This window comes from Streptomyces sp. NRRL F-2664, from assembly GCF_000719345.1.
GTDB lineage: Bacteria > Actinomycetota > Actinomycetes > Streptomycetales > Streptomycetaceae > Streptomyces.
In genome coordinates this window covers 1-56618 of record NZ_JOFX01000037.1, presented here as the reverse complement: position 1 = coordinate 56618, position 56618 = coordinate 1, and the positions used below count along the sequence as shown (strand labels likewise).

Sequence of the window (56618 nt, the reverse complement as noted above, 5' to 3'; positions counted from 1 at the left end):
ACCTGGGCCAGCTCCGTGGCCATGGGATGCCGGGTGCGGTACGTCCATGTCGTGGAGGGGCCCGAGCGCCGGGCCGGAGCCGCCTGGAGGCCGTTGGCGACGGCCGTGAGCCCGTTGGGGGCGCTGATCCGGAAGGTGAAGAGGGCCTTGTCGGCGGGGTGGTCGTTGCAGGGGAACACGCGGTGGGCGGCGTCCGCCTGGTTGGCCATGGCCAGGCCGTCCTCGGTGGGGACCCAGCCGCCGTCCCCGCGGCCGCGCGGGTCGCTGGTGTGCCGGACGGTGATGCGCAGCGGTGCGCCGTCCGCCACTGCGCGCCGCGGGGTCAGGACGAGGTCCTCCCCCACGCTCTCGAACCGTGCCGGCGCGCCGTTGACCTCGGCGGAGGCCACCTTGCCGTGCGTGAAGTCCAGGTTGATCCGCTCCAGCGGCGCCTGCGCCCGGGCGTCGATCACGGTGACCGCGTCGAGGGGGGTCCGGTTGTCCTTGTACGTGAGGGAAAGGTCGTACGCGAGCACGTCGTAGCCGGGGTTCCCGAGCTCCGGGAAGAGCCGGTCGCCGATGCCCAGGGGCTTCGGCGGGGGCAGTACGGCGGCGACGAGGGTGAGGGTGGCCGCGGCGAGCAGCGCGGCGCGCAGGCGGGGGGAGGAGAGCTGCATCCACCACCGTTTACCGGCGCCCGCCGCGGCACCGTGGACGGCGCGCGACGGGTCCACCCGAACGGGACCCTTCCGGCGTGCCGCCTACGCCCGGCTGACGTCGTAGACGCCCGGGACGTCCCGCATGGCGCGCATCAGCGCGGAGAGGCCGGTCGCGTCGGGCAGCTGGAGGGTGTAGGTGTGCCGGACCCGCCCCTCGACCGGGGGTTCCACGGTCGCCGAGACCACCTCGACGCCTTCGCGGGCGATGGCCTCGGTCAGGTCGGCCAGCAGATGCGGGCGGCCGAACGATTCAGCGAGCAGGGTGACCCGGCAGTCGGCGGTCGCCCGCCAGTGCACGGCGACGGAGGTGCGCCCGACGGCCCGCATCTGCGCGACGGCCGCGCAGTGGACGCGGTGCACGGTGACGGCTCCGCCGCGCACCAGGAAGCCGGCGACCGCGTCCGGGGGGACGGGGGTGCAGCAGCCGGCCAGCCGTACGGTGGCGTCCGGCAGGTCGGCGACGGCGTTGGCCCCGCCGCCGCGGGCGCCGACCACCGACAGCGGTGCCCGCGCGGCCGTGGTGGTGGCCATGGCGCGGTCGGGGTGGGACTCCAGCCAGCTGCTGATGGCGATGCGGGCGGCGGGCGTGCGGGCGTGGTCCAGCCATTCGGCGGCCGGTCCGGAGGAGGCGTCCTGCGCGAGCAGCAGCTGGACGGTGTCCCCGTCGGAGAGCACCGAGGACAGCGAGGTGAGGCGCCCGTTGACGCGGGCGCCGATACAGCCGTGGGCGGCGTCGCCGTGCTGCGCGTAGGCGGCGTCGATGCAGCTGGCTCCGGCCGGGAGGCCCAGGGTGCCGCCGTCGGCGCGGAACACGGTGATCTCGCGGTCCTGCGCCAGTTCGGCGCGCAGCACGCTCCAGAAGGTGTCGGGGTCGGGGGCCGACTGCTGCCAGTCGAGCAGCCGGGACAGCCAGCCGGGCCGGGTGGGGTCCACCCGCTCCTCGTCGGGGTCGGCGGCGGCGTCCGGCGTGGCGGTGGCGTACGGGTTGCCGAGCGCCACCACACCGGCCTCGGCGACGCGGTGCATCTGCCGGGTGCGCACGATGACCTCGGCGACGTGGCCCTCGGGGGTGGCGACGGCGGTGTGGAGGGACTGGTAGAGGTTGAATTTCGGGGTGGCGATGAAGTCCTTGAACTCCGAGACGACCGGGGTGAAGCAGGTGTGCAGTTCGCCGAGCACGGCGTAGCAGTCGGCGTTCTCGCCGACGAGGACGAGGATGCGGCCGAAGTCGGAGCCGCGCAGTTCGCCGCGCGTGCGGGTGATCCGGTGCACGGAGACGAAGTGCCGTGGCCGGACCTGGACTTCGGCGCCGATGCCCGCGTCGCGCAGGACGCTGCGTACGGAGTCGGCGATGGCGGGGAGCGGGTCGCGCTCGCCCGCGTGGGCGGCGATGAGGGCGCGGGTGCTCTCGTACTCCTCGGGGTGCAGGATCGCGAAGACGAGGTCTTCCAGCTCGGTCTTGAGGGCCTGCACGCCCAGTCGTTCGGCCAGCGGGATGAGGACGTCGCGCGTGACCTTGGCGATGCGGGCCTGTTTCTCGGGTCGCATCACGCCGAGGGTGCGCATGTTGTGCAGCCGGTCGGCGAGTTTGATGGACATCACGCGGACGTCGTTGCCGGTGGCGACGAGCATTTTGCGGAAGGTCTCGGGTTCGGCCGCGGCGCCGTAGTCGATCTTCTCGACCTTCGTGACGCCGTCGACGATGAAGCAGACCTCGTCACCGAACTCGGCGCGGACCTGATCCAGGGTCACATCGGTGTCCTCGACGGTGTCGTGCAGCAGGGAGGCCGTCAAGGTGGTGGTCTCGGCGCCCAGTTCGGCGAGGATGAGGGTGACGGCGAGCGGATGTGTGATGTACGGCTCACCGCTTTTCCGCATCTGGCCGCGGTGGGAGCTCTCCGCCAGGAGGTAGGCGCGCCGGAGAATGGACAGGTCGGCGTCCGGATGGTGGGCGCGGTGCGCCTCCGCGACATGGCCGATCGCGTCCGGGAGCCGGTCCCGGGACGTCGGCCCGAGCAGCGCCGCGCGCCCGAGCCGGCGCAGATCGATCCTGCTCCGAGCCCGTCTGCGGAGCTCAGGGCGCGCTTCGGGGTGTGCTTCGGGGTTCGTGGCCTCTGCACTCATGGGCACCTCCGGCGGCTTCGACCGGCGGTGGCGGGCATGGGGTGCGCCCTCAGGGCCGGTGCCTGATGTTACCGACCCCACCACGTGGCGCAGTCCGCCTCTCGCTCAGCGTGAAACGGATCACCCCTTAGAGGGAAGCTTCAGGAGAAAGCCGTTTCGGTGAGCCACGCCGGGTCAAAGGCGCCGGAGGCCACGATCACGGCCGGTCCGGTCATGTCGATCTGCCCGTCGGGGTGTTCGGTGATGACGAGCGTTCCGCCGGGGAGGTCGACGGTGTAGGTGGCCGGTTCGCCGGTGACGGCCGGGTCGGCGCCGTCCCGGCGGACGGCGGCCACGGCGACGGCGCACGCGCCCGTGCCGCAGGAGCGGGTCTCGCCGGAGCCGCGCTCGTGGACGCGCATGGCGACGTGCCGGGGGCCGCGGTCGACGACGAACTCGACATTGACCCCCGTCGGGTAGGCGGACGCCGGGGTGAAGGCAGGAGCGGTGAGCAGGCTCCCGGCGTCGTCGAGGCTGTCGACGAACGCGACCGCGTGCGGGTTGCCCATGTTCACGTTGCGGGCGGGCCAGCTGCGCGGTCCGACGCTGACGGTCACCTCGCCCGCGGGGAGGTTCGCCCGGCCCATGGAGACGGTGACGTCGCCCGTCTTCGCGAGGTGCACGCGCTTGACGCCACCGCGGGTCGCGACAGCGAGGTCCCCCGGTTCGACGTGGCCGGCGTACTGGAGGTAGCGGGCGAAGACGCGCACGCCGTTGCCGCACATCTCGGCGACCGAGCCGTCGCTGTTGCGGTAGTCCATGAACCACTCCGCCTCGTCGGCCAGGTGCGCCACCTCGGGGTGGGCGGCCGTGCGGACGACGTGCAGGACGCCGTCGCCGCCGATCCCGGCCCGCCGGTCGCAGAGCTTCGCGACGGCGGACGCGGACAGCTCGACGGTGTTGTCCGGGTCCGGGACGATGACGAAGTCGTTCTCGGTGCCGTGGCCCTTGAGGAAGGAGAGGGTGGTGTGCGTCACCGCCCCATCGTACCCAGCCGCAGCTCAGAGGGGCCGGGACCGGCCGGGCGCGGTCAGCGGAGCCGGGCCACCCGGTACACCGCGAGGCCTACGACGACCAGCGCGACCACGGCGTACAGCGCGGCCATGCGCCAGTCGGGGCGGCGGCCGCTCCCCCGGGCCGGGAGGCCGGGCCAGGTGTAGCCGACCCGGCGGGCGGCCATCATCCCCCAGCCCCCGGCGCAGCAGCTGATGAGGAAGCCGAGCATGGCGACGACAGCTCCGCCGTCGCCGAACTCGAAGGCCAGCGGGAAGGCGAACATCAGGGAGCCGGCTGCGGCGAGCATCACGATCGGGGCGATCTGCCAGACCCGCAGGCGGCGCTGCGGTCGCAGTTCGACCTCGAACTCCGCTCCGGCGGCCGCTTCGGCCTCGGCGGTGTCCGGGGCGTCGGGGCCGTCCGGGCTCAGCCGCGCCGGTTCGGCGGGCAGCCCGAGGCCGGCGGTCCCGTCCGTACCGCCGAGAAGCATCTCGTCCGCTTCCCGCCGGGTGTCGTCCCGCCCGGTGTCGCGAGGGCCGGCCTCCATCGCCACGCGCCCTCCCCACTCGGACTCAGTACGCCGCCATGCATCGCAGGTGATCGCACCCGCTGGAGTTTGATGATGGCACGCCCTCAGCCCCGCTACGGGCGCCTGGGGCGTCCCGATGCCATCACGTGATCAGGCTGTGACCGCTCGTTCGACCAACGACTGCGCGAGTCGGGGGAGTTCCGCCCGGTCGGCGGCGGCCCCGCTGAGCCAGTGGACCCGCGGATCGCGGCGGAACCAGGAGTCCTGCCGGCGGGCGAACCGCTTGGTCGCGCGGACGGTCTCCGCCCGCGCCTCGTCCTCGGTGCACTCGCCCGCCAGCGCGGCGAGGACCTGCTGGTAGCCGAGCGCCCGGGAGGCGGTGATCCCCTCGCGCAGCCCCCGGGCCTCCAGCCGGCGGACCTCGTCCACGAGCCCCGCCTCCCACATCCGGTCGACGCGCTGCGCGATCCGCTCGTCGAGTTCGGGCCGGGCCACGTCGACGCCGATCTGCACGGTCTCGTAGACGGACTCGTGGCCGGGCAGGTTCGCCGTGAACGGCTTCCCGGTGATCTCGATCACTTCCAGCGCGCGGACGATGCGGCGGCCGTTGCTGGGCAGGATCGCCCGGGCGGCCTCCGGGTCGGCGGCGGCGAGCCGGGCGTGCAGGGCGCCGGGTCCGCGCAGCGTGACCTCTTCCTCCAGCCGGGCGCGGACCTCGGGGTCGGTGCCGGGGAACTCCATGACGTCCAGGGCGCCGCGGACGTACAGACCGGATCCGCCGACGAGGACGGGGGTGCGGCCCTCGGCGAGGAGCTTGTCGATCTCCAGGCGGGCCAGGCGCTGGTACTCGGCGACGTTGGCGGTGTCGGTGACGTCCCAGATGTCGAGGAGGTGGTGCGGGACACCGCCGCGCTCCTCGGTCGTCAGCTTGGCGGTGCCGATGTCCATCCCCCGGTACAGCTGCATGGAGTCGGCGTTGACGACTTCGCCGTCGAACCGGCGGGCCAGGGCTACGCCCAGGTCGGACTTTCCTGCCGCGGTGGGACCGACGACGGCGATGACCCGCGGAGCGGGGGCTGCTTTCCTCACCGCCCCAGTCTCGCAAACCCCGGGGGGTGTACCCGATCGAGCTACGTGACGGGGTGGGGGCGGGGTCGTTGCCCTGGCGAGGTTCCGGCCGGGCGGACGCCGTGCGTGCCCCCGGCGCGGGCACCGGCACGGTCCGGTTCGGTCGACGCGGAACTTCACTCGCATGCGCAACGTTACGGGAGTAGACATGGGCGTTTTTGATCGGTTTTTTCGTCGTAAGGACGGGGCGGTGACCGAGGAGGTCGCGGCCACGGCTCCGGCGGCGGAGTCCGTCGCGGGTGACGGGGCCGAGCCCGCTGTTGCGGAGAGCGAGCCGGCGGAAGCCGTGGAGATCCCCCAGCAGCAGTCGGCCGGGGCCGCCGCGGACAGCGGGGCCGGCGAGGGCGCCCGTACGTAGTGCACGCCAACGGAAGGTGACCCATGGGCCTGCTGGACCATCTCAAGGCCAAGCTCGCTCCGGCGAAGGACAAGGTCGGAGACCTCGCACAGCAGCACGAGGGCAGGATCGGCGAGGGTCTGGACAAGGTCGCCAAGGCCGTCGACTCCAGGACCGGGGGCAAGTACAGCGGCCCGATCAAGAGCGGCACCGGCAAGGCCAAGGACGCCCTGGGGAAGATCGCGCACAAGGACACCCCCGGCGGACCGACGCCGCCACCCGCCTCCTGACGCCGTCGGGAACGCCGGAGGGGCGCGCGGGCAGCAGTGGCTGCCGGCGCGCCCCTCCGGCGTTCCGGCTCAGGCCCAGGTGGCGACGAAGTAGCCCACGCCGTACGGGGCGGCGTCGTACAGCAGCCGGCCCGCGAGGCCCGCGCCCTCGGCGGCGCCCGCCAGCACCTGCCAGGGGGCCCGGCCCGCGGCCTGGAGTTCGGCGGCCACTTCGGGGTCGATGGCCGCGAGCGCGGCCGTGTCGGCGGCGGCCAGCGCCCGGGCGGCGGCCGCGTCGAAGCCGGCGGCGCGCTCGTCCAGGTACCCGGGGGCCTTGAGGGTGCGGCAGGCGCTGCCGTCGCCGAGGACGAGCATGGCGACCCGGTCGGCGGAACGGCCCAGGTCGGCGCCGAGGAGGCCGCAGCCGCTGGGCGGGAGGTCCTCGGCGACGGCCACACCGGCGACGGGGGCGGCCGCCCAGCGGGCCTGCCCGAGCAGCCATCCGCCCACTGCGAGGGACGTCGGGAGGGTGTCCCCGGTGGCCCGACCGCTCGGCGGTTCGCCGAGGGTGACGGTGAGGTCGACGCCGAAGCCGGCGAAGCTGCCGGGGGTGCCCTGGTCGTACCCGCCGCCCTCGGCCGCGGCCCCGACCACGACGAGGAGGTCGGGCCGGGAGGCGGCGAGCACCGCGAGCGCGTCGGAGCAGGCGGTGCGGGCGTCGCCCAGTTCGGCGGCGGCGCCCGCGGCGACGTCCGGGACGAGCAGCGGCGGGGCGGGACAGACGGCAGCGGCTACGAGCATGATCCGCAGCCTAGCCGGACCGCCGTCCCGCAGCCTCAGGAGGAGGCGGGCACCGAACAGCCGGAGGCGACGGCCGGCAGGGGCGCCGGGACGCCCAGGGTCGGGATGCCGAGCATGACGCCCGCCGGCTGGGCGGGGGCGGCGTTGCGCTTCTCCCAGGCGTCGCCCGCGCGGGTGCGGCGCAGGTTGAGCGTCGGGCCCTCGGCGAGCAGGTGGTGCGGGGCGGCGTAGGTGATGTCGACGGTGACCACGTCGCCGGGGCGGACCTCCTGCTCCGGCTTGGTGAAGTGGACCAGGCGGTTGTCGGGGGCGCGCCCGGACAGGCGGTGCGTGGCGCCGTCCTTGCGGCCCTCCCCCTCGGCGACCATGATCTCCAACGTGCGGCCGACCTGCTTCTTGTTCTCCTCCCAGGAGATCTCCTCCTGGAGGGCGACCAGGCGCATGTAGCGTTCCTGCACGACCTCCTTGGGGATCTGCCCGTCCATGTCGGCGGCGGGGGTGCCGGGCCGCTTGGAGTACTGGAAGGTGAAGGCGTTCGCGAAGCGGGCCTCGCGCACGACGTGCATCGTCTGCTGGAAGTCCTCCTCCGTCTCGCCGGGGAAGCCCACGATGATGTCGGTGGAGATCGCGGCGTGCGGGATCGCGGCACGCACCTTCTCGATGATGCCGAGGAAGCGCTCCTGGCGGTACGAGCGGCGCATCGCCTTCAGGATCGGGTCGGAGCCGGACTGCAGCGGCATGTGCAGCTGCGGCATCACGTTCGGGGTCTCGGCCATCGCCGCGATCACGTCGTCGGTGAAGTCGCGCGGGTGCGGGGAGGTGAAGCGGACCCGCTCCAGGCCCTCGATCCCGCCGCAGGCGCGCAGCAGCTTGGAGAAGGCCTCGCGGTCGCCGAGGTCGGATCCGTAGGCGTTCACGTTCTGGCCGAGGAGGGTGATCTCCGAGACGCCCTCGGCGACCAGGGCCTCCACCTCGGCGAGGATGTCGCCGGGCCGGCGGTCCTCCTCCTTGCCGCGCAGCGCCGGGACGATGCAGAAGGTGCAGGTGTTGTTGCAGCCGACGGAGATCGAGACCCAGGCGGCGTACGCGGACTCGCGGCGGGTCGGCAGCGTGGAGGGGAACGCCTCCAGCGACTCGGCGATCTCGACCTGCGCCTCCTCCTGGATGCGGGCGCGCTCCAGCAGCACGGGCAGCTTGCCGATGTTGTGCGTGCCGAAGACGACGTCGACCCAGGGGGCCTTCTTGACGATCGTGTCGCGGTCCTTCTGGGCGAGGCAGCCGCCGACGGCGATCTGCATGCCGGGGCGCTTCGTCTTCATGGGGGCGAGGCGGCCGAGGTTGCCGTACAGCTTGTTGTCGGCGTTCTCGCGGACCGCGCAGGTGTTGAAGACCACCACGTCGGCGTCGCCGTTGGAGCCCTCGGGCGCCCGGACGTACCCGGCGTCCTCCAGCAGACCGGAGAGCCGCTCCGAGTCGTGCACGTTCATCTGGCACCCGTAGGTGCGCACCTCGTAGCTTCGCTTCTCGTCCACTGCCTGGCTCCGGTCGCTGCTGGTCATGCATCAAGGGTAGGTGGTGGACGGCAGCCCTCCGGCCGCTGTGCCGCCGGCCTCCGGGCGGGGGCCGGCCGAACCTGCCCCGCCGCAGGTCGAAGGGGCGGTAGGGGGCTCGGGCCGGACAGGGGCCCGGCCCGCGCCGTGACAGGACGGCGGCCGGGTGGCAGGATCGCGCCCATGCCTCTCGTACCGCCCCGGATCAGCAGGCGCCATGCCCTGCGGGTCCTGGTGGCCGTACTCGCCGTGCTCGGCGTCCTCACGTGGTGGCTGAAGCCCTTCGGGCAGCCGGAGCTGCAGGGCGGGCTGACCTTCAGCACGGGTGCGAAGACCGGTGTCTACCACCGGTACGGGCAGCTTCTGCAGCAGGCGCTCGGACGGGACATGCCCGGGGTGGACGTCGAGCTGGTGACGAGCGAGGGCTCGCAGGAGAACCTCAAGCGGCTGGCCACCGGGGAGGCCGACTTCACCGTGGCCACGGCGGACGCGGTCGCGAAGTACCGGCTCGACGGGAAGCCGGGCGCTGACCTGCTGCGCGGCTGTGTGCGCCTCTACGACGACTACGTGCAGTTGGTGGTGCCGGCCGGATCCACGGTGCAGTCGGCGCGGGACCTGCGGGGCAAGCGGGTCGCGATCGGCCAGCCTGGTTCCGGGGTGCGGCTGGTCACGGAGCGGCTGCTCATCGCGGCCGGCATCGACCCGGTCCTGGACATCACGCCGGTGTCCATCGGCATCGACACCATGCCGTCCGAGCTGGAGGCGGGCCGGATCGACGCCTTCTTCTGGTCGGGCGGCCTGCCCACGAACGCGGTGCGCGAGCTGTCGGAGCGCTTCGACATCCGGCTCGTGCCGCTGGGCGACCTGGTGGAGGAGCTCCAGGGCAGCGGGAGCCCGGCGCGCTACTACCGGACGGCCGTGATGCCGCAGGACGCCTACAAGCGGGCCCGCAACACCAGCGCGGTGGCCACTCTGGCCGTACCGAACCTGCTGGTGACGACGGTGAAGACCGACCCCAGGCTGACCGAGCAGCTGACCCGGACGGTGATCCACAGCCGCGACCGGGTCGGGGGCGAGGTGCACGCGGCGCAGCTGGTGGACCTGCGGACGGCGATCTACACCGATCCCCTGGAGCTGCACGAGGGCGCCGGCCGGTACTACCGGTCCGTCAAGCCCTGACCTTCACCGCGTGGCGGCGGGTGCGGGCGGCAGCAGCATGGTCGCCGCGGCGGCCGCGCCGATCAGGCCCGCGTCGGTGCCCAGGGTCGCCGGCACCACCTTGAGCCCCTGGACGAAGGAGAGCGTGGCGTACTGGGCGAGGTGGGTGCGGATCGGCCCGAAGAGGATGTCTCCGGCGGCCGCCACTCCCCCGCCGATGACCGCGATGTCCGTCTCCACGAGGGTGGCGGCCGCCGCGATCGCGGCGGCCAGGGCGCGGCCGGCGCGGTCGAAGGCGGCCAGGGCGACCGGGTCGCCCTGCGCGGCTGCGGCGGCCACGCCCGCCGCCGTGGTGTCGGGCGCGGCCCCCGCGCCCGAGTCGGCGGACGGCTTCCAGCCCTGGTCGCGGGCCCAACGGGCGATGGCCGTGCCGGAAGCGACGGACTCCACGCAGCCGCGTCCGCCGCAGGCGCACGGCTCGCCGTCGAAAGCCACGCTGATGTGACCGATGTGGCCCGCGTTGCCGGTGGGGCCGGGGTGGAGCCGGTTGTTCAGGATCAGGCCGCCGCCGACGCCGGTGGAGACCACCATGCACAGGGCGTTCGCGTAGCCGCGGGCCGCACCCAGCCAGTGCTCGGCCGCCGTCATCGCCACGCCGTCGCCGGCCAGGACGGTGGGCACGTGCGCTCCGCGCGCCGCGAGCTCCGCCGCGACCCGCTCCTGGACCGGGAAGTCCCGCCAGGCCCCGATGTTGACCGGGCTGACCGTGCCCCGGGAGGTGTCCACGGGTCCGGCACTGCCGATGCCGCAGCGGACCGTCGAGGCCCACAGCGGCGAGGCGGACAGGTCGGCGACGACCTCGGCCACCGCCGCCATGACCCCTTCGGCGTCCACGGCGCGCGGGGTGGCGCGGCGGGTGGTGGCCGTCATCGTGCCGTCGGCGTGCACCAGCGCCCCGGCGATCTTCGTACCGCCGACGTCGATCGCCACCGTCGGTCCGGCGGCCGCGGCGGCACGCGGTGTGGGCGACGGGGCGGTGGGGGTGATCACGGTGGCGGCTCCAGGAAGGGTTCAGGAATCAGTATGCGCGGGCGGCGGCTCGGCGAGGACCCGGCGGGTGGCGGCCGCGCCCTGGGCGTCGGAGTAGTCGGTGACCACCGAGCGCACGTGGTCCGGCCCGAGGCCGTGCCGCTGCGCCTGGGCCCGCAGGGACTCCATCCGGCGGACGGTGTGGGCCAGGCCGGGCAGCCCCGCGATGTGGACGATCCGGCGGTGCCCCAGCCCGTGCAGGTGCTCCAGGATCCGGGCCATCGCCCCGGCGTCGTCGGCCCGGACCGAGGACAGCGGCGGGGGCACGGTGTGCACCGGGGGCGCGGCGGGCGGGCCGGGCTCGCCGACGGTGACCGCGGGCAGGCCCAGCTTCGCCAGGAGTGCCGGGCGGGGGTCGCCCGTGCGCGGGTCGACGACGAGCACGCCGTCGACCCGCCGCTCCGCCCACCAGCGGTGGTAGACCGCGCATTCGGCGTCCACGTCCTCGACGACCTGGAACAGCAGGGCCGTCCGGGCGGTGGAGAGGACCTCCTGGATGCCGGAGACGAGCTGCAGGAAGAAGGACTCCACGCCCAGGGTGTGCGCGGGCCGGGCCAGGACGAGCCCCACGGCGCCGGCGCGTTCCCCGGACAGCGCCCGGGCGGCGCTGTTGGGCTGCCAGCCCAGTTCCTCGGCGACGCGGCGGATCCGCGCCCGGGTGTCCTGCGAGACGCCCGGCCGGTCGTTCAGCGCGAAGGACACGGCGCTCTGCGACACTCCGGCACGGCGGGCGATGTCCTTGATGGTGGGTCTGCGGGCCATGGCCTGCCTCCTGTCCCGAATACCGCTGTGCACAGCGGCACACTTCCCTCGGCGCCTCCGCCGCCAAACCGCTGCAGCCTCCCGGCAGTTCGGACCAGGTCCCCTTGGGGCGCCCGGGCTGAAGCGCATAAGTGGGTCTCAGTGAGCCCGTTGAAATTCCGCAGCCGTATCGGCAGTTCTGTGGCCCGCCCGGTGCATACGTTTTCCGCCACTGGCTGGACTTCGACCTCGACGAGGTGAGGGCCGACCCCGACGTGGTCGCCGGGCCGCGAGCCGGCCCGGAGCGGGCGGTCGCCCTGGAGGTGCGGGCGGTCGAGGAGCTGTACGCGGGGTCCGCGCCCGCCCGTACGACCATGGCCCGGGAGCCGTGGGCCGGGTCCGCTCTGCGCGTCAGGAGCCCTCGGGGCCGGTGCGCGGGACCGTCACGGTCACCCGCAGCCCGTGGGGCTCGTTCGTCGCGTACGACAGGGTCCCGCCGCCCGCGGCGAGCAGGGTCCGGGAGATCGAAAGGCCGAGCCCGGAGCCCTTGATGTTCTGGTGGCGGCCGCTGCGCCAGAAGCGGTCGCCCACCCGCAGCAGCTCCTCCTCGGTGAGGCCGGGCCCCCGGTCGGCGACGACGACGCGGACCGAGCGGCCCTCGGCCGAGACCGTCACCTCGACCTCCTCCCCGGCGGGGGTGAACTTGAGGGCGTTGTCGATGACGGCGTCGAGCGCGCTGGACAGGGCGATGGGATCGGCCCAGCCGGTCACGGCGGTCCGGCCCGTCCCGGTGAGCCGTACGCCCTTCTCCTCGGCGTACGGCCGCCACGCGGCGACCCGTTCCGCGGCCAGCGCACCGATGTCGGTGAGACTGATCTCGGCGGAGGCGTGCTCGGCCAGCGCCAGGTCCAGAAGGTCGTCGAGGACCTGCGTCAGGCGCTTGCCCTCGGTGCGCACGGAGGCGATCTCCGCATTGCCCTCGGGCAGTTCCAGGGCGAGCAGCTCGATGCGCAGGAGCAGGGCCGCGAGCGGGTTGCGCAGCTGGTGCGAGGCGTCGGCGACGAAAGCCCGCTGCTGCTCCAGCGCCTCTTCGACGTTGTCGGCCATCTCGTTGAAGGAGTGGGCCAGGCGCTGGAGTTCTGGTGGGCCGCCGGCGGCGGAGACGCGGGAGTTCATCCGGCCGGTGGCGATGCCGTGGGCTGCGGTGTCCAGGGTCCGTACGGGCTTGAGCACCCAGCTGGTGAGCCGCAGCGCGGCGCCGAAGGCGACCAGCATGGCGGCGGTGAGGCCGCCCGCGATGAGCAGCCAGCCCCTCAGGATCCGGCCCCGCATCAGGTCCGTCGGCGATTCCGTGGCGACGACGGCGACCACGTCGCCGTCGAGCACGACCGGCGAGACGACGAGGAGCTTGCCGTTCGTCTGCCAGGGCCACACCTGCGGCGGGTCGTGGCTGCGGCGTCCGGCGAGCGCCTCCACGAAGGCCTGGCGGCCCTCGCCGGACTCGGGCAGATGCCACCAGCCCGGGGAGCGGACCATGGCGTTGTCGTCGCGGTTGAAGATCCCCACGCGGATGCCGTACAGCTCGTGGTAGCGGCCCAGCTCGTGCTGGAGGGTCTGCTCGCGCTCGTCGGCGCCGGTGGAGCCGGAGCCCCGGGCGTCGATGACGAACTGGGCGAGGGCGGCGAAGCGGGCGCTGTCGTCGATGCGGTCGACGACCACCCGCTGCTGCTGCCCGGCGGCCAGGCTCACGGCGAGCGGGAAGCCCAGGGCGAGGAGCGTGCCCGCCATCAGGATGACGAGCAGGGGGAGCAGGCGGGCACGCACGGCAGGAGCCGCCTACGGGGCGGCCGGGGTGACGAGCCGGTAGCCCACCCCGCGGACGGTCTCGATGAGGGCGGGCATGCGCAGCTTGGAGCGCAGCGAGGCGACGTGGACCTCCAGGGTCCGCCCGGTCCCCTCCCAGCTGGTCCGCCACACCTCGCTGATGATCTGCTCGCGGCGGAAGACGACGCCGGGCCGCTGCGCGAGCAGCGCCAGCAGGTCGAACTCCTTGCGGGTGAGGGGTACGTCGGTGCCGTCCACGCTGACCCGGCGGGTGGGCAGCTCGATGCTGACCGGGCCGAGGCGGACGGTGGTGGGCGCGCCGGTGCCGGTGGCGACGGCCTCCTCGGAGGCGCCGGTGCGCCGGGCGACGGCGTGGATGCGGGCCAGCAGCTCGCCGGTGTCGTAGGGCTTGACGACGTAGTCGTCGGCGCCCATGTTCAGGCCGTGGATGCGGGAGCGCACGTCGGCCCGCGCGGTGACCATGATGACGGGCGTGGCGGTGCGCTTGCGGATCCGGCCGCACACCTCGTAGCCGTCCTGGTCGGGCAGCCCGAGGTCGAGCAGGACCACGCCGAAGGGCGGGGCGCCGGCGGGCAGCAGCGCCTGGAGGGCCTCTTCGCCGTTGCGGGCATGGGTGACCTGGAAGCCGTGCCGGGCGAGGATCGCGGACAGGGCGGCGGCGACGTGATCGTCGTCCTCGACGAGCAGCAGTCTCATGTCGTCCCCCTCTCCTCACGTCTGTCTCGGGCGGCCCGCTTCCCGGGCCGCGGTCACGGCTCGTGCGGCCTGCTCGGTCTCCGCGCGACCGGTCGGTGCCGCGCGTACGGCCGCAGAAACGGCCACCCTGCATCCACGCCCATGCGGAGTCCCACGTCAAGAGGGTTCCGCCGCGTCGCGCCCACCGTTATGCACCCGGTACGCGCACATGATCGACCACGCCGGTGCCGCGCACGGAGCGTATCCGGAAGAGGCCGGATCGTTATGCTCAATTCTCCCTCAGATGTGATGACGTTGTGCGCAGGTCGTCACTACTGTCCTCCCAACCGAGGAGGACGGAGCTAGAAGCCGATGAGCGGAGTATCAGTAACCAAGGACGTTCAGGACGCGGCCGGTACCGCGGACGACCTGGTCGTGCTGAGCAACGTCAACAAGCACTTCGGCGCGCTGCACGTGCTTCAGGACATCGATCTGAGCATTGCCCGCGGCGAGGTGGTCGTGGTGATCGGTCCTTCGGGATCGGGCAAGTCCACGCTGTGCCGGACCATCAATCGCCTGGAGACCATCGACTCCGGCACCATCACGCTCGACGGCAAGGAGCTGCCCTCGGAGGGCAAGGAGCTCGCCCGTCTGCGCGCCGACGTCGGCATGGTGTTCCAGTCGTTCAACCTCTTCGCGCACAAGACGGTGCTGCAGAACGTCATGCTGGGCCAGCTCAAGGTCCGCAGGACCGACCAGGCCGCGGCCCACGCGAAGGCGCTGTCCCTGCTGGAGCGGGTCGGCGTCGCGTCGCAGGCGGACAAGTACCCGGCCCAGCTCTCCGGCGGCCAGCAGCAGCGCGTGGCGATCGCCCGGGCGTTGGCGATGGAGCCGAAGGTGATGCTCTTCGACGAGCCCACCTCGGCGCTCGACCCGGAGATGATCAACGAGGTGCTGGAGGTCATGCAGCAGCTCGCCAGTGAGGGCATGACCATGGTGGTCGTCACCCACGAGATGGGCTTCGCCCGCTCGGCGGCGAACCGCGTCGTCTTCATGGCCGACGGAAAGATCGTCGAAGAGGCCACCCCCGAGCAGTTCTTCAGCAACCCGCGCAGTGATCGGGCGAAGGACTTCCTGTCGAAGATCCTGCACCACTGACGGCTGTCGTCTGGTAGTGATCCCCTGGCGGCCCCGCGCACGCGTCGTCGCTCGTCTTCAACCACGTCTCATCCGAGGGAAGTTCACCATGAAGCTCTTCAAGGCCGGCGCGGCCGTGGCCGCTGCCGTCGTCCTCTCCCTGACCGCGACCGCGTGCGGCGGCAGCAAGCAGGATGCCTCCAGTGACGGCGGTGCCTCCGGTGGCGCCAAGGACAAGATTGTCGTCGGCATCAAGTACGACCAGCCCGGTATGGGCCTGAAGACGCCGGACGGCAAGTTCACCGGCTTCGACGTCGACGTCGCGACCTACGTCGCCAAGGAGCTCGGCTACCAGCCCGACCAGATCGAGTTCAAGCAGGCCGTCAGCGCCGAGCGCGAGAACCTGATCTCCAACGGTGACGTCAAGTTCGTCGTCGCGACCTACTCGATCAACGACAGGCGCAAGGAGAGGGTCGACTTCGCCGGCCCGTACTTCCTCGCGCACCAGGACCTCCTGGTCCGCGCCGACGACACGAGCATCACCAAGGCCGAGGACCTGAACAAGAAGAAGCTCTGCTCGGTCACCGGCTCCACCTCGGCGCAGAACGTCAAGACCAAGCTGGCCCCCGAGGCCGACCTGCTGGAGCAGGGCGGCTACTCCGAGTGCCTCACCGGCCTGGAGAACAAGGCCGTGGACGCACTGACCACGGACAACTCGATCCTGGCCGGCTACGCCGCTCAGGAGAAGAACAAGGGCAAGTTCAAGCTGGTCGGCCTGAGCCTGAGCAACGAGAACTACGGCATCGGTCTGAAGAAGGGCGACAAGGAGCTCCAGACCAAGATCAACGCCGCGCTCAAGAAGATGGTCGAGGACGGCAGCTGGCAGAAGGCCGTCGACAAGAACCTCGGCCCGGCCAACTTCAAGAGCGAGCCTGCCCCGCAGATCACCGAAGGCAGCTGATTCATCGGTGAGGGGCGTCGCCGCCCGCCTGCTGCGGGCGGCGGCGCACCCCACCGGCCATCCTGGGGAGAGCGCAGGGCATCGTGTTCGATTTTCTTGATTCCGGGCAGTACGACGTGCTCGGAGCCTTCTGGGTGACGGTTCAGCTCACCCTCTACTCGGCGGTCGGGTCCCTGATCTGGGGCACCGTCCTGGCGGGGATGCGGGTCAGCCCGGTCCCGCTGCTGCGTGCCTTCGGCACCGCGTACGTCAACCTGGTGCGCAACACGCCGCTGACCTTGCTGATCATCGCCTGCTCGCTGGGCCTCAGCCAGACCCTCGGCATCAACCTGGGCGGCGACAACTTCAAGGAGACCGGTTTCCGGCTCGCGGTCCTCGGCCTGATCGCCTACACCGGCACCTTCGTCTGCGAGGCCCTCCGCTCCGGCATCAACACGGTGCCCGTCGGCCAGGCCGAGGCGGCCCGCGCACTGGGTCTGAGCTTCTTCCAGGTCCTCACCCTGATCGTGCTCCCCCAGGCGTTCCGGGCGGTCGTCGCACCGCTCGCCAACGTACTGATCGCACTCACCAAGAACACCACGGTGGCGGCGACCATCGGTGTGGCCGAGGCGGCCCTGCTGATGAAGGAAATGCTGGAGAACGAGGCGCAGGCGGTCTTCGCGGTCTTCGCGGTCTTCGCCCTCGGTTTCGTCCTGCTGACCCTGCCCACCGGCCTGCTGCTGGGCTGGGTGGCCAAGCGAGTGGCGGTGAAGCGATGAGTTCCGTGCTGTACGACACCCCCGGCCCCCGGGCCAAGGTGCGCAACTGGATCTACAGCGGGATCTTCGTCGTCCTGTTCGGGCTCGTCCTGTGGTGGGCCATCTCGCTCATGGCCGAGAAGGGCCAGCTCGACGCCGACAAGTGGACCCCGTTCGTCACCGACAGCCAGATCTGGACCACGTACCTGGTCCCCGGCCTGATGGAGACCCTCAAGGCCGGCGCGCTCGCCATGGTGATCGCCCTGCCGCTGGGCGCGGCGCTGGGCATCGGGCGGCTGTCCGACCACGCCTGGGTGCGCGCGGCGGTCGGCGCCTGGGTGGAGTTCTTCCGCGCCATCCCGGTGCTGATGTTGATGCTGTTCAGCTCCGCGCTGTACGCCCCGCAGCTCATGGACGTCCCCTCCGACACCCGGCCGTTCTGGTCCGTGGTGACCGGCCTGGTCCTCTACAACTCGGCCGTCATCGCGGAGGTCGTCCGGGCGGGTGTGCTCTCCCTTCCGAAGGGGCAGGCCGAGGCGGCCAAGGCGATCGGCCTGCGCAAGGGCCAGACCATGACCCACGTGCTGCTCCCGCAGGCCGTCACGGCGATGCTGCCGGCGCTCGTCAGCCAGCTCGTCGTGATCCTCAAGGACACCGCGCTCGGCGGCGCCCTGCTCGGCTTCGCCGAGCTGCTCTCCATGAACCGGCAGATCGCAGCCAACTACAGCAACACCATCGCGACCATGTTCGTGATCGCCCTGATCTACATCGTGGTGAACTTCGCCCTCACCAGCCTGGCCTCCCAGCTGGAAAGCCGGCTGAGGAAGTCGAAGAAGAGCACCGGCGCAGTGCTCGGCGCGGAGGAGATCGACGACCCGGTCCCCGGGGCGAACACTGCGGCCGGAGCCTGACGGCGCCCCGGCCGGAGCCACCTGAGGCCTGACACACGGTCAGTCCTGATGCGTGACCCGCGTGGTGCGGCGGAGTTCATCCGCCGCACCACGCTGCTGTGCGCCGACGGGTGTCACTTGACGCAGGAACCTTCAGTCGGTTGCATACTTCTGTGATCACATACCGGACATCGGGAGCCGCGCCATGGACCCGGTGATCGTCGTCGGCGCGGGGCCCGTCGGGCTGTCCCTGGCCCTGGCCCTCGCGGGCGCGGGCGTGCCCTCCGTCGTGCTCGACGAAGGGCCCGGCAAGGACGAGGTCCGGCCGGCCCGTACGGTCGTCCTGCACGCGGACACGGCCGCCATGGCGCACCGGCTGGGCTGTACGCCGCTGCGCGACGAAGGGGCGTACTTCGCCGCCTGGCGCACCATGCGCCGCGGCCGCGACGGCCACCGGCTCACCTTCGAGGACCATCCGGCTCCGCTGCACGTCCCGCAGCACGCCCTGGCTCGCGGACTGCGCGACTCCGCCGCCGCGCACCCCCTCGTCCAGCTGGTCTGCGACACCAGGCTGGACGCCCTGGAACAGGACGACCGCGGCGTCACCGCGCACACCCGGGGCGCCGAGACCACCTGGTGGCGCGGGAGTTACCTGGTCGGCTGCGACGGCGCCCGCTCCACCGTCCGCAAGTTGCTCGGCATCCGCTTCCCGGGCCGTACCGCCGTCGAACGCCACGCCGTGGCCGCACTGCGCACCGAACTGCCCTGGCCCGGCGAGGCCCTGCTGCACCGCGGCGCACCGCACGAGGCCACCTCCCGGCCGCTGCCCGACGGGGTCTGGCGGCTCGACTGGCTGCTCCCGGCCCGCGGCGAGCTGGTGACCCCCGACGCGCTGGTCACCCTGATCCGCGACAGCCTCGCCCAGTGGTGCGGCGGCACGACTCCCCCGTACGACCTGCTGGACACCGGCGTGCACACGCTGCACCACCGGCTGGCCCGGCGGTGGCGCGACGGCCGGGCCTTCCTCGCCGGTGACGCCGCGCACCTGCTGGGGGCGCTCGGCACCCAGGGCGTCGAGGAGGGGCTCCGCGACGCCGAGAACCTGGCGTGGAAGCTGTCCCTGGCCTGGCACCAGGGTGCTTCCGAGGCCCTGCTCGACAGCTACGAGGGGGAGCGGCGCACCGCGGTCGCCTCGCGGCTGCGCGCCGCCGACCAGGCGATGCCCACGCTGCGCTCCGGCGGCGGCCTGCGCACCTACCTGCCCGGGGCCTCGCGTTCCGCGGAGTCCCTGCTGACCGACGGACACCTGGGGCGCGGCCCGCTGGGCTCGGAGCCGGCGTACGCCCCGCCGGTGGCCGTACGCGAGGTGCCGACGGCCACGGAACCGGGCGGTCCCGTGGCGAACGTCCCGGTGACCGCTCCCGACGGCGCGACCGTGCCGCTGCGCGACCTGCTGGGGCAGGGGCGGGTGCTGGTGGTCCTGGTGGCCCCGGGCACCGGGGTCTGGGACCGGCGCCACTGGCTGGGCGCCGGGCTGATGCCCCGCCTCGCCGCGGCGGTCAGTGCCCTCCCGGTCCGCGCCGACCTGCTGGTCGCGGACAGCTACCCGGGCGCTCCGGCCCACACCGTGCTGCTGGTGCGGCCGGACGGGCACCTGGCGGCGACGTTCGCGGGGGTGCGTCCGGCCGAGCTGTACGAGGCGGCGGACGCCGTCCGGGCCGGTGCGCCCGAGTCCCGGCTGCCGGCGCCGTCGACCTCGTCCGCCGGCTCGGCCCCGTCCCCGGCCTCCATCTCCCCGACCGGGGTGATCGATTGACCGTGCGCGGGCCCGCATGGTTCACTCGCGAAATGACCGGCAACGACGTACGCCTGTGGCGGAGGGTCCATATGGACCTGCTCCGCTATGCGGGCTGCGTGTGTCGCCCTTCCTGCTGATTCGCCCTTCCCTCCGCGCGCCCCGTGCCGTCCACCGGCCTGCGCGCATTTCCGCGAACCCAGGAACGGTCCTCATCCCCATGTCTCTCACCGCACCCGCGCACACCCCTGCGCCCGTGGCGGCCGGCGGCCCCACGGCCCCCGAGCTCCTCGACTTCGCCCTCCGCACCGCTTCCGACCCCGAGGTCGTGGCCTCGCTGCCGCTCGATCCCGAGGGCCGCACCTGGATCCGCCTCGACGGGCCCGGGGGCAGCGAGGCCTGGCTGATCGGCTGGCCGCCGGGCACCGGTACCGGCTGGCACGATCACGCCGAGTCGCTCGGCGCGTTCGCCACCGCCCGCGGCCGGCTCACGGAACGCTCGCTGGCCGTGCGCCTGCCCTCGGAGGGCTGGCGGTCGCTCGAACTGGCGCCCGACGTCGACCGCAGCCGCACGCTGCCCGCGGGCGGCGGGCGGGCCTTCGGGCGGCACCACGTGCACGAGGTCCTCAACGAGTCCGCGGACGAACACGCGGTCTCGGTCCACGCCTACTACCCGCCGCTGCCGCTGATCCGCCGGTACAGCCGCAGTGGGCCGGTGCTGCACCTGGAGCACGTCGAGCGTCCGGCGGACTGGCAGTGAGCGCGCCGGTCGGCATCGACGAGCTGCTGGAGCGCGTCCGGGCCGGATACACCCGCGTCGACGCCCAGGAGGCGTACACGGCCGCGTCGGCGGGAGCGCTCCTGGTGGACATCCGCTACCAGGCCCTGCGGGAGCGGGACGGGCTCATCCCGGGAGCGCTGGTGGTCGAGCGCAACGAGCTGGAGTGGCGCCTGGACCCGACGGGCAGCCACCGGGCCGCCGAGGCCACGAGCCACGACCTGCGGGTGGTGGTGATCTGCAACGAGGGGTACGCGTCCAGCCTCGCGGCCGCCTCGCTGCACGCCCTGGGGCTGCACCGGGCGACCGACCTGACCGGTGGCTTCCAGGCGTGGCGGGCGGCTGGGCTCCCCGTCGTCGGGGGCGCGGCTGCCCAGCAGACGCCATCGCAGCCGTGAGCACTCGGGGGCAGCTCGGGGGCGAGCCGGCTCATTCCCCCGTGTGACGCAGGTCCTCGGTGTCCTCGCCCTCCGTCTCCAGGGCGCGGCGGACCACCCGTAGGGCCATGCCCTCCGGGTAGCCCTTGCGGGCGAGCATCCCGGCCAGGCGCCGGATCCGCTTGTCCCGCTCCAGGCCCCGGGTGGAGCGGAGCTTGCGGTCCACGAGCTCGCGGGCGGTCTGCTCCTCCTGGTCGCCATCCAGCTGCTCCAGGGCCTCCTCGACGAGGGCGGCGTGCACCCCCTTGGTCCGCAGTTCTTGGGCGAGCGCCCGGCGGGCCAAGCCGCGGCCGCGGTGGCGGGACTCGACCCAGGCTCCGGCGAAGGCCGCGTCGTCGATGAGGCCCACCTCCTCGTACCGGGAGAGGACCTCCTGCGACACCTCGTCGGGGATGCCCCGCTTGTGCAGGGCGTCCGCGAGCTGCCGACGGGTGCGCGGGCTCCCCGTGAGCAGGCGCAGGCAGATCGCCCGCGCCTGCTCCTCGGGGCTCTGGGGCGGCAGCTCCGGACGGTCCTCCCGGCCTCGCCGGCGCCCGCCGCCCCCCTCCTCCTCGCGCACGGGTCAGCTCTTGGCGACGGCGGCCTTGGCCGTCGTCTTGGCCTTCGACGCGGTTGCGGGCACTGCAGCGGCATCGGCGGGGGCGGCAGCAGCAGCGGCAGCCGCCGTGTCGTCGCCGTCCTTGCGGGCGCCCACGCCCAGCTTCTCCTTGATCTTCCGCTCGATCTCGTTGGCGAGATCCGGGTTGTCCTTCAGGAAGTTACGGGCGTTCTCCTTGCCCTGGCCGAGCTGGTCACCCTCGTACGTGTACCAGGCACCGGCCTTGCGGATGAAGCCGTGCTCCACACCCATGTCGATCAGGCCGCCCTCGCGGCTGATGCCCTGGCCGTAGAGGATGTCGAACTCGGCCTGCTTGAACGGCGGCGCGACCTTGTTCTTCACGACCTTGCAGCGGGTCCGGTTGCCGACCGCCTCCGTGCCGTCCTTCAGGGTCTCGATACGGCGGATGTCGATGCGCACCGAGGCGTAGAACTTCAGCGCGCGGCCACCGGTCGTGGTCTCCGGCGAGCCGAACATCACGCCGATCTTCTCGCGGAGCTGGTTGATGAAGATCGCGGTGGTCTTGGACTGGTTGAGCGCACCGGTGATCTTGCGGAGGGCCTGGCTCATCAGGCGGGCCTGGAGACCCACGTGGGAGTCGCCCATCTCACCCTCGATCTCGGCACGCGGCACGAGGGCCGCCACCGAGTCGATGACGATCAGGTCGAGGGCACCGGAGCGGACGAGCATGTCCACGATCTCCAGTGCCTGCTCGCCGGTGTCCGGCTGCGAGAGGATGAGGTTGTCGGTGTCGACACCGAGCGCCTTGGCGTACTCGGGGTCGAGCGCGTGCTCGGCGTCCACGAAGGCGACGGTGCCGCCGGCCTTCTGCGCGTTGGCCACGGCGTGCAGGGTCAGGGTCGTCTTACCGGAGGACTCCGGGCCGTAGATCTCGACGACACGGCCGCGCGGCAGACCACCGACGCCGAGGGCGATGTCCAGCGCGGTCGACCCGGTGGAGATCACGTCGATGGGGTCGTTCGGCTTGTCGCCGAGACGCATGACCGCGCCCTTGCCGAATTGCCGTTCAATCTGTGCGAGCGCGGCGTCGAGAGCCTTCTCGCGGTCGGTGCCTGCCATGGGTTCCACCCGGTTTGCTTGAGTCGATCGCTTCACGCCATTGACGCTAATGCCTGCCACTGACAATGCGCCCCACGACCGGTTCGGCTGTGGACAACTCATCAGAATGGATGTTCGATTTCCGTGTCAAGCTCGCCACGCTCGGAGCGCTATGCCCTCATTGCGTGGATATCCTATGAAGTGTGATCGAGTCTGGACGGCCACGACTCCGTAGGCGCCCCGGCCCGGGAAGACTCGTGCGGCTGTCGCCGGTCATCCTGACCGTCGTCATCGCCAGCCTGGCATACACCACTCCGCCGGAGATGGCCTTCAGCCGCCTCCTGCCCGCGGCGCCGGCCCTCGCGGCCGCCATGTGGCCGGTCCTCCCCACCGTCCTGCTCGGGACGGTCTGCCTCGTCCTGATGATCGGCCTCAGCCTCGTCTTCCCCGACCTGGGGACGTGGTGGACTGCCGCCGGGATCATCGCGGTCACCGTGGCGGCGGCGTACGGCAGCCACGTCCGGCTCCAGCGGGAGCGCACGCTCTTCCAGGTGCGGCTGGTCGCGGACGCGGCGCAGCAGGTGGTCCTGAGCCCCATGCCGCGCCGCTTCGGCAGGATCGAGATCGAGTCGCTGTACCTCGCGGCCGCTGCGGAGGCCCGCATCGGCGGGGACTTCTACGAGGTGGTCGACACCCCGTTCGGGGTCCGGCTGCTCATCGGCGACGTGCGGGGCAAGGGCCTGCCCGCGGTGGGGGCGGCCGCAGCGATCGTCAACGCCTTCCGGGAGGCCGCGTACGGCGAGGCCGACCTGGTCGACGTCGCGCGCCGGCTGGATGCCAGCAGCACCCGCTACAACTCCGCCTTTCCCCCCGAGGGACCGATGGAGCGCTTCGCCACCGCCCTCCTAGTCCAGATCCCGCACGAGGGGAGCCGCATCGACATCCTCAACTGCGGACATCCACCGCCGCTGCTGCTGAACCGCGGCGAGCCCCGCGCCCTCGAATCGGCCACTCCCTCGCCGCTGCTCAGCCTCGCGGACCTGATCGGCGACCAGTACAGCATCGACACCTTCGACTTCGCCCCCGACGACCTGCTGCTCCTCTACACCGACGGGATCGCCGAGGCACGTGCCCGCGACGGCGAGTTCTTCCCGCTGGCGGCCTGGATGGGCCGGCAGCCCCCGACCCCGCCCCACGAGCTGCTCACGGCCCTCCACCGCGACCTCCTGCACTACAGCAGGGGCCGCCTGGACGACGACATCGCTGCCCTCGCCGTCCGCCTGCGCGGCCCGCGCCCCGCGGAGCCCTGAGGCCCGCACGGGGGCCCGCACGCGCGGAAAAATGCGGCGGGTGGACGGGCGGGCGGCTCGTACGATCGCCGCATGGTCGATTTCCTGTATCCGCCCAAACCCCGCCCGGGGGACCGGATCGCGGTCCTGTCCCCCTCGTCCGGGCTGCCCGGGCTCTTCCCGCTCCCCTACGAGCTCGGGCTGCGCAGGCTCCGGGACGACTTCGGGCTGGAGCCCGTGGAGTACCCGACCACGCGGAAGATGGGGGCGAGCCCCCAGGAGCGGGCCGCGGACCTGCACGCCGCCTTCGCGGACCCGGACATCAAGGCGGTGATCGCCACCATCGGCGGCGACGACCAGATCACCGTCCTCCCGCACCTCGACGGCGACCTGCTGCGTGCCCACCCCAAACCGTTCCTCGGCTACAGCGACAACACCAATCTCCTGCTGTTCCTGCGGAACCTGGGCATCGTCGGCTACCACGGCGGCTCGGTGATGGTCGAGCTCGGCCGCCCGGGCGCGATGCACCCGGCCACCGCGGACTCCCTCCGGGCGGCGCTGTTCACCTCGGGCACGTACGAGCTGAACCGCTCCGGCGAGTACGGCGACGTCAACGGCCCCTGGGAGGACCCGAGCACCTTCGAGGCCGAGCCGTCGATGGAGCGCTCCTACGGCTGGACCTGGCACAACGGACACCGGGTGGTCGAAGGGGCCGGCTGGGGCGGCAACGTGGAGATCCTCTCGTGGCTGCTGATGGCCGGCCGCGAGGTGCTGCCCGCCGAGTCGTACGCCGGCGACGTGCTCTTCCTGGAGACCTCCGAGGAGATGCCGCGCGCGGAGGATGTGTACCGGATCCTGCGGGCCATGGGCGAGCGCGGCCTGCTGCGGCAGTTCCCCGCGCTGCTGATGGGCAGGGCGAAGAGCTGGTCGTTCGAGAACAGGTTCGACGCCGGGCAGAAGGAGCGGTACCGCGCCGAGCAGCGCGAGGCCGTCCTGCGCGCGCTGCGCCAGTACGCTCCCGACACCATGGCGGTCTTCGACGTGGACCTCGGCCACACCGACCCGCAGCTGGTGGTGCCCGTGGGCGGGCGGATCCGGGTGGACGGGCCGGCGCGGCGGATCACCGTCACCTACTGATCCGCCGGCCGCCCCTGCTCCGCCGGATCCCCCCCGCCCGGCCGGGGCGACAGCGCGACGCCGAGCGAGTCGGCGGCGAAGGGCCTCGGCGCGCGCTCCTCGTAGAAGACGTCGAGCTCGGTGACGGTGAAGCCGGCGGCGGTCAGCAGGTCGACGGTGCGCCGGGTGAGATGGCACCCGCCGCACAGCCGCTTGTGCAGCGGTTCGATCCGCCGCTGCCAGCGGCGGACGCCCTCGTCCCGCGCCGGGGCCAGGCCGTGCTCGACGAAGTGCAGGCTTCCCCCGGGCTTGAGTACGCGCCGTACTTCACGCAGGGCCGCCACGGGATCCGGGATGGTGCACAGCGTCCAGGTGGACAGGGCCGCGTCGAAAGTGGCGTCCCCGAAGGGCAGCGACTGCCCGTCGAGGCCGGCCCTGCGCACCGGGACCGGCGAGGCCGCCACGCGGTCGGCGGCGAGTTTCCACCCCAGGTCGGAGGGCTCGATCCCGGCCACGCCGGTGACGCCCGGCGGGTAGAAGGGGACGTTGTGGCCGGTACCGAAGCCGATCTCGACGACCTCCCCGGCCAGCCCGGCGCAGACGCGGCGCCTGAGCGGCCGGGCCCCCTGCGCCCCGCAGGCGAGGTCGACGATCCGCGGCACGATCCGTTCGGCGTAGAAACCCATCACAGCCTCCGTCCCGGAGTTACCGGCAACCAGCATGGCACTGGCGGCGGGGGCGGACGGCGGTCGACACCCACTGACAACCAAAGGTTGACGCCGCTCCGACTGTCAACCTAGGGTTGCGTCTATGACGAACCCTTCGGTGGAACCCGTCCGCATGACCCATCCGGTACGCCTCGACGATCTGATCGAGGCCATCAACAAGGTCCACACCGACCCCTTGGAGCAGCTCAGCGGCGCCGTCGTCGCGGCGGAGGCCCTCGGAGACGTCGCGGACCACCTCATCGGCCACTTCGTCGACCAGGCACGACGCTCCGGTGCCTCCTGGACCGACATCGGCCGCAGCATGGGCGTCACCCGCCAGGCGGCCCAGAAGCGCTTCGTGCCGAAGGCGGACAAGGAGGGCGCCGGCGGCCTCGACCCGAGCGCGGGCTTCGCCCGCTTCACCCCCCGCGCCCGCAACGTGGTCGTGGCCGCGCAGAACGAGGCCCGCGCCGCGGGCAACACCGAGATCGGCACCGTCCACCTCGTCCTGGGCCTGATGGCCGAGGCCGACGGCCTCGCGGGGGTCGCCCTGCGCGCCCAGGGGGTCTCGCCGGACGAGGTACGGGCCGCCGCGGCCGCCGTACTGCCGCCGGCCCGGGCCGAGGTCCCCGAGCTCGTGCCCTTCGACGCCTCGGCGAAGAAGGCGCTGGAGCTGACCTTCCGTGAGGCCCTGCGCCTGGGCCACGACTTCGTCGGCACCGAGCACGTGCTGCTCGCGCTCCTGGAACTGGAGAACGGCGAAGGCGTCCTGAGCGGGCTCGGGGTGGACAAGGCCGCCACCGAGGCGACCGTCAGCGAAGCCTTGGCAGCCGTACTCGGCGGCGAGGACGGGAAGTAGAGGAATCCGCGTCCCGCGTCAGCTCGTAGCGCTTGACGTACGCACCGAGGAAGGCCTGCAAGGTGGCGACGGCCGGGATCGCGATCAGCGCCCCGACCGCGCCCAGCAGGGCGGTGCCCGCGATGACCGATCCGAAGGCCACCGCCGGGTGGATGTCCACGGTCTTCGAGGTCAGCTTCGGCTGGAGCATGTAGTTCTCGAACTGCTGGTAGACCACCACGAACACGAGGACGTACAGCGCGTACCAGGGATCGACGCTGAAGGCGAGCAGGACCGGCAGCGCGCCCGCGAGATAGGTGCCGATGGTGGGGATGAACTGCGAGACCAGCCCCACCCACACGGCGAGCGCGGGCGCGTACGGCACCCCGAGCACCGCCAGCACAATGTAGGTCGCAACACCCGAGATCAGCGCCATCAGCCCGCGCGAGTAGAGGTAGCCGCCCGTCTTGGCGACGGCGATCTCCCAGGCGCGCAGCACCTCGGCCTGCTTGGCGGGAGGCAGTACGGAGCACAGCGCCCGGCGCAGCCGCGGCCCGTCGGCGGCGAAGTAGAAGGAGAACAGCCCGATCGTCAGCAGCTTGAAGAGGCCGCCGAGCACGGTGGCCGACACGTCGAGCACGCCGGACGCGCTGTTCTGCACGTACTTGCGCAGCCAGTCGGAGCGCAGCACGCTCTCCTGGATCTCCAGCCGGGACAGATCGGTGCGGAAGGTGGAGTTGATGAAGTCGATCACCGAGTCGAGGTAGCCCGGGAAGCCCTCCACCATGGCGATGATCTGTCCCGCGAGCAGGGAGCCGAGCAGCGCGAGGAACCCCACGGACACCGCGAACACCGCGCTGAACATCAGGAAGGTGGCGAGCCCGCGGCGCATGCCGGCGGCCGCCATCCTGGCGACCGCCGGTTCGATCGCGAGTGCCAGGAAGAACGCGATCAGGATGTTGACCAGCAGCCCGATCAGCTGGTGGAAGGCCCAGCTGCCGAGCTGGAAGCAGGCGACGAGCGCCAGGACGAGCACCACCGCCCGCGGCAGCCAGCGCGGCATGCGGTCCCCCGCCCCGTTCGGTGCGGCGCCGGCCGGGGGTCCTCCCGGGCCGGCGGGGCCCGGAGGCGCGGCGGGATCGGCCGGCCGGGCCGCGGCGGTGCCGGCCGCGCCCGGGTCCGCGCCGCCCGGCTGCGGCTCCGGTTCGGCAGCCGAGGCGGCCGGGGCCGCGGAGGCGGCGTCCGGGTCGGCCGCCCGGGGCTGCGGCAGGGCTCCCTGGACGGGTGCGGGCTGGTCGGTCGTCTCTTCGGTGGCTCCCACGGCGCCCAGTCTGTCCCACCGACCGCCCGTACCGCGAAACGGGCGCACGCCACCGCGCTCCGGCCGCCCGGAGCCTCAGCGCAGGGAGGCCGGCACGTCCATCGCCGAACACACCGCGCGCCAGACGTCCTTGGTCTCCCAGCCCGCCTCCAGCGCCTGGTGAACGGTCAGGCCGTCCAGTTCGGTCATGACGTGGTCCCGTGCGAAGGAGTCGGCGTAGGCGGCACCGAAGTGCTCGGCCATCCGCTCCCAGAAAATCGTCAACCGCATGCCCCCAGTATCCCGCCCCGGAGAGTGCACCGGCCGCGTTCGCCCCGCGCTCCCGCCCGGCGGGGTCCTACGTTGCACGCATGCCCGGAGACGAAGCCTCGCCGCAGAGCCCGCGATCCCCGCAGTCCGCACGCTCCGTACCGCCCGCGCACACCGCGGGGACCCCGCCCGCCCCGCCGGGCCCCCGGTCGCCGTCCGATCCGCTGCCCGCCCTGGACCGTGCCGAGCGGTTCATCTGGCTCACGGCCCGCGTGCTGGAGCAGCGCCGCTTCGCGTTCCACTTCCTCGGCGGGGACGCCGACCCGGTCGACACCGCCCTCGGCTCGTACCTCAACCCGGACGGCGGCTACGGACACGCGCTCGATCCGGACCTGCGGGGGCCGCTGAGCCAGCCCCTGCACACCGCTCACGCCCTGCGCGTCCTGGACGGCCTCGGCCGCTGCGCCGGGCAGCGCATCGAGCGGCTCTGCCGTCACCTGACGGCGGTCTCCACACCGGACGGCGCGCTCCCCGTGGTCTTCCCCGCCCCGCGCGACTACCCGGCGGCCCCCTACCACCCGGTGCTCGACGACCCCCCGGGCGAACTCCTGACCACCGCTCCGGTCGTCGGCCTGCTGCACCGCAACCGCGTGTGGCACGCCTGGCTCTTCCGGGCCACCGACTTCTGCTGGGACCGGATCGAGCACCTGCACCGCACGCACCCGTACGAGGTCCAGAGCGCCGTGGCCTTCCTCGACGGCGTCCCCGACCGGGCGCGCGCGGCGGCGGCCGCCGACCGGCTGGGACGGCTGGTGCGCGAGCAGCGGCTCGTGGTGCTGGATCCGCGGCGGCGGGCGGAGTTCCCGCCGGCCGCGGGCTACGCGCCGGGCGAGCACCTGTTCCCCCACGACGTCGCGAGGCGGCCGGAGTCGCTGGCCCGCGGCTGGTTCACGGACGAGGAGATGCGCCGCTCCCTGGACCACCTGGCCGCCGCCCAGCAGGCGGACGGCGGCTGGCCCGTCCGCCGGGAGGCCTGGGCTCCGGGCAGCTCCTTGGAGCGGCGGCCGATCGCGACGCTGGAGGCCCTGCTTACCCTGCGGGCCTACGGCCGTCTGCCCGCCCCGGTCAGCCGCCCAGGGCCCGTACCCCCGCGGTGACGGCGACGGCGGCCGCGACCACCACCAGGAACGGGGCGCGCAGCAGCAGGGCGAGCCCGGCGGCGGCCAGACCGGCGGCGCGGGCGTCGACGACGAGCGCCGACCCGGTGCTGAAGGTCTGCTGGGCCGTGAGCGCGGCGAGCAGGGCGACCGGCAGCAGTGCGGCCAGGCGGCGCACCAGCGGCCGCTCCAGCGCGCCGGCGGGGACGAGCAACCCCGCGTACTTCACGGCGTAGCAGCCGACGACGGTGAGGCCGATGGCGATCCACACGTTCACGGGCGGCGTCCCTTCATCCACAGCACGGCGGGGGCGGCCAGAGCCGCGATCAGCACGGGCACCCCGGCGGGCAGCACGGGCAGGAAGCCCAGGCCGAGGACGAGCGCGAGGGCGGCCACCGCCCGCTCGGTGGCGGTCTTCAGCATCGGCGCGAGCAGCGCCAGGAACACGGCGGGGCCGGCGGCGTCCAGCCCCCAGGCCCGGGTGTCGCCGATGGCCTCGGCACCGAGCGCGCCGAGCAGCGTGGTGATGTTCCACAGCGCGTAGAGGGTGAGCCCGGTGACGGTGAAGCCCAGCCGCGCCGACCTGCGGTCGGGCTGGGCCAGGGCCACGGCGGTGGTCTCGTCGATCACCCAGTGCGCGGCGAGGGGCCGCACAGCGCGCGGCAGCCGCAGCAGCTGCGACAGGCGCAGCCCGTAGAAGGCGTTGCGGGTCCCCAGGAAGAAGGCCCCGGCGGCTGCCGTGAACGGGTTCCCACCCGCGGCCAGCGCGCCGACCAGGGCGAACTGCGAGGCCCCGGTGAACACGAGCAGGCTGAGCACGCACGCCTGCAGGGTGGTGATGCCGGCTCCGGCCGCGGTCACCCCGAAGGCGAACCCGGACAGGCCGACGGCGACGCCGACCCCGAGCGCGTCCCGTACGACGGCGGCCCGCGGCCGCCCGCCGGGCGCCGCGCTCTCTCGTGTCCCTGGCTCGGTGACCAGCTGCTTGTCTCCCACACCCCGAACGTACGCGCGGCCCGGCCGGACGGTCTTGTACGTTCTTGCACGGCCTCCCCCGTGCGGCCGCAGCTGGCCGACCCGGCCCGATCGGCGGGAGACCCGCTACCCGGCCCGCTCCCGGCGGTACGCGCCCGGCGGCACCCCCACGATGCGGGTGAAGTGCCGGTTCAGGTGGGGCTGGTCGGTGAAGCCGACGGCGACCGCGGCCTCCGCCGGCGGGGTGCCCGCGTCGAGCAGCCGGCGCGCCCGGCGGACCCGGGCATCGGTCAGCCAGGTGTGCGGCGGCATCCCGTACCGCTCCCGGAAGGCCCGCAGCAGGGCGAAGGGGCTCGTGCCCAGCCCGGCCGCGAGCTGCTCCAGCGACGGCGGGTCGGCGAGCCGCTCCTCCAGTACGGCCCGGGCGGCCTCCGCTTCGGACCCGCCGGTGCCGCGGAGCGTGCGGGCGGGCAGCGGTCCGGCGTGCCGGGTCAGCATTCGGGCGACCACGCCCCGCAGGAGCGTGTCCGCAGCCAGCGCGTTCCCCGCCTCGGCGGCTCGGTGCACCTCGGTGATGGTGCGGGAGGCCTGCGGGTCGGTGACGAGGTCGGCGGTGAAGCCGGGGGTGCCGCGCAGGGTGCCGATCTCGGCGGCCACCTCGGCGATCAGGCCGCTGGACGGGTAGAGGGTGGCGTACGCCCAGCCCTCGGGCGCGCCGGCACGCGCCGTGTGGGGCACCTCCGGATTGATCAGCACCACGCTGCCCGGTCCTGCGCGCACGACGTGGCCGGGGAGGCCGACCTCCTCGATGCCGCCGGTGACGGCCGCGATGACGTAGCCGTCGTGGGCGTGCCGCGGGAAGGTGTGGCGGACGTAGTGGGCGCGCAGCAGGTCGAGCCCGGGCAGTTCCCGGTACCGCCAGTGCCGGGCCCACTCCCCGCGGCCTCCGTCCGTCGCCATCCCCCCATTCTGCGCTCCTGCGACGACTCGCGTTTGCGCAGCTCCGGGGCGTTGTCAGTGGCGGGGTGCACGATGGGGGCATGGCAGGCGCTGCGCTCGACTCGTTCTCCCCCGCGACCCGCTCCTGGTTCACGGGGGCCTTCGTCGCGCCCACCAGCGCGCAGGAGGGTGCCTGGCGCGCGATCGGGGAGGGCGCGGACGTGCTGGTGGTGGCTCCCACCGGCTCGGGCAAGACCCTGGCCGCCTTCCTCGCGGCCCTCGACCGGCTCGCCTCGACCCCGCCGCCCGCCGAGTCGAAGAAGCGCTGCCGGGTCCTGTACGTGTCGCCGCTGAAGGCCCTCGCCGTCGACGTCGAGCGCAATCTGCGCAGCCCGCTGACGGGGATCCGGCAGGAGTCCGTGCGGCTCGGGCTGCCGGAGCCGGACATCCGCGTGGGGATCCGCTCCGGGGACACGCCGGCGGCGGAGCGGCGGGCGCTGGCCACGCGGCCGCCGGACATCCTGATCACGACCCCCGAGTCGCTGTTCCTGATGCTGACCTCGGCCGCGCGGGAGGCGCTGGCGGGGGTCGAGACGGTGATCGTCGACGAGGTGCACGCGGTGGCGGGGACCAAGCGCGGCGCCCACCTGGCGGTGTCCCTGGAGCGGCTGGACGAGCTGCTGCCCCGGCCGGCCCGCCGGATCGGGCTGTCGGCGACGGTCCGCCCGGTCGAGGAGGTGGCCCGGTACCTGGCGCCGCGCGGCAGGGTGGAGATCGTGCAGCCCCCGTCGGACAAGGAGTTCGACCTGTCGGTGGTCGTCCCGGTGCAGGACATGGGCGAGTTGGGGGGCTCGCCCGCGTCGGAGGGCCGGGAGGGCGGGGACCGGCCGTCGATCTGGCCGCACGTGGAGGAGCGGATCGCGGACCTGGTGCAGGCGCACCGCTCGACGATCGTGTTCGCCAACTCCCGCCGGCTCGCGGAGCGCCTGTGCAACCGCCTCAACGAGATCGCGTACGAGCGGGCGGTGGGTGAGAAGCTGCCCGAGCACTCCTCCCCGGCCGAGGTGATGGCCCAGTCGGGCGCGGCCACGGGCGCGCCGCCGCTGCTGGCGCGGGCGCACCACGGTTCGGTGTCCAAGGAGCAGCGGGCGCTGGTCGAGGAGGACCTGAAGGCGGGCCGGCTGCCGGCCGTGGTCGCCACCTCCAGTCTGGAGCTGGGCATCGACATGGGCGCGGTGGACCTGGTGGTGCAGGTGGAGTCGCCGCCGTCGGTGGCCTCCGGGCTGCAGCGGGTGGGCCGGGCCGGGCACCAGGTGGGCGCGGTCTCCACCGGGGTGGTCTTCCCCAAGTACCGGGGCGACCTGGTCCAGGCGGCGGTCGTCACCGAGCGGATGCGCACGGGGGCGATCGAGTCCCTGCGCATTCCCGCCAACCCCCTCGACGTCCTGGCGCAGCAGCTGGTCGCCATGGTCGCGATGGACACCTGGCAGCTGGACGACCTCCTCGCGCTGGTGCGGCGGGCGGCGCCGTTCGCGGCGCTCCCGGAGTCGGCGTTCACGGCGGTGCTCGACATGCTGGCCGGCCGCTATCCGTCGGACGCCTTCGCGGAGCTGCGCCCGCGCGTGGTCTGGGACCGGGTGGCGGGGACGGTCACGGGCCGGCCGGGCGCCCAGCGCCTCGCGGTCACCTCCGGCGGCACGATCCCGGACCGCGGGCTCTTCGGGGTCTTCCTGGCCGGTTCGGACCCGAAGAAGGGCGGCGGCCGGGTCGGCGAGCTCGACGAGGAGATGGTCTACGAGTCCCGGGTGGGCGACGTCTTCACGCTGGGCACCACCTCCTGGCGCATCGAGGACATCACCCGCGACCGGGTCCTGGTCACCCCGGCCCCCGGGGTGCCGGGGCGGCTGCCGTTCTGGAAGGGCGACCAGTTGGGCCGCCCGCTGGAGCTGGGCCGCGCGGTCGGCGCGTTCCTGCGCGAGCTGGGCGGGCTCGCCGAGGAGGACGCCCGGCTGCGGCTGGTGTCGGCCGGCCTGGACGCCTGGGCCGCGCAGAACGTGCTCGCGTACGTGGCGGAACAGCGCGAGGCGTGCGGCCACGTCCCGGACGACCGGACGATCGTGGTGGAGCGGTTCCGCGACGAGCTGGGCGACTGGCGGGTCGTCGTCCATTCGCCGTTCGGCGCCCAGGTGCACGCGCCCTGGGCGCTGGCGCTCGGCGCCCGCCTCGCCGAGAAGTACGGCATGGACGCCCAGGTGATGCACGCCGACGACGGCATCGTGCTCCGCCTCCCGGACGTGGACCTGCTGTCCATGGACCTCCTGGACCACGATCCGGCGGGCGCTCCCGCCTTCGAGTTCGACGACGCGCAGGCGCCGCTGGGGGCGGCCGACGTCGCCTTCGACCGCGGCGACATCAACCAGATCGTCACCGACCAGGTGGGCGGCTCGGCGCTGTTCGCGTCGCGCTTCCGCGAGTGCGCGGCTCGCGCGCTGCTGCTGCCGCGCCGCAGCCCGGGCCGCCGCACCCCCTTGTGGCAGCAGCGCCAGCGGGCCTCCCAACTGCTGCAGGTGGCATCGGAGTTCGGCTCCTTCCCGATCGTGCTGGAGGCCGTACGGGAGTGCCTGCAGGACGTCTTCGACGTGCCGGGCCTGACCGAGCTGATGGGCGACATCGAGGCGCGCCGGGTCCGGCTGGTCGAGGTCACCACCCCGGAGCCGTCCCCCTTCGCGCGTTCCCTGCTCTTCGGCTATGTCGCCCAGTTCCTCTACGAGGGCGACTCCCCGCTGGCGGAGCGCAGGGCGGCCGCGCTGTCGCTGGACTCCCGGCTGCTGGCCGAGCTGCTCGGCCAGGCGGAGCTGCGTGAGCTGCTCGACGCGCAGGTGCTGGAGGAGCTGGAGCGGGAGCTGCAGTGGCTCACCGAGGACCGGCGGGCCAAGGACGCCGAATCGGTGGCGGATCTGCTGCGCCTGCTGGGCCCGCTGACGGAGGGTCAGCTGGCCGAGCGCGGCGCGGAGGCGGGCTGGGCGCGCGAGCTTGCCGAGGCGCGCCGGGCGATCCGGGTGCGGATCGGCGGCGCGGAGCACTGGGCGGCGATCGAGGACGCGGGGCGGCTGCGGGACGCGCTGGGCACCGCCCTGCCCGTCGGCGTGCCGGAGGCCTTCACCGAGCCGGTCAAGGATCCGCTGGGGGACCTGCTGGCGCGGTACGCGCGCACCCACGGGCCGTTCACCACGGCGGCCGTGGCCTCTGCCTTCGGCCTGGGCACGGCGGTCACCGAGGGCGCCCTGAACCGTCTCGCGGCGGCGGGGCGGGTGGTGCAGGGCGAGTTCCACCCGGCCGGCATCGGGCAGGAGTGGTGCGACGCGGCGGTGCTGCGCCGGCTGCGCCGCCGCTCCCTCGCCGCGCTCCGCCAGGAGCTGGAGCCGGTCCCGCCGACCTCGCTGGCCACGTTCCTGCCCCAGTGGCAGCACCTGGGCGGCGCCCTGCGCGGCCTCGACGGCCTGGCCCGCGCGGTCGAGCAGCTCCAAGGCGCCCCGGTGCCGGCGTCCGCGCTGGAGCGGCTGATCCTGCCGTCGCGGGTCGCCGGCTACTCTCCCGGCCTGCTGGACGAGCTGACCACCACGGGGGAAGTGGTCTGGGCGGGGGCCGGAGCCCTGCCCGGCAAGGACGGCTGGGTGTCCCTGTACCTGGCGGACGCGGCCCCGCTGCTTCTGCCCCCGCCGCACCCGCTGGAGGCGAGCCCGGTCCAGCAGGCGGTCCTGGCGGCCCTCTCCGGCGGGTACGGCCTGTTCTTCCGCCAGATCGCGCAGGCCGTCCGCGCCGAGTTCCCCGAGGTGTCGGACCTCGCGCTCTCCGATGCGCTGTGGGAGCTGGCCTGGTCGGGCCGGCTCACCAACGACACGCTGGCCCCGCTGCGCTCGCTGCTGGGGTCGGGCCGCACCGCGGGCTCCACGGCCCACCGGGCCCGCCGCACCGTCCCGCGCGGGCGCTACGGCACGCTGAGTGCGACGGCGTCGCGCACAGGTCCGCCCACGGTGTCCGGGCGCTGGTCGCTGCTGCCGTCCCAGGCGCCCGACCCGACCCACCGGGCGCACGCCCTGGCCCGCACCCTGCTGGACCGGCACGGGGTGGTGACCCGCGGCGCGGTCGCCGCGGAGGGCGTGGAGGGGGGCTTCAGCGCGGTCTACCGCGTCCTGTCGGCCTTCGAGGACAGCGGTCAGGCCCGGCGGGGCTATGTGGTGGAGGGGCTGGGTGCCGCCCAGTTCGCGATGGACGGAGCGGTGGACCGGCTCCGGGCCGCCGAGCGCACCCCGCCCCCGTTGGCGGCGGTGGTCCTGGCCGCCGCCGACCCGGCCAACGCCTACGGGGCGGCCCTGCCCTGGCCCGAGCCGCCGGCCGGTGCCACGCACAAGCCGGGCCGCAAGGCGGGCTCCCTGGTGGTTCTGGTGGACGGGGAACTGACCCTGTACCTGGAGCGCGGCGGCAAGACCCTGCTGGCCTGGCCCGGGCCGGAGGACCCGCGGCTGACGGCGGCGGTCGCCGCCCTCGCCTCCGGCTGCCGATCGGGCAGCCTGCCGGCGCTGACGGTGGAGCGGATCAATGCCGAGGCCGCCCTCACCTCGCCGCTGGGTCCTCCGCTCGAAGCGGCCGGGTTCCACGCGACGCCCCGGGGACTGCGCCTGAGGCAGTGAGCGGGCCTGCGGTCAGCGCATCACCTTGACGCCGAAGCGGGCGCCGCCGAGCGCGAACTGGATGGCGCTGTGCATGTGGGCGTACATCTCCATGCCGCGGGAGCTCACGAGCGGGCCGAGGTCGAGGACGTCCTGCCAGCCGTAGGACCGCAGCAGTCCGGTGACCTCCGCCTTGGCGTCGTCGTGGTCGCCCGCGACGAACATGGTGTGGTCGCCGCCCGCCACGGCCCGCGGGTCGACGACGGTCTCCTGCTCCTGGGTGACGCATGCCTTGACCACCTTGGTCTGCGGCAGCGCGCGCTGGATCCGCTCTCCCAGGCTGTCGTGGTCGACGGGGTCGAGGGCCGGCATCACGCCCCAGGGGGTCGGCCAGGGGTGGGCCTGCTCGGGGTTGTAGACGTACGGGACGGCGTAGTCCATCAGGGTCTTGCCGGCGAGCTGCCCGGCGATGCCTTCGAGCACGCGGACGGCGTTGGCGCCGTCGATCCCGTTGATGGCGAAGTCGGCCGCCGCGGCGGCTTCCCCGAAGGTCCGCAGTTCGATGCCCGGGTAGTCCGCCAGCCACTGGCCGAAGGGCTCGACGCCCATGAAGTCGGGCTCGGTGCGGCCCAGCGTGACCTGGGAGTCGCGGGTGCCGACGTACACCTCGTGCCCGAGGCTCAGCAGCTTGGCGGCGTGGGCGCGGCCGCCGGCCCCGGTTCCGAGGACTGCGATCTTCATGGTGGTGCTCCGTTCCTGTGGTGGCGTCGTCCCCTCCCGCTGACTCGTCCACCGTAGCATTGGTACGGACGTCCGTACCAATGCCCTCTGTGCAAGAGTGTTCGCACCCGGAAGGAGCCTGACCACAGTGACCGAGAAAGTCCGCCGCACCCGCCGACACGACCCGAACCGACGGGAGCGGATCGCCGAGGTGGCCGAGGAGCTGATCGCGGAACGCGGGCTGGAGGGCCTCACGCACCGGGCCGTCGCCGAGCGGGCCGACGTCTCGCTCTCCTCGACCACGTACCACTTCGCCGACCGCGAGGCACTGGTCCGCGCCGCCCTGGAGCGCGCGGCGGAACGCTTCGCCGGCTTCGTGCGCCACTGGGCCGGGGCCCACGCCGACGCCACCCCGGAACAGGTCGTCGAGGCGCTGGCCGACGGCGTGATGGCGTGTTCGGCCGAGGGCCGCACCGCCATGGTCGTCGAGTACGAGCTGCACACCGCCGCGCTGCGCCGCCCTGAGCTCCGCGAGACGGCGAGCCTCCCCGCCCGCACCACCACCGAGGTCCTGACCCCCCTGCTCGGCGCGACCGCCGCCGCGACGGCGGCCCCCTTGATGACCGGCCTCTGCCTCCACGCGCTGAACGCCCCGGTCCCCCCGACCCGCGCCGAGACCCTGGCCGTCCTCAGGCACGCCCTCCTCCCCGCGCGGCCCTGACACCCTGCCCCTGCGGCGGCCCGGCGGATCCGCCCGCGCCGGCGAGACGTCCCGCCGCCCGAGGTGAGCGCGTCGGCCCCTGCCGCACCCGGCCGGGGCGGCGGCGGGCGACAATGGGGGCATGCCCGAAGGCGACAGCATCCGGCGCGCGGCGACCCGCCTGCACGCGGCCCTGGCAGGACATGAGGTGACCCGCAGCGACCTGCGCGTCCCCCGCTTCGCCACTGCGGACCTCACCGGCCGCGTCACCCTCGACGTCACCCCCCGCGGCAAGCACCTCCTCGCCCGCTTCGAGGGCGGCCTCACCCTGCACAGCCACCTCCGCATGGACGGCGCCTGGCACGTCTTCACCGCCGGCCAGAAGTGGCGCGGAGGCCCCGAATACGAGGTCCGCGCCGTCCTGGGGACGGCCGGGCACACGGCCGTGGGCTATCGCCTCCCCGTCCTGGAGCTGATCCGCACCGCCGAGGAGGACCGCGTCGTCGGCCACCTCGGGCCGGACATCCTCGGGCCGGACTGGGACGCCGCCCGGGCGGTCGCCAACCTCCTGGCCGCCCCCGAGCGACCCCTCGGCGAGGCCCTGCTCGACCAGCGCAACCTCGCCGGCATCGGCAACGTCTACATGTGCGAACTCTGCTTCCTCGCCCAGGTCACCCCCTGGACGCCGGTCGGCGGCCTCCCCGAGCCCACGCTGCTGCGGCTGGCCGCCGCATCCCACCGGCTGCTGTCGGCGAACATCGGCGACCGGCCGGGCCACCGCAACACCACCGGCATCCACCGGCCCGGCCAGGAGCTCTTCGTCTACGGCCGCGGCGACCGGCCCTGCCTGCGCTGCGGCACCCTCGTCCGCAAGGTCTCCCGGGACGACCGCCCGACCTACTGGTGCCCCCGCTGCCAGCCCGGCCCCACCCCCTGAGCCTTCGGGGCAGGAGCGCACACGGTGATTGACGGCCCGTCAGATACGGTCGTACCGTCCCGGCATGCCCACACCCACCGCCCTGTACGACCTCACCGGCCGCACCGCCCTGGTCACCGGAGCCGCCAGCGGCATCGGCCGGGCCACCGCCGTCCTCCTCGCCTCCGCCGGCGCCCACGTGCACTGCGCGGACCGCGACGAAGAGGGCCTGGCCGAGACCGCCCGCCTGGCCGGCAAGGCCGGCGGCACCGCCACCGTCCACGGCCTCGACGTCACCGACCGGGCCGCGATCCGGGCGGCCGTCAGCGCCGCCGGCCCGCTCGACATCGCCGCTGCCATCGCTGGGATCATGCACACGAGCAGCGTCCTGGAGACGGCCGACGAGGACCTCGACCGGGTCCTGGACATCGACTTCAAGGGGGTCCTGCGCACCTGCCAGGAGGCAGCCCGCTCCATGATCGCGGCGGGCCGACCGGGTTCGATCGTCACCATGGCCTCCGGCGCCGTGGACGCCGCCCAGCCCGGCCTGCTCTGCTACAGCGCCGCCAAGGCCGCCGTCGTCCAGCTGACGAAGACCCTCGCCAGCGAGAGCGGCCCGTACGGCATACGCGTCAACGCCGTCGCCCCCGGCTGGATCCGCACCCCCATGACCGGCCGGCACGAGGCCCAGGAGCAGACCGAGGCCGCCATGGTCCGCATGTCACCCCTGCGCCGGGTCGGCGAACCGGAGGACATCGCTCAGGCGGTGCTCTACCTCGCCTCGGACGCCTCGTCCTTCATGACGGGCCAGATCCTGCGTCCGAACGGAGGGGTGTCGATGCCCTGGTGACCGCCCCGGATACGTCCGCCCGGCCGTCCACGGCCTTCGCGCCGCCGTCCCGGGCAGCCGCCCCGGCCCGGCGCCGGGCCTTGCGCAGCGGCGCCGGCACACAGTGCACCGGCAGCAGCCCCAGTCCCCAGCCGCCCACCGCCACCGCGCCCTCCACCACCCCCGCCTCGTCGGGCGCGAGGACCAGCCGCAACACCGCCCACCACCAGAGCACCCCCAGGGTGAGCGCGAGGGCCGACAGCACGGGTATGCGCAGCGACGTCCGCACTGCCACCTCCAGGGGCCGGGACCCGGACCGCCCCATCGTCTCGCACGCCCCCCGCAGCCGCACCCAGAACGGCCGGGAGCCCCGGCCGGTGCTCCTGGCACCGGCCGGGGCTCCCGGCCAAGCTCAAACACGCACGTGCCCGCTCACGCGGCTACGACGTTCACCGCTTCCGCAGGTGCCTTGATGGTCACCCGTTCCGGACCGGCGACCGAAGCCATCGAGACCGAATTGAGCATCGGGCGGACCGGTGCACCGACCGGTTCGCTTGCCGCGGCCGACTGTGCCAGCTCAGCGAGCGACAGTTCGTCGCTGACTTCGCGCATCAACTCGGACATCCGTACGTCCAACGCGTCGCAGATCGCGGAGAGCAGCTCGGAGGATGCCTCCTTCTGCCCCCGCTCCACCTCGGAGAGATAGCCGAGCGAGACTCGGGCCGACGAGGAGACTTCGCGCAGAGTACGGCCCTGGCGCTGGCGCTGCCGACGCAGCACGTCACCCAGCAGGCGACGGAGCAGAATCATCGGTGGCTCCCTCCTCTGACCGTGTAGCCGCATCCTTCACGCCCCACCGTACCGCCTCGCGCCGCGGCCGTGCGGGGAGCGATGTCGTGTTCACTCAGGGCTGCAAACATCAAATCCCCCCGTTCTGTTCCGTATCCTGCCCCCGCGCATTCCCACGGAGTTCGTCCGAGAGAAGCCCGAGCACTGTGCGTGCACTCTCCCTACGGATTTCCGCCCGGGAGCCGTTCAACCTCAGCCGGACCGTTTTCCTGCCGCCCGGACCGTCCACGGCGACGTACACCGTGCCCACCGGCTGCCCGTCCTGCGGCTCCGGACCGGCCACCCCGGTCGTCGCGATTCCCCACGAAGCACCCATCACCCGGCGCACCCCGGCCGCCATCTCGGCCGCCACCTGGGCGTTCACCGCCCCTTCCGCCGCGAGCAGGGCGGCATCCACACCCAGGACGCGGTGCTTGATCTCCGTGGCGTACGCCGTCACCGATCCGCGGAACGAGCGGGAGGCCCCGGGGACGGCCGTCAGCTCGGCCGCGACCATGCCGCCGGTCAGCGATTCCGCGACCGCGACCGTCTCGTCACGCTCCGCGAGCAGCTGGAGCGCGTACGCAGCGGCCGTGCGCCCCTCGTTCACTCCGGCACGCCCCTGCGCCACCGAAGCCTCCCCCGTCCCGTCGGTCACCGCGCGGCCCGCTCCGCGGCCAGACCCTGGCGCCTCAGCACGATCGCCTGGCGGATGTAGTCCAAACCGGTGACGACGGTCAGCACGACCGCGATCGCCATCACCCAGAAGCGCATCGTCGCCAGCGCGCCGGTCAGCGCGAGGACGTACATGCCCACGGCGGTGCCCTGCGCCAGCGTCTTCAGCTTGCCGCCGCGACTGGCCGGAATCACCCCGTAGCGGATGACCCAGAAGCGCAGCAGCGTGATCCCGAGCTCACGGCCGAGGATCACCCCGGTCACCCACCACGGGAGCTCGCCGAGCCACGAGAGGCAGATCAGCGCCGACCCCATGATCGCCTTGTCGGCGATGGGGTCGGCGATCTTGCCGAAGTCGGTGACCAGGTTGTACGTCCGGGCCAGGTGCCCGTCGAAGATGTCCGTGATCATGGCGACCGCGAACGCCGCCCACGCCCAGGCCCGCCAGGCCGGGTCGTAGCCGCCGTCGGCGAGCAGCAGCAGGACGAACCCCGGCACCAGCACGAGCCGGATCATCGTCAGGATGTTGGCGATGTTCCACAGGCTGGCCTGATCGACCGCCGCGGCGCCCAGCGTCGCGCCGGGCACGGGCCGGCGGCCGGTCCCGCCCGCCGCAGATGCCGGGACACCGGTCATCCGGTCGCCTCCTCAAGGTCCGTCTCCAGGGGCTCGGCCACGAGGTCCACTCCCAGGGTGCCGACGACCTTCGCCGTGACGATGCGCCCCGGGACCAGGCCGGTGCCGTCGGTGAAGACGACCTGCCCGTCGGTCTCGGGGGCCTGGTGGGCGGCGCGCCCGTAGGCGCCCTCGCCCTCCTCGGCCTCGTCGAAGGGGACGACCGTCTCCACCAGCACTTCCAGGGTCTCGCCGATCCGCTCCTCCGCACGCTGGGCGGTGAGCTCCTCGGCGAGCCGCTGCATGTGCGCCAGGCGCTCCGCGATCGTGTCCTCGTCCAGCTTGTTCTCGTAGGTGACGGCCTCGGTGCCGTCCTCGTCGGAGTAGCCGAACACACCGATCGCGTCGAGGCGGGCGTGGGTGAGGAAACGCTCCAGCTCGGCGAAGTCGGCTTCGCTCTCGCCGGGGAAGCCGACGATGAAGTTCGAGCGGACACCGGCCTGCGGGGCCTTGGAGCGGATGGTGTCCAGCAGCTCCAGGAAGCGGTCGGTGTCACCGAAGCGGCGCATGGCGCGCAGCACGTCGGGGGCCGAGTGCTGGAAGGACAGGTCGAAGTACGGCACCACCTTGGGGGTGGAGGTCAGCACGTCGATCAGGCCGGGGCGCATCTCGGCGGGCTGGAGGTAGCTGACGCGGACGCGCTCGATGCCGTCGACGGCGGCCAGCTCGGGCAGCAGCGTCTCCAGGAGCCGGATGTCGCCGAGGTCCTTGCCGTACGAGGTGTTGTTCTCGGAGACCAGCATGATCTCCTTCACGCCCTGCTCGGCGAGCCAGCGGGTCTCGCCCAGCACGTCGCTGGGGCGGCGGGAGATGAAGGACCCGCGGAAGGACGGGATGGCACAGAAGGAGCAGCGCCGGTCGCAGCCGGAGGCCAGCTTCACCGAGGCCACCGGGCTCTTGTCGAGGCGGCGGCGCAGCGGCGCGCGCGGCCCGGAGGCGGGCGCGACACCCTCGGGCAGGTCGGCGGGGGCCTCGGCGGGCTCCTCGGCGGGCGCCTGGGCGTGCCCGGGCAGGGCGACGTCCGCGGCCTGGCGCGCGGCGGGGCTGATCGGCAGCAGCTGGCGGCGGTCGCGCGGCGTGTGGGCTTCGACGCTGCCGCCGCTCAGGATGACCTGGAGGCGGTTGGAGATGTCGGCGTAGTCGTCGAAGCCGAGGACCCCGTCGGCCTCCGGGAGGGCCTCGGCGAGCTCCTTGCCATAGCGCTCGGCCATGCAGCCGACGGCGACGACGGCCTGGGTCTTGCCGTGGTCCTTGAGGTCGTTGGCTTCCAGCAGGGCGTCTACGGAGTCCTTCTTGGCGGCTTCGACGAAGCCGCAGGTGTTGACGACGGCTACGTCCGCGTCGGCGGCGTCCTCGACGAGCTCCCAGCCATCCGCCGCCAAGCGGCCTGCGAGCTCCTCCGAGTCCACCTCGTTACGGGCGCAGCCAAGAGTGACAAGGGCGACGGTACGGCGTTCGGGCATGGACTCAAGACTACTTCGTCCCGGCGTCGGCCCCCGCCGCAAGGCCCCCGAACAGCAAGATCCCCGGGGTGCGCGGAGCACCCCGGGGATCCCGGTCCCTGCCTTCCGCCCGGGGGCGGCCCCTCGGTCAGCCCGCCTGCGGCTGGTCCCGGGAGGGGTCCTCCTTGGTGTATGTGAGGCGTTCCACTTGACCGGGCCGGAAATCGTCCTTGATCTCCTTGCCGTTCACGAAGAGCTTCACGACCCCGGCGTCGCCGAGGACGAGGTCGACGGCCTCCTTGTCCGTGAACGTCTTCGACTCGCCCTGCACGAGGGTGCCGTCGAAGAGGAGCCGGCCCGTGGAGTCCTTCGCGGAGATCCAGCTCTCGCCGGTGTCGGCCGTCAGGACGACCGTGACGAGGTCCTTGGGCGCGGCGGCGATGGCGCTGTTCGAGGGCTCCGGCTTGGGGGCCGTCGGAGCCTGTGAGGGCTGCGCGGCCGGCGTGCCGCCGCTCTGCTTGGGTGCGGGCTTGGCGGAGGCGGATCCTTCCGCCACCGGGCGCTTTTCCTTCGCGTCGCCACCGCTGAAGGCGGTGAAGCCCACGAAGCCGATGACGGCGACGATGGCCGCGACCATGGCGGCGGTCCAGTTGGGCCGCTGCCGCTCGGGACGGATCCGCTCGGCCTCGAACATCGGCGCGGCGGGGGTGGGTGCCGGCCGGCCGCCGTGGGCCGCGTCGTAGCTCTCGACCAGGGGTTCCGGATCGAGGTGGACGGCGCGGGCGAGCGTACGGATGTGACCGCGGGCGTAGACGTCGCCGCCGCACCGCGTGAAGTCGTCCTCTTCGATCGCGTGCACGATCGGGATGCGCACGCGGGTGGTGGAACTGACCTCGTCGACTGTGAGCCCGGCGGCGATACGGGCCTTCTTGAGGGCCGTCCCGATGGACGGCTCTTCGACGGAACGTTCGACGAGACGGTCCTCGGACCGGTCGTCGGTCGAAGGCCGCTCTTCTTCGGGGGAGTTGGAGTTGCCGATGGACACAAGGGCGCCTTTCGAGCGTGTAGCCACCTGGTGGAGGTCCAGTCTAGGGGGGGTACGAAAGGGTGGAGCAACCGGAGGGTGCTCTTCCTACGCCATCCGAATGGCGCGGGAGGGTCCCCTCCGGCGTGGCGGTCCCACGTCGTGCAGGACGTCGTGCGCGGGGCCGCCACCTCTCTTCAACTTGACGCGGCCCCAAGGGAAACGGTTGCCCGCCAAACGGCTACGAATGCGTCTCGCCGCGGATGACCGCGAGGACCCCGTCCAGGTCGTCGGCCTTCAGCAGGACGTCACGCGCTTTCGAACCCTCGCTCGGGCCGACGATGCCGCGCGACTCCATGAGGTCCATGAGCCGCCCTGCCTTGGCGAAGCCCACCCGCAGCTTGCGCTGGAGCATCGAGGTGGAGCCGAACTGCGTGGTGACGACCAGCTCCGCCGCCTGGCACAGCAGGTCGAGGTCGTCGCCGATGTCCTCGTCGATCTCCTTCTTCTGCTTCTGGCCCACGGTGACGTCGTCCCGGAAGACCGGTGCCATCTGGTCCTTGCAGTGCTGGACGATCCCGGAGATCTCGTCCTCGGTCACGAAGGCGCCCTGGAGGCGAACGGGTTTGTTCGCCCCCATCGGCAGGAACAGCCCGTCGCCCTTGCCGATGAGCTTCTCGGCTCCGGGCTGGTCGAGGATGACGCGGCTGTCGGCGAGGGAGGAGGTGGCGAAGGCGAGCCGTGAGGGCACGTTCGCCTTGATCAGGCCCGTGACCACGTCCACCGAGGGCCGCTGGGTCGCGAGTACCAGGTGGATGCCGGCGGCGCGGGCCAGCTGGGTGATGCGGACGATGGAGTCCTCGACGTCGCGCGGGGCCACCATCATCAGGTCGGCCAGCTCGTCGACGATCACCAGCAGGTACGGGTAGGGGTTGAGCTCCCGCTCGCTGCCGGGCGGGAGCTTGATCTTCCCCTCGCGGATCGCCTGGTTGAAGTCGTCGATGTGCCGGTAGCCGAAGGCGGCCAGGTCGTCGTAGCGCAGGTCCATCTCGCGCACGACCCACTGGAGCGCTTCGGCGGCGCGCTTGGGGTTGGTGATGATCGGCGTGATCAGGTGCGGGATGCCCTCGTACGCCGTCAGCTCCACCCGCTTGGGGTCGACGAGGACCATCCGGACGTCCTCCGGGGTGGCCCGCACCATGATCGAGGTGATCAGGCAGTTGATGCAGGAGGACTTGCCGGAGCCGGTGGCGCCGGCGACCAGCACGTGCGGCATCTTGGCGAGGTTGGCCATGACGTAGCCGCCCTCGACGTCCTTGCCGAGCGCGACCAGCATCGGGTGGTCGTCCTCCGCCGCGTCCGCGAGGCGCAGGACGTCGCCCAGGTTGACCATCTCGCGGTCGGTGTTGGGGATCTCGATGCCCACCGCCGACTTGCCCGGGATCGGGCTGATGATCCGTACGTCGGGGCTGGCCACGGCGTAGGCGATGTTCTTGGTCAGGGCCGTGATCCGCTCGACCTTCACGGCCGCGCCGAGGGTGACCTCGTAGCGGGTGACCGTCGGGCCGCGGGTGAAGCCGGTGACGTCGGCATCCACCTTGAACTCGGTGAACACGTTGCGCAGGGCGGCGACGACCGCGTCGTTGGCGGCGCTGCGGGTCTTGCCGGGCCCGCCCTTCTCCAGCAGGTCCAGCGAGGGCAGCGCGTACGTGATGTCCCCGCGCAGCTGGAGCTGCTCGGCGCGCGGCGGCAGCGGCTGGGCCTGGGGCGGGGCCTTCGTCAGGTCGGGCACGGCCAGCGTCCCGGAGGCGGCGGCGGTGGTGGCGTGCGGCGGCTGCGCGGAGTCCGCGCCGGGCGCGGGTGCCGCGGGTGCGGGCGCTGCGGGCGCCGCCGGGCGTCCGCCGCGGGCGGTCGGCACCGGCGTGGTGACCTCCACGCCGTCGCGCTCACCGGTGATCCCCTGCGTGAGGTCGGCGACGAGCGGGGAGGGCGGCATCCCGCCGTAGACCGCGCCGTCCAGCGCCGCGGCGGCTGCCGCGGCCACGTCGACGGCGTCCATCCCGCGGTCCGCGGCCGGCCGGGCGGCGGTCCTGCGCGGCCGGCGCCGTCGCGCAAGCGCCTCCTCCTCTGCTCCGTCCGCGGGGTCGCCGGGGCCCGCGCCGACTCCGGACCGCGCCCGCCACTGCTCCGGGTCGTGCCGGGCCGCGCCGCCCAGGTCCTCCCCGTAGCCCTCGTCGTACTCGTTCGGGGCGATGATCCCCAGCCTGATGCCGAGGCGGCGCAGCCGCTGCGGGATCGCGTTGACCGGGGTCGCGGTGACGACGAGCAGGCCGAAGACGGTGAGCAGCACCAGCATGGGCACCGCCAGCGGCGCCCCCATGGTGAAGATCAGCGGCTTCGAGGCGCCCCAGCCGATGAGCCCGCCCGCGTTCTGCATGGCGGTGGTCCCCTCGTCCCGGCCGGGGGCCCCGCAGGCGATGTGGACCAGGCCGAGGACGCCGATGACGAGGGCGGACAGCCCGACGCCGATCCGCCCGTTGGCGTCGGTCTGCTCGGGGTGGCGGATGAAACGTACCGCCATGACGCCGAGCAGTATCGGAACGAGCAGGTCCAGTCGCCCGAAGGCGCCGGTGACCAGCATCGTCACCAGGTCCCCGACGGGACCGCTCAGGTTCGACCAGGTACCGGCGGCGACGATCAGCGCGAGGGCGAGCAGCAGCAGCGCCACGCCGTCCTTGCGGTGGGCGGGGTCGAGGTTCCGGGCCCCATGGCCGATCCCGCGGAAGACGGCTCCCACCGCGTGCGCGCAGCCCAGCCACAGGGCCCGCACCAGTCGCAGCACGCCGCTCGTCGGGGACGGCACGGGCTTGGCCGCGACCTTCTTGGCAGGGGCGCGCCTGGCCGCGGCGGCTTTCTTCGCCGGGGGCCTGCGTGCGGGGGCCGCCTTCTTGGCGGGCGCCGCCGTACGGCCGGTGCGGCCCTTCGCGGTGCTCGGGGAACCCTTGCCGGACGTACGTGAGGCCATGGGCCCGAGGTTACCGGTGCGCGCGCCGGTGGACACGCGTGCCCACCCCTTCACCCGTTCGTGTCGCCGGCGGAGTGGGGGCTTTGACGCTTCGCCAAGCCGGTCCTGCGTGTGGTCAGTTCTGCGAGGGCAGGGCCGCAGGCCCTCCGGCGCTCCCGGGCTCCAGCGCGTCCAGCGCCCGCCGCAGTCCGGTCAGTTTGCGTTCGAGGTGGGCCGCGGTCGCCACGACCCCGGCGTCGGCGGAATCCTCGCCGAGCTGCTTGGTCAGCGCCTCGGCCTGCTCCTCGACCGCCGCGAGCCGTGCGGAGAGCTCGGCCAGCAGGCCCGCCGTCTCCTTGCCCGCGTCCACGCCGCTCGCACCGCTGCCCTCCAGCTGGAGCCTCAGCAGCGCCGCCTGCTCGCGCAGTTGGCAGTTCTTCGTATACAGCTCCACGAAGACGGACACCTTCGCCCGCAGCACCCACGGGTCGAACGGCTTGGAGATGTAGTCGACCGCACCTGCGGCGTAACCGCGGAAGGTGTGGTGCGGACCGTGGTTGATCGCGGTGAGGAAGATGATGGGGATGTCCCGGGTGCGTTCGCGCCGCTTGATGTGCGCGGCCGTTTCGAATCCGTCCATGCCCGGCATCTGGACATCCAGCAGGATGACCGCGAAATCGTCCGTGAGCAGCGCCTTGAGCGCCTCCTCCCCCGACGACGCCCGGACCAGTGTCTGGTCGAGCGCGGAGAGGATGGCCTCCAACGCCAGCAGATTCTCCGGCCGGTCGTCGACCAGGAGGATCTTGGCCTTCTGCACCATGCCCTGTCCTCCTCGCCCCGGCATGGGGCCTCCCCGGCTCTGGGCACCGGCCTGCGCGCCGGGCCCCGCCCCAAGGGACGACACCCGTGCGCCGTCCGTCCTTGTGCCGGTCATCGTAGCCCCAGTCCCGAGATCGCCACACCCTGTCACCAAGATGTCACTGTGCACGAAGCAGAAACGTGGCGGGAGAGCAGAAGGTTCCCCGTTTCCCGCCCTCCCGCACCGCTGCGGCCACCGTGCGTCAGGGACCGGTGCGCGCCCGGTCCCCCAGCTGTCACTTCCCGAGCATCCACTGCTCCATCACCGACAGAAGGTAGTCCGGGTCGACCGGCTTGGTGACGTAGTCGGAGGCACCCGAGTCGATCGCCTTCTCCCGGTCGCCCTTCATCGCCTTGGCCGTCAGCGCGATGATCGGCAGACCCGCGAACTGCGGCATCCGCCGGATCGCCGAGGTCGTGGCGTACCCGTCCATCTCGGGCATCATGATGTCCATCAGCACGACCTTCACGTCGTCGTGCTGCTCCAGGACCTCGATGCCCTCCCGTCCGTTCTCCGCGTACAGCACCGCCAGGCCGTGCTGTTCCAGCACGCTGGTGAGCGCGAAGACGTTGCGGACGTCGTCATCCACGATGAGGACCCGCTCACCGCGGAAGCCGTACGTCCGCGCCGCCGGGAGCTCCTCCTCCGCGGCCGCCCAGCCGTCCTCGACGCCCGCCGCGTTCGGCTGGCCCGGTACGGCCGTGCGCGGCTCCAGGTCGCTGAGCGCCTTGCGCCGGCGTCGGAAGAGCCCGGTCCCGCCGCTCTGCCCCGCGCCTGCGGCCTGCGGCTCGGGCGACGCGGGCCCCGGCTGCGCCGCCGGCGCCGCCGTCGGCCCGGCCGACAGGACCGGCAGCCCGGGCCGGGCCCCGTCCAGGGACCGGCGGTACAGCTCGCCGCGGGCACCGCCGGGCGTGGGCGGCGCGTAGCCCTGGGGCGGCAGCTCGCTCGGGTGCAGCGGCAGGTACAGCGTGAAGGTCGAGCCGCGGCCGGGCTCGCTGGCGGCGTGGATCTCGCCGCCCAGGAGCCGGGCGATCTCCCGGCTGATCGACAGCCCGAGTCCGGTGCCGCCGTACTTGCGGCTCGTGGTCCCGTCGGCCTGCTTGAACGCCTCGAAAATCACCAACATCTTGCTCGCCGCGATGCCGATTCCGGTGTCGGTCACCGAGAAGGCGATCAGGTCCGCGTCCGCCTCCCGCAGCGAACCGGCCTCCAGCAGCTGCTCGCGGATCTCCGGCGGCACGTCGTTTCCGGCGGGCCGGATCACCAGCTCCACCGCACCGGTGTCGGTGAACTTCACCGCGTTCGACAGCAGGTTCCGCAGCACCTGCAGCAGCCGCTGCTCGTCGGTGTGCAGGGTGGCGGGCAGCTCGGGGGAGACCCGCACCGAGAAGTCCAGGCCCTTCTCCGCCGTCAGCGGCCGGAAGGTCGCCTCGACGTAGTCCACGAGCTGGACCAGCGCGATCCGGGTCGGCGAGACGTCCATCTTCCCGGCCTCGACCTTCGACAGGTCGAGGATGTCGTTGATCAACTGGAGCAGGTCGCTGCCCGCGCCGTGGATGGTCTCGGCGAACTCCACCTGCTTCGGCGAGAGGTTCTCGTCCGCGTTGTCGGCGAGCAGCTTGGCGAGGATCAGCAGCGAGTTGAGCGGGGTGCGCAGCTCGTGCGACATGTTCGCCAGGAACTCGGACTTATAGCGCATCGAGACCGCGAGCTGCTCGGCACGCTCCTCCAGGACCTGCCGCGCCTCCTCGATCTCGGTGTTCTTCACCTCGATGTCCCGGTTCTGCTGGGCCAGCAGCTCGGCCTTCTCCTCCAGCTCCGCGTTGGCGGCCTGCAGGGCCTTCTGCCGGTTCTCCAGCTCGTCGGAGCGCTCGCGCAGCTGCTCGGTCATCTCCTGGGACTGCTTCAGCAGCATCTCCGTCTTGGAGTTGACGCTGATGGTGTTGACGCTCGTGCCGATCATCTCGGCGATCTGGCTGAGGAAGTCCTTCTGGATCTGCGTGAAGGGCGTGAAGGAAGCCAGCTCGATGACGCCGAGCACCTTCCCCTCGAAGAGCACCGGCAACACGATCACATGCGCCGGCGGGGCCTCCCCGAGACCCGAGGAGATCTTCAGGTAGCCGGGCGGGGTGTTCTCGACGAGGATCGTCCGCTTCTCCTCGGCGACCGCCCCGATCAGCCCCTCCCCCGGCCGGAAGGAGATGGGCATGGCGCCGCCGGCGTACGCGTAGCTCCCGCGCATCCGCAGCTCGTACGAGCCCTCCGCGCTCCCTTCCGTCCCGATCTCGGGGGTGCCGCCCGCCGGCACCGCCAGGAAGAAGGCGCCGTGCTGCGCGGAGACCACCGGGGTCAGCTCGCTCATGATCAGCGAGGCGACGTCGTCCAGGTCGCGGCGGCCCTGCATCAGCGCCGAGATCCGGGCCAGGTTGCCCTTGAGCCAGTCCTGCTCCTTGTTGGCCAGGGTGGTGTCGCGCAGGTTGACGATCATCGTGTTGATGTTGTCCTGGAGGACCTGGATCTCGCCCGCCGCGTCCACGTCGACCTTCAGACTGAGGTCGCCGCGGGTCACCGCGGTGGCCACGGCCGCGATCGCGCGCACCTGCCGGGTCAGGTTCCCGGCCATCTCGTTCACGGACTCCGTCAGGTCCCGCCAGGTGCCGTCGACGTCCCGGACCCGTGCCTGGCCGCCCAGGATGCCCTCGGTACCCACCTCGCGGGCCACCCGCGTCACCTGGTCGGCGAAGGACGACAGCTGGTCGACCATCGTGTTGATGGTCGTCTTCAGCTCCAGGATCTCCCCGCGCGCGTCGATGTCGATCTTCTTGGTCATGTCGCCCTTGGCGATGGCGGTCGTGACCATGGCGATCTGCCGCACCTGCCCGGTGAGGTTCGAGGCCATGAAGTTCACCGAGTCGGTGAGGTCCTTCCACGTCCCCGAGACCCCGGGCACGTGCGCCTGGCCGCCCAGCCGACCCTCCGTCCCCACCTCGCGGGCCACCCGCGTCACCTCGTCCGCGAACGACGACAGGGTCTTCACCATCGTGTTGACGGTGTCGGCGAGCTGCGCGACCTCGCCGCGCGCCTCGACGGTGACCTTCTTCGTCAGGTCGCCGTTGGCGACGGCCGCCGAGACCTGGGCGATCCCGCGCACCTGGGCCGTCAGGTTCCCAGCCATCGTGTTGACGTTGTCGCTGAGGTCCTTCCAGATGCCGGTGACCCCGCGGACCCGGGCCTGGCCGCCGAGGATGCCCTCGGTGCCCACCTCGCGCGCCACCCGCGTCACCTGCTCCGCGAAGGAGGACAGCTGGTCCACCATCGTGTTGACCGTCGTGACGAGCTCCAGGATCTCGCCCTTGGCGTCGACGGTGATCTTCTTGGAGAGGTCGCCCATGGCGACCGCCGTGGTCACCTCGGCGATGTTGCGCACCTGCGAGGTCAGGTTGTTGGCCATGAAGTTCACGGACTGGGTGAGGTCCTTCCAGGTGCCGGAGACACCCTTGACCTCGGCCTGGCCGCCGAGGATCCCCTCGGTGCCCACCTCCCGGGCCACCCGGGTCACCTGCTCCGCGAAGTTCGAGAGCTGGTCGACCATGGTGTTGAGCGTGTTCTTCAGCTCCAGGATCTCGCCCCGCGCGTCCACGTCGATCTTCTGCGACAGGTCGCCGCGCGCCACCGCCGTGGCGACCTGCGCGATGTTGCGCACCTGCGAGGTCAGGTTCCCCGCCATGCCGTTCACCGAGTCCGTCAGGTCGCGCCAGACGCCGGCGACGCCGGGTACCTGCGCCTGACCGCCCAGACGGCCCTCCGTCCCCACGTCCCGGGCCACCCGGGTCACCTGCTCCGCGAAGGCGGAGAGCTGGTCGACCATCGTGTTGATGGTGTTCTTCAGCTCCAGGATCTCGCCCCGCGCGTCCACGTCGATCTTCTGCGACAGGTCGCCGCGCGCCACCGCCGTGGTCACCTGCGCGATCTGACGCACCTGCGAGGTCAGGTTGCCGGCCATGAAGTTGACGGAGTCGGTCAGCTCCTTCCAGGTGCCCGACACCCCCTCCACCCGGGCCTGGCCGCCGAGCCGGCCCTCCGTACCCACGTCCCGCGCCATCCGCGTGACCTGGTCGGCGAAGGACGACAGCTGGTCGACCATCGTGTTCACGGTGTTCTTCAGCTGGAGCATCTCGCCCGAGACGTCCACCGTGACCTTCTGCGACAGGTCGCCGTTGGCCACCGCCGTCGTCACCTGCGCAATGTTGCGGACCTGCCCGGTGAGGTTGCGGAAGGCGGTGTTCACCGAGTCGGTGAGGTCCTTCCACGTCCCGGCCGCCCCCGGCACCTGCGCCTGACCGCCCAGCTCGCCCTCGACGCCGACCTCACGGGCCACCCGCGTCACTTCCGCACCGAAGGACTGGAGCTGGTCGACCATCGTGTTGACGGTGTTCTTCAGCTCCAGCATCTCGCCGGCCACGTCGACCGTGACCTTCTGCGACAGGTCGCCGTTGGCCACCGCCGTCGTGACCTGCGCGATGTCCCGCACCTGGGTCGTCAGGTTGCGGAAGACCGTGTTCACCGAGTCGGTGAGGTCCTTCCACGTGCCCGCCGCGCCCGGCACCTGCGCCTGACCGCCGAGCAGGCCCTTGGCGCCGACCTCGCTCGCCACGCGCGTGACCTCGTCCGCGAAGGTCCGCAGCGTCTCCGTCATCTGATTGATCGTTTCGGCCAGCTGTGCGACCTCTCCGCGCGCGCTGACCCGTACCTTCTGCGACAGGTCGCCGTTGGCGACCGCGGTCGTCACCTGGGCGATCCCGCGCACCTGGGCCGTCAGGTTGCCGGCCATGGTGTTGACGGAGTCGGTCAGGTCCTTCCACACGCCCGCGACCCCGGGCACCTTGGCCTGCCCACCGAGTTCGCCCTCCGTCCCCACCTCGCGGGCGACCCGCGTCACCTCCGAGGAGAAGGACGACAGCTGGTCCACCATGGTGTTCACGGTGTTCTTCAGCTGGAGCATCTCGCCGGCCACATGCACGGTGACCTTGCGCGACAGGTCGCCCTTGGCGACGGCCGTCGTGACGAGGGCGATGTCACGCACCTGCGCGGTGAGCCGGTACGCCATCGTGTTGACGGAGTCGGTCAGATCCTTCCAGGAACCGGACATGCCGCGCACCTGGGCCTGACCGCCGAGCTTCCCCTCGGTGCCCACCTCCAGCGCCACCCGCGTCACCTCGTCGGTGAACGCGGACAGCTGGTCGACCAGGTTGTTGACCGTGCGCCCGACCTTCAGGAACTCCCCGCGCAGCGGGTGCCCTACGCCGTCGGGCGACTGCGTCCGCAGGTCCATCCGCTGGTCCAGGTCACCTTCGGCGACCGCCGACAGCACCCGTCCCACCTCGGACACCGGCCGGGCCAGGTCGTCGACCAGCTGGTTCGAGGCGTCGATCGCGGCCGCCCAGGAGCCCTCGCAGGCGCCCGTTTCCAGCCGTTCGCTCAGCTTTCCCTCGCGGCCCACCATCCGACGCACCCGGGACAACTCCCCGGTCAGGTGGAGATTGCGGTCGGCGACCTCGTTGTAGACGGCGGCGATCTCCGCCATCACGCCCTCGCCGGACACCGTCAGCCGCTTGCGGAAGTTTCCGTCCCGCATCGACACCAGGGCCGTGAGCAGCCGGTTCAGCGCGGCGGTATCGACCTCGGTCGTGCCGCCGCGCCGGGACCGCCCGCCCTTCGGCCGCGTCCCCGTACGCCGCACCACTGCGCCAGACTCCACCGTGTCCCTCCCGAAAGGGTCGACCGCTGTTCCACCGGACACCTGACTCGCACAGGCCGGCACTCCAAGCCTGCCCAGTGTTTCACCCTGGCCGAACCCGGCCATAACACTTCGGCACCATCGCACACCGGTCGTACCCTGCGAGTGGATTCCCGGACGACGGCACCATGCCGTCCGCGAAGGTAAGTAACCTGGCAACCGATGTCCAACCGCGTCGAAGGAGATTCGTGATCACGGCACGGGCGGCTGCCAGCTTCGATCCCCTCGGGCGCTCGGTCGCCGCAGCGCGCGCGTTCGTCCGCGACACCCTGCAGGGCTGGGGGTTCGCGGACATCATCGACGACGCGGTCGTCCTCACCAGTGAGCTAGTCACCAACGCCGTCGTCCACGCCGGCACCCGCGCCGAGGTGCTGTGCCTGCGCACCGAGGACGGCGTGCGGGTCGAGGTCGCCGACCGCTACCCGGAGCGCGAGCTGCCGCTGGGGCACCCCGGCGAGCGCCCGTACGCCGACCCCGACCGCGAGAACGGCCGCGGCCTGATGCTCTGCGCCGCCCTGGCCACCCGCTGGGGCGTGGAGTACACCGGCACCCACAAGCACGTGTGGTTCCGCCTCGATCTCCCAGACCGGCCGGTCGGTACCCGCTCCGCGGGCCCCGTCGTCCCCGACCGGATGCTCCCCCTCGCCGACAGCCGGGTCCGCGTCGCGGTCGTCCAGATCGACTCGTCCGACGCCGTCTCCGCCTGGAACGAGGACGCCGAGCACATCTTCGGCCACCCCGCCGAGAAGGCCGTGGGCCGCCCGCTCGCCGAGCTCGCCGCCTGGCCGCAGACCCCCGGCACCGGCACCGGCATCGCGGAGGCGCTGCGCCTGTCCCGCTGGGAGGGCAGTTACGGGATGCGCGGCTCCGACGGCCGCGTCATCCCCGTCTACGCCTCCCACCTGCGGGTCCGCGACGCGCACGGAGAGCCGTCCACCGTCTGCCTGCTCGTCCACGACGACGAGCGCGCCCTCCTCCAGAGCCCCGTACGGGTGCCCTCCGGGGACAGCTCCCACTTCGCCGAGCCTCGTGCCGCCGACCCGTTCGAGGTCTTCATCGGCTCACCCGCCCCCGACGACCTCGACGGCCTGCTGCAGCGCACCGTGGAGCGGGCCCGCGACCTCCTGGACGCCGACGCCGCCTTCCTGCTCCTCGCCACCGACGACGAGACGGAGCTGGAGGTCCGGGCCACCACCGGTCTGCCCTCCACCCGCCAGCGCTTCGCCCGCGTTCCCGTCGAGGCCGGCACGAACCGCTACGGTTCCGCCCGGATGCCCGCCGTCCACGACGACCTCGTCGCCGTCCCCGGGGCGGTCCCGCTCCTGGACTCGACCGGCATGCGCTCCGCGGTGACCGTGCCCCTGAAAGTGGAGGGCCGCCTGACCGGCTCCCTCGGTGTGGCCGCCGAAGGCCCCGGCCGCTATTCGAACGAAGAGGCCCTGCACCTCCAGTTCGCCGCCGACCGCATCGCGCTGGCCGTGGAGTCCGCGCGCCTCGGTGAGCTGGAGCGGCTGCGACGCGGTTCGCTGTCCTTCCTCGTCGAGGCCTCCGACCTGCTGGCCGGCACCCTCGACCGGGACCAGACGCTGGCCCTGATGGCCCAGATGACCGTCCCCACGCTCGCCACCTGGTGCGCCGTCTACACGATCGCCGACCAGTCATCGGAACCGTACCTCTCCTATGTCCTCCACGAGGACGAGGACCGCATCGACGGCCTGAAGGCACTGCTGTCCCGGGTCAGCCCGCCCGACCCGGTCCGGGAGGCCGGCGCCCGCCCGTGGCCGGAGGCCGCCCTCGCGGTCGGCGGTGAGACGGTGGTCCTGCCGCTCCTCGCCCGCAACCGCGTGATCGGCATGCTCACACTCGGGAAACCGCGGGAGGAGCACTTCCGCCAGGAGATCCTCGAACTCGCCGAGGACCTCTCCCGCCGCGCCGCCCTCGCCCTGGACAATGCCCGCCTCTACTCCGAGCGCACCGCGATCAGCCGGTCCCTGCAGCGCAGCCTGCTGCCCCCGGGCTCCCCCGCCATCCCCGGCATCGAGGTCGAGGTCATCTACCGTGCGGCCGGCGAGGGCAACGAGGTGGGTGGCGACTTCTACGACGTCTTCCCGATCCGCGACGGGGCGTACGGCTTCGCCATCGGCGACGTCTGCGGCACGGGCCCCGAGGCGGCCGCGGTGACCGGCCTGGCCCGGCACGCGCTGCGCCTGCTGGCCCGGGAGGGCCTCGGCGGCCCGGCCGTCCTGGAACGCCTCAACGCGGCCATCCTCGACGAGGGCGCCCGCAGCCGCTTCCTCACGCTCCTCTACGGCGAGCTGCACCCGCAGCCGGACGGCAGTGCTCTGATGAAGGTCGTCTGTGCGGGGCATCCGCTCCCGCTGCGTCTGCGTCCGAACGGCATGGTCGATGCCGCGGCGGAGCCGCAGCCCCTGCTGGGGGTCATCGAGGACCTGGACCTCTACGAGCAGACCGTCACCCTGGACCCGGGCGATGTCCTGCTGTGCGTCACGGACGGCGTGACGGAGCGGCGCGAGGGCAGCCGGATGCTCGGCGACGACGGCCTGACGGAGGTCCTGACGACGTGTACGGGCCTGACGGCCGGCGCGGTCGCCTCCCGTGTCCTGCGTGCGGTCGAACGCTTCGCGGCCGAGCCGGCTTCGGACGACATGGCCATCCTCGCCTTCCGCGTCCCGCATCCTCGGACGGGCGATTAATCCTGGTGCGCCCGGGGCCCGTTCGGGCTAGCCTCGGCGCCCATGCAGACACCCCGTACCCGCCCCGCTTACACCGCCGACGAACGCACCCAGCTCCTGGGCTGGCTCGACATGCAGCGCTCGATCATCCGCTGGAAGTGCGAAGGGCTCTCCGACGAGGACGCCAACCGCCCGGTCCTGCCGTCCTCCCCGATGATGACGGCGGCGGGGCTCGTCTCCCACATGCGCTGGGTCGAGCACTGCTGGTTCGAGGTGATCCTGCTGAACCGGCCGTCCGACACCAATCCGCTGTTCGGGGAGGTGGAGGACGCGGACATGCAGGTCGACGGAATTCCTCTCGGCCGCCTGCTGGAGGAGTACGACCGCCAGTGCAGGGTGTCCAACGAGATCGTGGCGTCGCTCTCGTTGGACGACACGGGCCGCAACACGGAGTTCAAGGACGGTGCCGCATCGGTGCGCTGGGTCCTGCTCCACATGATCGAGGAGACCGCCCGCCATGCCGGCCACCTGGACGGGATACGCGAGCTGGTGGACGGCGAGAAGGGCTACTACTGACGGCCCGACAGCCCGCGCTGTGCCGGAAACGCAAAAAAGGCCCCCGCCTGCTGGCGGGGGCCTTTTTTGATGGAGCCCTTTAACGGAATCGAACCGTTGACCTTCTCCTTACCATGGAGACGCTCTACCGACTGAGCTAAAAGGGCGGGTTGTTCGGCGGCGTCCTACTCTCCCACAGGGTCCCCCCTGCAGTACCATCGGCGCTGAAAGGCTTAGCTTCCGGGTTCGGAATGTAACCGGGCGTTTCC

The 56618-nt window shown here is 72.7% G+C and carries 49 protein-coding genes, 1 tRNA gene, 1 rRNA gene and 1 pseudogene (1 of these 52 running past the window's edge); 21 read left to right on the top strand and 31 right to left on the bottom strand.

Going from position 1 to position 56618, the window contains the following annotated elements:
* From IF89_RS0126950 to miaA, 5 genes are all read right to left on the bottom strand, one after another.
* A protein-coding gene (locus IF89_RS0126950; protein WP_051807670.1) for a M1 family metallopeptidase crosses the window boundary here: on the bottom strand, positions 1-656 show its beginning. Its footprint begins 847 nt before the window's first position; the window shows 656 of its 1503 coding nt (coding positions 1-656); its start codon is at positions 654-656; its stop codon lies off the left edge, out of view.
* Between the two features lie 84 nt (positions 657-740).
* Complete coding sequence (locus tag IF89_RS0126945; protein WP_030773345.1) at positions 741-2822, bottom strand: RelA/SpoT family protein; 2082 nt, start codon at positions 2820-2822, stop codon at positions 741-743.
* Between the two features lie 140 nt (positions 2823-2962).
* Positions 2963-3838 (bottom strand): diaminopimelate epimerase, encoded by an 876-nt coding sequence (dapF, locus tag IF89_RS0126940; RefSeq protein WP_030773342.1) that lies wholly within the window; start codon positions 3836-3838, stop codon positions 2963-2965.
* Positions 3839-3891: 53 nt separating this feature from the next.
* Complete coding sequence (locus IF89_RS0126935) at positions 3892-4404, bottom strand: hypothetical protein (RefSeq protein WP_030773339.1); 513 nt, start codon at positions 4402-4404, stop codon at positions 3892-3894.
* A gap of 132 nt (positions 4405-4536) precedes the next feature.
* Complete coding sequence (gene miaA, locus IF89_RS0126930) at positions 4537-5475, bottom strand: tRNA (adenosine(37)-N6)-dimethylallyltransferase MiaA (protein WP_030773336.1); 939 nt, start codon at positions 5473-5475, stop codon at positions 4537-4539.
* 229 nt (positions 5476-5704) lie between these two features.
* Between miaA and IF89_RS44745 the strand changes: the two genes are divergently transcribed.
* Positions 5705-5872: a gliding motility protein gene (locus IF89_RS44745; RefSeq protein WP_234327882.1), complete on the top strand. Its 168-nt coding sequence runs from the start codon at positions 5705-5707 to the stop codon at positions 5870-5872.
* A gap of 23 nt (positions 5873-5895) precedes the next feature.
* The gene (locus IF89_RS0126920; protein ID WP_030773330.1) at positions 5896-6141 is read left to right on the top strand and encodes an antitoxin; all 246 of its coding nucleotides are present in this window, start codon (positions 5896-5898) and stop codon (positions 6139-6141) included.
* Between the two features lie 69 nt (positions 6142-6210).
* On the opposite strand, the gene IF89_RS0126915 is transcribed toward IF89_RS0126920, so the two are convergent.
* Both IF89_RS0126915 and miaB read right to left on the bottom strand, forming a co-directional pair.
* Positions 6211-6921, bottom strand: coding sequence for a hypothetical protein (locus IF89_RS0126915; protein ID WP_030773327.1), 711 nt, complete (start codon positions 6919-6921; stop codon positions 6211-6213).
* A 35-nt stretch (positions 6922-6956) separates the two neighbouring features.
* Complete coding sequence (gene miaB / locus IF89_RS0126910) at positions 6957-8480, bottom strand: tRNA (N6-isopentenyl adenosine(37)-C2)-methylthiotransferase MiaB (protein ID WP_030773324.1); 1524 nt, start codon at positions 8478-8480, stop codon at positions 6957-6959.
* A 174-nt stretch (positions 8481-8654) separates the two neighbouring features.
* Between miaB and IF89_RS0126905 the strand changes: the two genes are divergently transcribed.
* Positions 8655-9650, top strand: a complete 996-nt coding sequence (locus IF89_RS0126905; RefSeq protein ID WP_030773322.1) for a TAXI family TRAP transporter solute-binding subunit — start codon at positions 8655-8657, stop codon at positions 9648-9650.
* Between the two features lie 3 nt (positions 9651-9653).
* Here the strand turns inward: IF89_RS0126905 and IF89_RS0126900 are convergent, their stop codons facing one another.
* The 4 genes and pseudogenes from IF89_RS0126900 to IF89_RS0126885 form a co-directional block, all read right to left on the bottom strand.
* Complete coding sequence (locus tag IF89_RS0126900) at positions 9654-10676, bottom strand: ROK family protein (RefSeq protein ID WP_234327884.1); 1023 nt, start codon at positions 10674-10676, stop codon at positions 9654-9656.
* 42 nt (positions 10677-10718) lie between these two features.
* Positions 10719-11480: pseudogene (locus IF89_RS0126895) on the bottom strand (LacI family DNA-binding transcriptional regulator); the annotation flags it as partial.
* A gap of 390 nt (positions 11481-11870) precedes the next feature.
* A complete protein-coding gene (locus IF89_RS0126890) occupies positions 11871-13283 on the bottom strand; it encodes a sensor histidine kinase (protein WP_030773312.1) in 1413 nt (470 codons plus the stop codon).
* A 12-nt stretch (positions 13284-13295) separates the two neighbouring features.
* Positions 13296-14000 carry a response regulator transcription factor gene (locus IF89_RS0126885; RefSeq protein ID WP_030026807.1) on the bottom strand — a complete coding sequence of 235 codons (705 nt, stop codon included), beginning with the start codon at positions 13998-14000 and terminating at the stop codon, positions 13296-13298.
* 351 nt (positions 14001-14351) lie between these two features.
* Between IF89_RS0126885 and IF89_RS0126880 the strand changes: the two genes are divergently transcribed.
* The 8 genes from IF89_RS0126880 (at position 14352) to IF89_RS0126850 (ending at position 20675) form a co-directional block, all read left to right on the top strand.
* Positions 14352-15137 (top strand): amino acid ABC transporter ATP-binding protein, encoded by a 786-nt coding sequence (locus IF89_RS0126880; protein WP_030773309.1) that lies wholly within the window; start codon positions 14352-14354, stop codon positions 15135-15137.
* 88 nt (positions 15138-15225) lie between these two features.
* A complete protein-coding gene (locus IF89_RS0126875) occupies positions 15226-16077 on the top strand; it encodes a glutamate ABC transporter substrate-binding protein (protein WP_030773306.1) in 852 nt (283 codons plus the stop codon).
* A gap of 83 nt (positions 16078-16160) precedes the next feature.
* Positions 16161-16835, top strand: coding sequence for an amino acid ABC transporter permease (locus IF89_RS0126870; protein WP_030773304.1), 675 nt, complete (start codon positions 16161-16163; stop codon positions 16833-16835).
* Positions 16832-17725 (top strand): amino acid ABC transporter permease, encoded by an 894-nt coding sequence (locus tag IF89_RS0126865; protein WP_030773303.1) that lies wholly within the window; start codon positions 16832-16834, stop codon positions 17723-17725. Before IF89_RS0126870 ends, IF89_RS0126865 begins: the two co-directional genes overlap by 4 nt.
* Before the next feature lie 184 nt (positions 17726-17909).
* The gene (locus IF89_RS0126860; protein ID WP_051807662.1) at positions 17910-19520 is read left to right on the top strand and encodes an FAD-dependent monooxygenase; all 1611 of its coding nucleotides are present in this window, start codon (positions 17910-17912) and stop codon (positions 19518-19520) included.
* A 32-nt stretch (positions 19521-19552) separates the two neighbouring features.
* Complete coding sequence (locus IF89_RS49650) at positions 19553-19639, top strand: putative leader peptide (protein ID WP_311318651.1); 87 nt, start codon at positions 19553-19555, stop codon at positions 19637-19639.
* Positions 19640-19719: 80 nt separating this feature from the next.
* Complete coding sequence (locus tag IF89_RS0126855) at positions 19720-20259, top strand: cysteine dioxygenase (protein ID WP_030773299.1); 540 nt, start codon at positions 19720-19722, stop codon at positions 20257-20259.
* Positions 20250-20675 carry a rhodanese-like domain-containing protein gene (locus IF89_RS0126850; protein WP_051807668.1) on the top strand — a complete coding sequence of 142 codons (426 nt, stop codon included), beginning with the start codon at positions 20250-20252 and terminating at the stop codon, positions 20673-20675. The genes IF89_RS0126855 and IF89_RS0126850 overlap by 10 nt, the downstream gene beginning before the upstream one ends.
* A 31-nt stretch (positions 20676-20706) precedes the next feature.
* On the opposite strand, the gene recX is transcribed toward IF89_RS0126850, so the two are convergent.
* Positions 20707-21273: a recombination regulator RecX gene (gene recX / locus IF89_RS0126845; RefSeq protein WP_030773296.1), complete on the bottom strand. Its 567-nt coding sequence runs from the start codon at positions 21271-21273 to the stop codon at positions 20707-20709.
* Positions 21274-21276: 3 nt separating this feature from the next.
* Entirely contained in the window at positions 21277-22392 is a 1116-nt protein-coding gene (gene recA, locus IF89_RS0126840; protein ID WP_030773294.1) for a recombinase RecA, read from the bottom strand.
* A gap of 236 nt (positions 22393-22628) precedes the next feature.
* On the opposite strand from recA, the gene IF89_RS0126835 reads away from it, so the two are divergent.
* Positions 22629-23681 carry a PP2C family protein-serine/threonine phosphatase gene (locus IF89_RS0126835; protein WP_043194439.1) on the top strand — a complete coding sequence of 351 codons (1053 nt, stop codon included), beginning with the start codon at positions 22629-22631 and terminating at the stop codon, positions 23679-23681.
* A 72-nt stretch (positions 23682-23753) separates the two neighbouring features.
* Positions 23754-24797, top strand: a complete 1044-nt coding sequence (locus tag IF89_RS0126830) for a S66 family peptidase (protein WP_030773288.1) — start codon at positions 23754-23756, stop codon at positions 24795-24797.
* Here the strand turns inward: IF89_RS0126830 and IF89_RS0126825 are convergent.
* Complete coding sequence (locus IF89_RS0126825) at positions 24791-25462, bottom strand: class I SAM-dependent methyltransferase (RefSeq protein ID WP_051807661.1); 672 nt, start codon at positions 25460-25462, stop codon at positions 24791-24793. The genes IF89_RS0126830 and IF89_RS0126825 overlap by 7 nt on opposite strands.
* Positions 25463-25586: 124 nt before the next feature.
* Between IF89_RS0126825 and IF89_RS0126820 the strand changes: the two genes are divergently transcribed.
* A complete protein-coding gene (locus IF89_RS0126820; protein WP_030773281.1) occupies positions 25587-26342 on the top strand; it encodes a Clp protease N-terminal domain-containing protein in 756 nt (251 codons plus the stop codon).
* Here the strand turns inward: IF89_RS0126820 and IF89_RS0126815 are convergent.
* Both IF89_RS0126815 and IF89_RS0126810 read right to left on the bottom strand, forming a co-directional pair.
* The gene (locus IF89_RS0126815; RefSeq protein ID WP_420706970.1) at positions 26296-27384 is read right to left on the bottom strand and encodes an AI-2E family transporter; all 1089 of its coding nucleotides are present in this window, start codon (positions 27382-27384) and stop codon (positions 26296-26298) included. The genes IF89_RS0126820 and IF89_RS0126815 overlap by 47 nt on opposite strands.
* A 333-nt stretch (positions 27385-27717) precedes the next feature.
* The gene (locus IF89_RS0126810) at positions 27718-27912 is read right to left on the bottom strand and encodes a DUF3046 domain-containing protein (RefSeq protein ID WP_030773274.1); all 195 of its coding nucleotides are present in this window, start codon (positions 27910-27912) and stop codon (positions 27718-27720) included.
* 80 nt (positions 27913-27992) lie between these two features.
* Between IF89_RS0126810 and IF89_RS0126805 the strand changes: the two genes are divergently transcribed.
* Positions 27993-29048: a hypothetical protein gene (locus IF89_RS0126805; RefSeq protein WP_420706967.1), complete on the top strand. Its 1056-nt coding sequence runs from the start codon at positions 27993-27995 to the stop codon at positions 29046-29048.
* Here IF89_RS0126805 and IF89_RS0126800 read toward each other — a convergent pair.
* The 3 genes from IF89_RS0126800 to IF89_RS0126790 all read right to left on the bottom strand — a co-directional run bounded on the left by IF89_RS0126800 (position 29017) and on the right by IF89_RS0126790 (position 30983).
* The gene (locus IF89_RS0126800) at positions 29017-29325 is read right to left on the bottom strand and encodes an AzlD domain-containing protein (RefSeq protein WP_030773269.1); all 309 of its coding nucleotides are present in this window, start codon (positions 29323-29325) and stop codon (positions 29017-29019) included. The genes IF89_RS0126805 and IF89_RS0126800 overlap by 32 nt on opposite strands.
* Positions 29322-30044: an AzlC family ABC transporter permease gene (locus IF89_RS0126795; RefSeq protein WP_199820566.1), complete on the bottom strand. Its 723-nt coding sequence runs from the start codon at positions 30042-30044 to the stop codon at positions 29322-29324. Before IF89_RS0126795 ends, IF89_RS0126800 begins: the two co-directional genes overlap by 4 nt.
* A 105-nt stretch (positions 30045-30149) precedes the next feature.
* Entirely contained in the window at positions 30150-30983 is an 834-nt protein-coding gene (locus tag IF89_RS0126790) for an AraC family transcriptional regulator (protein ID WP_030773264.1), read from the bottom strand.
* A gap of 80 nt (positions 30984-31063) precedes the next feature.
* Between IF89_RS0126790 and IF89_RS0126785 the strand changes: the two genes are divergently transcribed.
* Complete coding sequence (locus IF89_RS0126785; protein ID WP_030773262.1) at positions 31064-35653, top strand: ATP-dependent helicase; 4590 nt, start codon at positions 31064-31066, stop codon at positions 35651-35653.
* 12 nt (positions 35654-35665) lie between these two features.
* Here the strand turns inward: IF89_RS0126785 and IF89_RS0126780 are convergent, their stop codons facing one another.
* Entirely contained in the window at positions 35666-36373 is a 708-nt protein-coding gene (locus IF89_RS0126780) for an NADPH-dependent F420 reductase (protein WP_030773259.1), read from the bottom strand.
* 127 nt (positions 36374-36500) lie between these two features.
* On the opposite strand from IF89_RS0126780, the gene IF89_RS0126775 reads away from it, so the two are divergent.
* From IF89_RS0126775 to IF89_RS0126765, 3 genes are all read left to right on the top strand, one after another.
* Entirely contained in the window at positions 36501-37073 is a 573-nt protein-coding gene (locus IF89_RS0126775; RefSeq protein ID WP_030773255.1) for a TetR/AcrR family transcriptional regulator, read from the top strand.
* 121 nt (positions 37074-37194) lie between these two features.
* Entirely contained in the window at positions 37195-37989 is a 795-nt protein-coding gene (locus IF89_RS0126770; protein WP_030773252.1) for an Fpg/Nei family DNA glycosylase, read from the top strand.
* A gap of 64 nt (positions 37990-38053) precedes the next feature.
* Positions 38054-38818, top strand: coding sequence for an SDR family NAD(P)-dependent oxidoreductase (locus IF89_RS0126765; RefSeq protein ID WP_030773249.1), 765 nt, complete (start codon positions 38054-38056; stop codon positions 38816-38818).
* Here IF89_RS0126765 and IF89_RS0126760 read toward each other — a convergent pair.
* From IF89_RS0126760 to IF89_RS0126720, 9 genes are all read right to left on the bottom strand, one after another.
* Positions 38766-39122, bottom strand: a complete 357-nt coding sequence (locus IF89_RS0126760) for a hypothetical protein (RefSeq protein ID WP_420706966.1) — start codon at positions 39120-39122, stop codon at positions 38766-38768. The genes IF89_RS0126765 and IF89_RS0126760 overlap by 53 nt on opposite strands.
* Positions 39123-39229: 107 nt before the next feature.
* Positions 39230-39607 (bottom strand): helix-turn-helix domain-containing protein, encoded by a 378-nt coding sequence (locus tag IF89_RS0126755; RefSeq protein ID WP_030773243.1) that lies wholly within the window; start codon positions 39605-39607, stop codon positions 39230-39232.
* Positions 39608-39716: 109 nt separating this feature from the next.
* Entirely contained in the window at positions 39717-40256 is a 540-nt protein-coding gene (locus IF89_RS0126750; protein ID WP_420706969.1) for a CinA family protein, read from the bottom strand.
* 23 nt (positions 40257-40279) lie between these two features.
* Complete coding sequence (gene pgsA, locus IF89_RS0126745) at positions 40280-40936, bottom strand: CDP-diacylglycerol--glycerol-3-phosphate 3-phosphatidyltransferase (protein WP_030773237.1); 657 nt, start codon at positions 40934-40936, stop codon at positions 40280-40282.
* Complete coding sequence (rimO, locus tag IF89_RS0126740) at positions 40933-42438, bottom strand: 30S ribosomal protein S12 methylthiotransferase RimO (RefSeq protein ID WP_030773235.1); 1506 nt, start codon at positions 42436-42438, stop codon at positions 40933-40935. The genes pgsA and rimO overlap by 4 nt, the downstream gene beginning before the upstream one ends.
* Positions 42439-42565: 127 nt before the next feature.
* Positions 42566-43462, bottom strand: coding sequence for a helix-turn-helix domain-containing protein (locus IF89_RS0126735; protein ID WP_030773233.1), 897 nt, complete (start codon positions 43460-43462; stop codon positions 42566-42568).
* 220 nt (positions 43463-43682) lie between these two features.
* Entirely contained in the window at positions 43683-46466 is a 2784-nt protein-coding gene (locus tag IF89_RS0126730) for an FtsK/SpoIIIE family DNA translocase (protein ID WP_030773231.1), read from the bottom strand.
* 115 nt (positions 46467-46581) lie between these two features.
* A complete protein-coding gene (locus tag IF89_RS0126725) occupies positions 46582-47265 on the bottom strand; it encodes a response regulator (protein WP_030773229.1) in 684 nt (227 codons plus the stop codon).
* 274 nt (positions 47266-47539) lie between these two features.
* Positions 47540-53062, bottom strand: coding sequence for a HAMP domain-containing protein (locus IF89_RS0126720; protein WP_030773227.1), 5523 nt, complete (start codon positions 53060-53062; stop codon positions 47540-47542).
* A 167-nt stretch (positions 53063-53229) separates the two neighbouring features.
* On the opposite strand from IF89_RS0126720, the gene IF89_RS0126715 reads away from it, so the two are divergent.
* The gene (locus IF89_RS0126715; RefSeq protein WP_063831351.1) at positions 53230-55815 is read left to right on the top strand and encodes a SpoIIE family protein phosphatase; all 2586 of its coding nucleotides are present in this window, start codon (positions 53230-53232) and stop codon (positions 55813-55815) included.
* 42 nt (positions 55816-55857) lie between these two features.
* A complete protein-coding gene (locus IF89_RS0126710) occupies positions 55858-56370 on the top strand; it encodes a DinB family protein (RefSeq protein WP_030773224.1) in 513 nt (170 codons plus the stop codon).
* Positions 56371-56440: 70 nt separating this feature from the next.
* Here the strand turns inward: IF89_RS0126710 and IF89_RS0126705 are convergent.
* Both IF89_RS0126705 and rrf read right to left on the bottom strand, forming a co-directional pair.
* A tRNA-Thr gene (locus IF89_RS0126705) sits at positions 56441-56516 on the bottom strand.
* A gap of 5 nt (positions 56517-56521) precedes the next feature.
* Positions 56522-56618 (bottom strand): 5S ribosomal RNA (gene rrf / locus IF89_RS41000); the annotation flags it as partial.

What these genes read in the sequence shown, in the direction of transcription:
- IF89_RS0126945 (WP_030773345.1), bottom strand. Translation starts at nt 2,822, where the DNA reads ATGAGTGCAGAGGCCACGAACCCCGAAGCACACCCCGAAGCGCGCCCT.
- IF89_RS0126935 (WP_030773339.1), bottom strand. Translation starts at nt 4,404, where the DNA reads ATGGAGGCCGGCCCTCGCGACACCGGGCGGGACGACACCCGGCGGGAA.
- IF89_RS0126920 (WP_030773330.1), top strand. Translation starts at nt 5,896, where the DNA reads ATGGGCCTGCTGGACCATCTCAAGGCCAAGCTCGCTCCGGCGAAGGAC.
- IF89_RS0126915 (WP_030773327.1), bottom strand. Translation starts at nt 6,921, where the DNA reads ATGCTCGTAGCCGCTGCCGTCTGTCCCGCCCCGCCGCTGCTCGTCCCG.
- miaB (WP_030773324.1), bottom strand. Translation starts at nt 8,480, where the DNA reads ATGACCAGCAGCGACCGGAGCCAGGCAGTGGACGAGAAGCGAAGCTAC.
- IF89_RS0126905 (WP_030773322.1), top strand. Translation starts at nt 8,655, where the DNA reads ATGCCTCTCGTACCGCCCCGGATCAGCAGGCGCCATGCCCTGCGGGTC.
- IF89_RS0126885 (WP_030026807.1), bottom strand. Translation starts at nt 14,000, where the DNA reads ATGAGACTGCTGCTCGTCGAGGACGACGATCACGTCGCCGCCGCCCTG.
- IF89_RS0126880 (WP_030773309.1), top strand. Translation starts at nt 14,352, where the DNA reads ATGAGCGGAGTATCAGTAACCAAGGACGTTCAGGACGCGGCCGGTACC.
- IF89_RS0126875 (WP_030773306.1), top strand. Translation starts at nt 15,226, where the DNA reads ATGAAGCTCTTCAAGGCCGGCGCGGCCGTGGCCGCTGCCGTCGTCCTC.
- IF89_RS0126865 (WP_030773303.1), top strand. Translation starts at nt 16,832, where the DNA reads ATGAGTTCCGTGCTGTACGACACCCCCGGCCCCCGGGCCAAGGTGCGC.
- IF89_RS0126860 (WP_051807662.1), top strand. Translation starts at nt 17,910, where the DNA reads ATGGACCCGGTGATCGTCGTCGGCGCGGGGCCCGTCGGGCTGTCCCTG.
- IF89_RS49650 (WP_311318651.1), top strand. Translation starts at nt 19,553, where the DNA reads ATGACCGGCAACGACGTACGCCTGTGGCGGAGGGTCCATATGGACCTG.
- IF89_RS0126855 (WP_030773299.1), top strand. Translation starts at nt 19,720, where the DNA reads ATGTCTCTCACCGCACCCGCGCACACCCCTGCGCCCGTGGCGGCCGGC.
- recA (WP_030773294.1), bottom strand. Translation starts at nt 22,392, where the DNA reads ATGGCAGGCACCGACCGCGAGAAGGCTCTCGACGCCGCGCTCGCACAG.
- IF89_RS0126830 (WP_030773288.1), top strand. Translation starts at nt 23,754, where the DNA reads ATGGTCGATTTCCTGTATCCGCCCAAACCCCGCCCGGGGGACCGGATC.
- IF89_RS0126825 (WP_051807661.1), bottom strand. Translation starts at nt 25,462, where the DNA reads ATGGGTTTCTACGCCGAACGGATCGTGCCGCGGATCGTCGACCTCGCC.
- IF89_RS0126820 (WP_030773281.1), top strand. Translation starts at nt 25,587, where the DNA reads ATGACGAACCCTTCGGTGGAACCCGTCCGCATGACCCATCCGGTACGC.
- IF89_RS0126815 (WP_420706970.1), bottom strand. Translation starts at nt 27,384, where the DNA reads ATGCCGCGCTGGCTGCCGCGGGCGGTGGTGCTCGTCCTGGCGCTCGTC.
- IF89_RS0126810 (WP_030773274.1), bottom strand. Translation starts at nt 27,912, where the DNA reads ATGCGGTTGACGATTTTCTGGGAGCGGATGGCCGAGCACTTCGGTGCC.
- IF89_RS0126805 (WP_420706967.1), top strand. Translation starts at nt 27,993, where the DNA reads ATGCCCGGAGACGAAGCCTCGCCGCAGAGCCCGCGATCCCCGCAGTCC.
- IF89_RS0126790 (WP_030773264.1), bottom strand. Translation starts at nt 30,983, where the DNA reads ATGGCGACGGACGGAGGCCGCGGGGAGTGGGCCCGGCACTGGCGGTAC.
- IF89_RS0126785 (WP_030773262.1), top strand. Translation starts at nt 31,064, where the DNA reads ATGGCAGGCGCTGCGCTCGACTCGTTCTCCCCCGCGACCCGCTCCTGG.
- IF89_RS0126780 (WP_030773259.1), bottom strand. Translation starts at nt 36,373, where the DNA reads ATGAAGATCGCAGTCCTCGGAACCGGGGCCGGCGGCCGCGCCCACGCC.
- IF89_RS0126770 (WP_030773252.1), top strand. Translation starts at nt 37,195, where the DNA reads ATGCCCGAAGGCGACAGCATCCGGCGCGCGGCGACCCGCCTGCACGCG.
- IF89_RS0126765 (WP_030773249.1), top strand. Translation starts at nt 38,054, where the DNA reads ATGCCCACACCCACCGCCCTGTACGACCTCACCGGCCGCACCGCCCTG.
- IF89_RS0126760 (WP_420706966.1), bottom strand. Translation starts at nt 39,122, where the DNA reads ATGGGGCGGTCCGGGTCCCGGCCCCTGGAGGTGGCAGTGCGGACGTCG.
- IF89_RS0126755 (WP_030773243.1), bottom strand. Translation starts at nt 39,607, where the DNA reads ATGATTCTGCTCCGTCGCCTGCTGGGTGACGTGCTGCGTCGGCAGCGC.
- pgsA (WP_030773237.1), bottom strand. Translation starts at nt 40,936, where the DNA reads ATGACCGGTGTCCCGGCATCTGCGGCGGGCGGGACCGGCCGCCGGCCC.
- rimO (WP_030773235.1), bottom strand. Translation starts at nt 42,438, where the DNA reads ATGCCCGAACGCCGTACCGTCGCCCTTGTCACTCTTGGCTGCGCCCGT.
- IF89_RS0126730 (WP_030773231.1), bottom strand. Translation starts at nt 46,466, where the DNA reads ATGGCCTCACGTACGTCCGGCAAGGGTTCCCCGAGCACCGCGAAGGGC.
- IF89_RS0126725 (WP_030773229.1), bottom strand. Translation starts at nt 47,265, where the DNA reads ATGGTGCAGAAGGCCAAGATCCTCCTGGTCGACGACCGGCCGGAGAAT.
- IF89_RS0126715 (WP_063831351.1), top strand. Translation starts at nt 53,230, where the DNA reads ATGCCGTCCGCGAAGGTAAGTAACCTGGCAACCGATGTCCAACCGCGT.
- IF89_RS0126710 (WP_030773224.1), top strand. Translation starts at nt 55,858, where the DNA reads ATGCAGACACCCCGTACCCGCCCCGCTTACACCGCCGACGAACGCACC.